Source organism: Actinomyces massiliensis 4401292 (assembly GCF_000269805.1).
In the GTDB taxonomy this organism is placed as follows: domain Bacteria; phylum Actinomycetota; class Actinomycetes; order Actinomycetales; family Actinomycetaceae; genus Actinomyces; species Actinomyces massiliensis.
Window position 1 is genome coordinate 439,808 of sequence record NZ_JH711483.1, and the last position, 57,671, is coordinate 497,478.

Genomic DNA, 57,671 nt, shown 5'->3' on the forward strand with positions numbered 1-57,671 from the left:
AGTGATGGCGCACCGGGTGTGGACGCCGGCGGCCCGGGCGGGGCATACTGGTGGGGAGCCACCCGGCTGTAATCCGGATGGCTCCCCTTGACAGGCGGCTCAGTCGAACCACCTGCCGAGGGCATCCGCAAGGACACTAACGGCCCGGACCAGGCGAGCGATGCTGATCAACATGGCGCTCACCTTCCGGGCCGTCTCCTTGTCCTTGCGAACCTTGACGTGGTGCCTGCCCTTGGGCTTGGACACGGCCCTCACCTCCTTTCCGACTCCCTATTCCTCCCCGGCAAGGACACTGGGTGTTCGGGGGGGGGAGGGTGCCGAAGAAGGCCCCACCAGCATGCCACGCAGACCATCCGCCCACCGGCTCGCCGCTGTCCGAGGAGTGCGACGGGCGCGTTGGGTCGCGGGCGGTGGTGCGGGCCGTCAGACCCGACGGGGCACGGCGGGCAATGTCGTCCGTGGCCGGACAGGCCGTCCGCCTATAGAGCCCCATCGGAAAAGGAGGACGGCCGAGCAGAACCGCGCCCAAGGAACAGCGGCGACCTCGGCGTAGCAAACCGGTAACCGTGGATCGTGCAGCACGTCACCGATAACGGCACCGTCTACGCCCGCGAAGTCGGCAGCGGAGGCAAACGTCTACGCACGGTCGCGCTCCCTGCCGAGTATGTGAGCGAGCATGCGCACTGGTCGTATGCCGCGACCGCCTACGGCGTCCAGGACGCGACCGTCTACCGTTCGCTCACGATGCTGTCCGATGCGACGAGCGTGGCAGGCGTCTACGTTTACGTTGGCATGACCAGAGGCCGTCAGCAGAACCAACTGCATGTCGTCGCGGAGAACATGGACGACGCGCGGGCGCAGTTCGTTGAGGCGATGGAACGCGACCCGGCAGACCGTGGCCTCGACCACGCCACCGCCCAAGCCATCGACGCAGTACGTGGCCTGGTCGTTGATGGTCCCGTGCAGCTCGTCACCGACGAAATCGCCCGCCTCGCCACCGAAGTCGAACGAGCAGAACAGCTCGCGGAGCGGTGGGAGCAGACCGCCACCCGGTTCGACGCCCAACGCGCGACACACAAGGCCAAGGACGACGAGCACGCCGATGTGCTCCGCCGCGCCGAGGCCGATCTCCGCGTGATCGACGTCGCCCAGCAGGTCGAAGCCGCCAGAGGCGACCGTGACGCGATGCGGGAGCGGCGCGAGCAGGAACAACGGCAGCAGGCACTTGCCGAGCGTGAATGGCAACTCAGCGAGCCGACCGAAGCCGACCGCCGCCACGACCCCCAACGCGACGGGCCGGCACGCGGCCTATAAGCATCGAGCATCGGCAGCACGTCGCGTCGGCATGACGTTCACAGCAGACCCGCAACCCGAGATACAGACAGACGTCCAGGGTGATTGTCGGCCGTTCGTCGTACAGTTGAAGACATGACACCCGACACCGCAACTCTGATCCGAGACGGCCTCGCGCTCGACGCTGACCAGCGCGCGGTCGTCGCTAACGCGTTGCTCGAAAGCCTCCATGATGCAGGCGACGCGGGCGAGGCCGATGCAGCCTGGCGTGCCGAGGCCACCCGGCGACTGGCCGAGGTGCGCTCCGGTGCGGTCGAGTTGGTGGATGCTGACGAGCACTACGACCGATTGCGCGCCTCACTCACCGCATGACCCTGTCTCAGCGGGAGCACCCCGAAGCCGTCGCCGAGTTCGACGCCGCAGTGCGCTGGTACGAAGAGCAGGAACCAGAGATCGGCCTGGCGCTGATCGACCAAGCACGGCAAGCTCGGAAGGACCTCGACCAGTGGCCGAACGCCGCACCGCCATTCACGATCGCTGCCGATGGCACCGTGATCCGCAGCAAGGCTATTCGTGGATACCCCTACCGCATCGTCTACACAGTGGAGCCGGACACGATCCTGATCCTCGCTTGCGTCCACGAGCGCCGAGAACCGGGCTACTGGCTCCACCCTGAACAGCATGGCGGCATCGCCGAAACCAGAGCTTGGGCAAGCGGCACGAGTCACCGATACACTGGAACCTCGCAGACACGCACGATTTTCTTGTCGCCTTGCGTCTCTTCTGATCGATCTCCCGCTTGCGGGCCATGGATGCCGGCTCGCGGATGGCGGCCTGGCAGCCGTCGGGCCAGATGCGGAACCGATTGCGGGCTCCGACCTCGACGTCGATCGGGCGGCCTGCGCTGTGCGCGATTCTCAGCAGGCCCTCAATGCTCGCGTCACATCTATCGATGATGGTGTAGCCGGTCCACGCGTCGATCACCGACCTACCGGCTACGCGGAACACGTCAGTCGGTCAGTCGGGGGCACGGCCCTGTTCGTGTTACACACGACTCGGCGGAGGCTCGCGGATCATCTGGGTATCACGGGGCCGGCGGTAAGTCGCAAGATTCAGGGCACGACGGGCTGGAGCACGGAGGACCTCATCGAAACGGCGGAGTTCCTCGGGGTCGAGCCCGCCGATCTGCTTCCTCGCGGAGTCGAGACAGCCCCCGCCGGGAGCGGCGGGGTCTCTGGTTCGGTGCCCCGGACAGGATTCGAACCTGCGACCTTCTGCTCCGGAGGCAGACGCTCTATCCACTGAGCTACCGGGGCCCGGAGCGGAACTCTACCAGTGCGCGGCCCGCAAACCGAAACCGAGTCGAACTCCCGGCGGAGCGGATGAGACATGCCTCGAGATGAACCTTCGTCGAGATTGACTTTTTGGGATGAGATCGACGGTGGCGTCGTCGATCTCATCCCAAAAAGTCAATCTCGACGCATGAAACGCATGAGGGGTTCGCATATGCTCTTGCTCACTGAGCGCTCGCTCAGCGCTCACTGATGCGCACTGAGCTCAGTGCCTCGCATGCCCCACCGTCCCGAAGGAACTGCTCGTCCGTCCCACTCCGCTACTCTGTGCTCGTGACTCCCGAAGAGCTCGCTGAAGCGATCCACACCGTTCTGACCACTGCCGTCGACGACGGCTCTCTCGCCCTGCCGGTCGAGGAGGTGCCGCTTCCCCGAGTCGAGCGCCCCAGAAACCGTGATCACGGCGATTGGGCCACCAATGTCGCCATGCAGTTGGCCAAGAAGGCCGGAACCAATCCGCGCGCGCTGGCCGAGCTCCTCGTGCCCCGCCTCGCCGAGCTCGACGGCGTTGATTCCGTGGAGATCGCCGGGCCGGGCTTCCTCAACTTCCGCCTGAGTGCCGCCTCCGCCGGTGAGCTGGCCCGCACCATCGTCGAGGCGGGGGAGGCCTACGGCCGCAATGACGCCCTGGCCGGTCAGCATGTCAACCTCGAGTACGTCTCGGCCAATCCCACCGGGCCGGTGCACCTGGGCGGGGCCCGCTGGGCCGCCGTCGGCGATTCCCTGGCACGCATCCTGGTCGCCTGCGGCGCCACCGTGACCCGCGAGTACTACTTCAACGATCACGGCACCCAGATCGACCGTTTCGCCAGTTCCCTGCTGGCCAGCGCTCGCGGTCAGGAGATCCCCGAGGACGGCTACGGCGGTGCTTACATCACTGAGATCGCGCAGAAGGTGATTGCCGATGAGCTCGCGGCCGGCCGTCCCGATCCCATCGGCCTGCCCGACGACGAGGCCACCGAGGTCTTCCGTGCCCACGGCGTGGATCTCATGTTCGACGCCATCAAGAGCGAGCTCCATGCCTTCCGCTCCGACTTCGACGTCTTCTTCCACGAGGAGTCCCTGCACAGCTCCGGCGCCGTGGCCCGCTCCATCGACATCCTGCGCGAGCGCGGCGTCATCGAGGACCGCGATGGCGCCACCTGGCTGCGCACCACCGAGTTCGGCGACGACAAGGACCGCGTCCTGATCAAGTCCGACGGAAACGCCGCCTACTTCGCCGCGGACCTGGCCTACTACCTGGACAAGCGCGAGCGCGGTGCCGACTGCTGCATCTTCCTGTTCGGCGCCGATCACCACGGCTACGTCGGCCGCATGATGGCCATGTGCTCCGCCTTCGGGGATGAGCCGGGCGTCAACATGCAGATCATCATCGGCCAGTTCGTCAACCTCGTTAAGGACGGCGCCCCGGTGCGCATGTCCAAGCGCGCCGGCACCATCGTGACGCTCGCGGATCTCGTCGATGCCGTTGGTGTGGACGCCGCCCGCTATGCCCTGGCCCGCTCGTCCATGGACTCCGCCATTGATATCGATCTGAACCTGCTGGCCTCGACGTCGAACGACAACCCGGTCTACTACGTGCAGTACGCCCACGCCCGCACCTGCAATGTGGCCCGCAACGCCGCCGAGCACGGTGTGAGCCGGGACCCCGAGAAGGCCGCCTTCGATCCCGGCGCCCTGGACGACCCGGCCGACTCCGCGCTGCTGGGCACCCTGGCCCGCTTCCCGGCCACCGTTGCCCAGGCGGCTCAGCTCCGCGAGCAGCACCGCGTGGCCCGTTACCTCGAGCAGCTCGCGGCGGCTTACCACGCCTGGTACGGCACCACTCGTGTCACCCCCCGGGGTGATGATGCGGTCAACGCGGGACACGTGGCCCGCCTGTGGCTCAACGACGCCGTCGGCCAGGTGCTGGCCAATGGCCTGGACCTGTTGGGCGTGAGCGCTCCGGATCGCATGTGAGCGGCCGTCCTCCCGCCTGCCGAGATCCGCAAGATCGCCGAGATCGGTCGTAATCCGCATCGAGATCGGTCCGGTTCCGCGCCGAGATCGGTTGATACGGCCCCCGAGCCAGAGCCAGAAGGAGAATCATGACTGCTGCGACCGTTCCCGCTGGAGAGTCGGCTCCGGGCACCCTGGTCTGCCCCGAGCCCGCGGACCGTCCCGACCTGTGGCCGTGGACCGCACGACGGCGCGATGACGGGGTCCTGGAGGTCGGCGGGGTGGCCCTGACCGATATTGCCGCGGATTTCGCCACCCCCGCCTTCGTCATGGATCGCGCCGATCTGCGCGGGCGCGCCCGCGTATGGGCCACCGCCATGGCCGAGGAGTTCTGGGACGGCTACGGCATGAGCGGCGGTGACGCCTTCTACGCGGGCAAGGCCTTCCTGTGCTCGGACGTCGTGCGCACCGTTACCGAGGCCGGCATGGGGGTCGATACAGCCTCCCTGGGCGAGCTCACCCTGGCTCTGCGCGCCGGTGCCGCGCCGTCGGCGGTGGGCCTGCACGGCAACAACAAGCTCGACGCCGAGATCGAGACCGCCCTGAGCGCCGGAGACGGCCAGGGCATCGAGCGGATCTTCATCGACTCCCTGGATGAGGTCGCCCAGATCGAGTCGATCGCCGCCCGGCTGGGCACCACCGCCCGCGTCATGATCCGGGTCAAGACCGGTGTGCACGCCGGTGGCAATGAGTACGTCTCCACCGGGCACGAGGACCAGAAGTTCGGCGTGGGCGCCTTCGACGGCCAGCTCGACGAGGTCGTGGCGGCCATTAAGGCCAGCGAGCACCTGGAGTTGCGGGGCCTGCACAGCCACATCGGCAGTCAGATCCAGGGCACTGCCGCCTTCGAGGAGGCCGCCGGCATCATCTGCGAGCTCGCAGCCAGGGTGAGTGCCAAGACGGGCGCTCCGCTGCCCGAGATCGACCTGGGGGGCGGCGCGGGAATCGCCTACTCGGGAGCTGACCCGGTCCCCACCGCTCCCATTGAGGTGGTGCGCGCCATCGCAGGCGCCGTGCGCTCGGCTTGCGACCGCCTGGGCATCAGGGTCCCGCGGGTCTCCTTGGAGCCCGGGCGCTCCATCGCTGGCCCCACCACCATCACCCTCTACCGGGTCGGCGTGATCAAGGACGCGATTCTGGACGACGGCGCCCGCCGTCGCTACGTCTCCATCGACGGCGGCATGGCCGACAACATCCGCCCGGCCCTCTACGGGGCGACCTACACCGCGGCCGTGGCCAACCGCGTCTCGCAGGCGCCGGCGGTGCGCTGCCGCGTGGTGGGCAAGCACTGCGAGTCCGGCGATGTCGTCGTGTGGGACGTGGACCTGCCCGAGGACCTCGGGCGCGGCGACCTGCTGGCCGTGCCCGCTACCGGCGCCTACGGCTACTCCATGGCCTCGAACTACAACATGCTGACCAAGCCGGGTGTCGTGGCCGTGGAGGACGGCGCCGCCGGCTGGGTGGTGCGCCCCCAGACCCTGGAGGACCTCCTGGCGCTCCAGGGTTGAGGTGTGGGGCGCCTCGCGGGATCGGGGTACTGCGCTCGTCGGGTATCAGGGACTTCCCCTACTCCCCGGGTAGGAGACGGCCGGCGGGCGGAATCCTCCCCGAGGCTCTGCATTGAGGGCGGTGGGCCTCCATACGCTACGTGACATGAGCGCAGCAGTGTCCTCCCTCGAAGTGCCCCCGCCGCCGGTCCATCGCAGCGGTGATCTGGCTCTGCCCTACTCGGTAGATCTGCGCGGGGCCCTCCGCCGGGCCTGGGCCGCGATGACGCGTCGCCGGAGGTCGTGAACGGGGCGACCGGTGCCGGCTGGTACTGAACCGGTACTGAACCGGTAATGACCATGGCCTGAGCACGGCTGTCCGGAATCGATCTGCCGGGCGCGCAGCCAGGCGCGGGCCATGGACGGGCGCCGCCACCTATGCTGGACCGCGACGCAATCGCCCTTCGGCGCAACCCTCCCGAGCAAGGTGGTCCCCCGTGACTGAGCAGCCCCAGCCGACCTTCCCTCCCCCCGGTGCCGCGCCCGTGCTGCGGGTAGGCGTTCTCGGTTCCGGCACGGTCGGCACCCAGGTCGTGCGCCTCCTGCTGGAGCAGGCCGACGACTTCGCCGCGCGCAGCGGGGCCCGCATGGAGATCACCGGCATCGCCGTGCGCAACCTCGACGCCCCCCGGGATCCTGCCGTCCCCCGCGAGCTCCTGACCGACGACGCCACCGCAGTGGCCACCGGCAACGACCTCGTCGTCGAGCTCATCGGCGGGATCGAGCCCGCCCGCACCCTCATTCTGGCCGCCTTCAAGGCCGGGGCGAGCGTCATCACGGGCAACAAGGCCCTCATCGCCGCTCACGGACCCGAGCTCTACGATGCTGCGGCGGCGGCCGGCACCGATTTCTACTACGAGGCGGCGGTCGCCGGCGCCGTCCCCGTCGTCTACGCCCTGCGCGAGTCCATGGCCGGGGACCGCGTCACCAGCGTGCTCGGCATCGTCAACGGCACCACCAACTACATTCTCGACGAGATGAGCACCAAGGGGCTCTCCTTCGATGAGGTCCTGGCCACCGCTCAGGCGCTCGGCTACGCGGAGGCGGATCCGACGGCCGACGTCGACGGCCTGGACGCTGCCGCCAAGGCCGCGATCATCGCGTCCCTCGCCTTCCACACCCGTGTCGGACTGTCCGATGTCCAGGTCGAGGGAATCCGCTCCGTGACCGCGGATGATATCCGCGAGGCCCACGCCTCGGGCTGCGAGCTCAAGCTGCTGGCGATCGCCCAGCGCCGGGAGGACGAGCACGCCCACGGCGTCTCGGTGCGCGTCCATCCCGCCCTCGTCCCGGCCGATCACCCGCTGGCGAGCGTGCACGGCGCCTACAACGCCGTCCTGGTGGAGGCCGAGAGCGCCGGGCGCCTCATGTTCTACGGTCAGGGCGCCGGCGGCGCGCCGACCGCCTCGGCGGTCCTGTCCGATGTCGTCGCCGCAGCCGCTCATCGGGTCAACGGCGGCCAGGCCCCCCGCGAGTCCTCCTACGCGCGCCTGCCGATCCTGGGGCCGGAGGCGGCCGTCACCCGATACCAGATCCAGTTGCGCGTTGAGGATGCCGCGGGATCCCTGGCGGCCATGGCCGGCGTCTTCGCCGACAACGAGGTGTCCATCAACTCGGTGCGTCAGAGCGCCTATGTCACCAGTGATGGGGCGGCCGTGGTCACCTTCGTCACCCACCCCGCCCCCGTCTTCCACCTCGATGCCGCCGTCGAGGGCCTGCGGGCCTCGGACCGGGTCATGGAGGTCGTCTCCGTCCGGCGCGTCGAGGGGCAGTGAGCATGCGCTTGGCGAATGAGCGGGCTGCCGTACGGGTGCCGGCCACCACCGCCAACATGGGGCCGGGCTTCGACTCCTTCGGCATGGCCTTCCGCTACTACGACGAGGTCGAGGTTCGCCCGGTCGCGGGCGCCACCCGCGTGCACGTCGAGGGCGTGGGGGAGGGGAGCGTCCCGACCGGGAACGACAACCTCGTCGTGCGTGCTCTGCGCGCTGGCCTCGACGCCGTCGGCGCCCCGCAGGCGGGTTTCGAGATGCGCTGCGTCAATCGCATTCCGCACGGCGGGGGAATGGGGTCGTCCGCATCGGCGGCCGTCGCCGGTCTCATGCTCGCCCGGGGACTGCTCTCCGAGCCCCGGGCCCTGCCCGACGACGAGGTGTTCCGCATCGCCACCGGCTTCGAGGGGCATCCCGACAATGTGGCGCCGGCCGTCTTCGGCGGGGCGACCGTGGCCTGGGTGGAGGCCGATGGCACGCCCCGGGCCGCGCCCATGCCGGTGGACGGAACATTGCCGGTCAGCCTTCTCGTACCGCCGTCCACAACCCGTCTGAGCACCGAGGAGGCGCGCAAGGTTCTACCGGACTCGGTGCCGCGCGCCGACGCCCTGTTCAACACCTCGCGTGCCGCCGTTCTCATGCTCGCCCTGGCGGGCCGCCCCGACCTGCTTCTGACCGGTACCGAGGACCGTCTCCATCAGGAGTACCGCCGCAGCGTGCTGCCCTCGTCGATGGCGGTCATGGATTCCCTGCGCGGGCAGGGCTATCCCGCGGTGATCTCCGGCGCCGGTCCCACGGTGCTGGTGCTTGCTGACGTCGCGCAGCAGACCCGCTTCACCCTCGAGCGGCACGGCTGGACGGTCCTGCGCCCCGGAATCGACACCCGCGGAGCGGTACTGACCTCAGCGGCCTCCTGAACCGACTGAACCGATTCCTCTGAGCGGATGGTGAACGCTCCCCGTGGCCAGGCCGGAAGAGGGTTCTTACGGTGAGGCCATGAGCGCACGCGATTTCAATAGTCAGCCTCAGGGGACGCATCTGCCCGCCGGTCTCGTTCCTCCCTCGGTCGAGGAGGATGTCCGATCGGCGATCTGGAAGCAGATCGTCCTTGGTCATGCCGATGAGGCGACCCTGGCTTTTGATATTGCCGACCAGTTCTCGGATGGTCCTGCGCCGGTCGATGAGGACGGGGTTCGCGCCGCGGTCCATCACCTGCTCGCTGTTCGCCGCGGGCAGCAGGAGACCTTCGGAGAGGTCGTGACCAACCTCGACAGCGCTTTCGCCACCCTGCGCGAGCGCGGGGTCATCGCCGAGCAGGTCTTCTCCTGCTGCAACACCTGCGGTTTCGATGAGATCCGGGGTGTGTCCGATGGTCCCCATTGGGCCGGATTCGTCTTCTTCCACCTGCAGGACGCCGAGGAGCTCGTCGAGACCGGCGAGACCTACTTGTCGTACGGGATGTTCTGGAGCCACTACAAGACGCGCATGGAGTATGACGCCATGAGCGAGGACGCCAGGAGCGCGTACTGCGAGGAGCGGACCCGCGATCTCGTGCGGCTCGTCGTCGTCCCCACGCTGCGCGAGTACGGGCTTGAGGTGGACTGGAACGAGGACCTGAATACTCGCATCCTTCTGCGCGGTGCGGAGTTCTACCGACCGATCCCCTGAGTGTGCTGAGATCGAGATGCTGAGGCATACCGAGGTGTGCGAGGCATGCTGAGACATGTCGAGACGTGGGAGCGTGCGCCTGTTGCGGGCCTGTTCCGGCTCGGGCCGGCTCTGACGCCCGGGAGCAGATCAAAGAGATGAGATGAGCTGCGTCTCATCTCGAGTAGTTGAGAACTAAATAACTTGAGGGTCGAGTTTCTCTCCGGTGAGAGCGAGAGAAAGGACCTCCCATGCAGTTCGGAATCTTCACCGTCGGAGACATCACCAGCGACCCCGCCACCGGTAAGGCCCCCAGCGAGCACCAGCGGATCAAGAACACCGTCAAGATGGCGGAGCTGGCCGACCAGGTCGGCCTCGACTTCTTCGCCACCGGTGAGCATCACAACCCGCCCTTCGTCCCTTCCGCGCCCACGACCCTCCTGGCGAACATCGCCGCCCGCACCGAGCGGATCCTCCTGACCACCGCCACCACCCTGATCACCACCAACGACCCGGTCCGCCTCGCCGAGGAGTACGCCTACCTCCAGCACCTGGCCGACGGGCGGGTGGACCTCATGATGGGGCGCGGCAACACTGGCCCGGTCTACCCCTGGTTCGGCAAGGACATCCGCAAGGGGATCTCCCTGGCGGTGGAGAATTACGACCTGTTGCGCCGCCTGTGGCGCGAGACCGGCGTGGACTGGCAGGGGGAGTTCCGCACGCCGCTGCAGGACTTCACCTCGATGCCCCGCCCGCTCGACGGCGTCCCGCCCTTCGTGTGGCACGCCTCCATCCGCTCGCCCCAGATCGCCGAGCAGGCCGCCTACTACGGCGACGGATTCCTGCACAACAACATCTTCTGGCCCATCGACCACGTCAAGAAGATGATCGACCTCTACCGCGAGCGCTTCGCCCACTACGGCCACGGCGCTCCCGAGCAGGCGATCGTGGGCCTCGGCGGCCAGATCTTCGCGGCCGGGACTGAGGCGGAGGCCATCTCGAGGTACGCGCCCTACTTCCGCAACTCCTACGTCTATCAGGGGGCCTCCCTGGAGGAGATGACCGCGCACACGCCGCTGGCCGTGGGGACCCCCGAGCAGATCGTGGAGAAGTACCTGACCTACCGCGACGCCATCGGCGACTACCAGCGCCAGGCCTTCAATGTGGACATGGGAGGCGTTCCGCATGCGGAGGTCATGCGTCAGATCGAGTACCTCGGCACCGAGATCGTCCCCGCCCTGCGCGCCGAGCTGGAGCCCTCCAAGCCCGCCGGGGTTCCCGACGCCCCGCTCCACCCGCGCCACCGGGCCCTGCTGGAGGGCTCCGAGCCCCCGGCGGAGGAGCCCTTCTCCATGACCAACGAATTCGACCCGCTCACGGGCCGGAAGGTGAGGATCTGACATGACTGCCGCCGATGAGAAGAATGAGAAGGGCGAGAAGAGCGAGAAGAGTGAGATGATGATGACCGCGCCCGTCGTTCCCGCCGGGGGCACGCAGTCCCTGGCCGGATCCGAAACCTATGACTCCTACGCCAACAGCCAGATGGGGCGGCTGACGCGGATCGTCGCCGTTCATGCCGGGGTCTCCCAGCCCTCGACATCCCAGATGCTCGCCGAGCGCCTGGCCGAGGGCGCCCGCAGGGCGCTGGAAGCGGACTCCAGGCTCACCAACGTCGAGATCATCGGGCTGCGCCCCCTGGCGGGCGACATCGCGCGCGCCGGCGTGGGCGGCCCCTTGTCGGACGAACTCCAGCGGGTCGTCGATGCCCTGTCCGCCGCCGATGGCGTCGTCCTGGTGAGCCCGGTGTTCCAGGCCTCCTATTCGGGCCTGTTCAAATCGGCCATGGATGTTCTTCCCAAGGGGACCCTCAACGGGGCTCCTGTTCTTCTGGGGGCCACCGCGGGCACGGCGCGTCACAGCCTGGTCACCGAAACGGCGCTGCGACCGCTGGCCGTTTATATGAAGGCCCTGCCGACCACCACCGCCGTCTTCGCCGCCAGTGAGGATTTCGGGGCGGCCTGGAAAACCGATCTTGCAGATCCTTCGAAGGCTTCGACCGATCTTCCGGAGGCCTCTCTGGGAGAGCGCATTGCTCAGGCCGGCCGAGAGCTCGCCGCTTTTATCGAGCGCTTCCCGCGCAGTGCCCCGGTGGATCCCCTGGCCGATTTCACGCCGATGAGCGCCCTGCTGGGAGGGGCCTCTTCCGAATAAAGTGGCATGCGCTATATGGCATGACGGGTGCGGATGCATGCGTTTGCGCTTATGTGCTGCTATGCTCGCCCCGTCTGCCATGCGGATTGCACCGCACTGTAGATCGCATAAGACCCGGACATGAGGCTTCAGCCTCATCAGATACCGGCAGTGCATGACCCGCCCCGTGAATGTTCCGGGGGGAGTCCCCCAGTTGAACGTTTCCCTTCGTGGAGCGCAACCACACCGTTAGGACACTCGTGACCGAGACCTCCAGCGCCCAGCCCTCGCTTTCGACTATGCGCCTGGCCGAGCTCCAGACGCTCGCCGGGACCATGGGGCTCAAGGGCATCTCCCGCATGCGCAAGAGCGAGCTCATCGCCGCCATTCGTGACGGCGGAGTAGCTGAACCCGATGCTCCTCCTGCCCGTGCTTCGCGCCGCAGCGCTTCCGATGCCGGCAGCCCCGGCAGCCCTGACAATGCCGGTAACGCTGATAACACCGCTAACGCTGACAACGCTGACAACGCCGAGACGCCTCCGGCGAAGGAGCCGGCCGGTAAGCAGTCCCGCAAGGATGAGGGTGATGAGGGGGATCAGGTCATGAGCGCTGAGGCGCAGCCCGCCCGAGCCGAGCGGAGCGACGAGCAGGGGGACGGGGCGACCGAGGCTCGCGAGGCCCGATCCCGTTCCCGGCGTCGCCGCGCGACGACGGCGACCGGCACTCCGCAGGCTCTGCAGACTCCGCAGACTCCGCAGATAGAAGCCGCCGTCCTTGATCTGCCGACCGGCTCGGAGGAGGGCGGCGACGGTTCATCCTCCGGTGATGGCCGTGATTCCAAGCGATCCAGGGGGCGGGATGCGCAGCGCGCCCCCGAGCAGGGCTCGTCGGAGTCGTCGCGCCGCGGGCGTCGTCGCGTTCAGGCCGCTGCAGGCGCCCCTGAGCGCGTCGATCAGCATGCTGCGCGTGAGTCCTCAGACTCGCCAGAGGGCCACCTCGATGCGAAGGCCGCCCTCATGCGCGACCTTGCTGACGCCACCGGCACCGCTGCCGTCGAGCCCAGTGAGCGCAAGCGTCGCGACGGCGGCGGACGCAACAACGAGGCCGACTGGGAGGAGGAGGGCCGTGGAGGGCGGCGCCGGCGCGGCCGCAAGCGTCGTGATCGCGACCGTGACGGCTCCCAGAACAATGAGGGCAACCAGGGGCGCGGCCAGCAGTCGCGCGAGGAGGAGGTGCTTCTGCCCGTTGCGGGCATCCTCGACGTCTCCGACCATCAGCACGCCTACCTGCGCACCTCCGGCTATCTTCCCGGCCCCAAGGACGTCTACGTCTCTGCCCATCAGATCAAGGACAACGGCCTGCGTCCGGGTGACGCCATCACGGGCTGGGTCCGCGAGGGCGGCGAGACCTCCCACCCCGGCGGCCAGGGGCGCAACAACCGCCGCCAGAATCGCTCTGCCCGTCAGAAGTACAACCCGCTGGTCAGCGTCGAGACCATCAACGGGATGGATCCCGAGCGCGCCAAGCGGCGTCCGGAGTTCTCCAAGCTCACCCCTCTCTACCCCCAGGAGCAGCTCCGTCTGGAGACCACGCCCAAGGCCATGACGCCGCGGGTGATCGACCTGGTCGCCCCCATCGGCAAGGGGCAGCGCGGGCTCATCGTCTCCCCGCCCAAGGCCGGTAAGACGATCGTCCTCCAGCAGATCGCCAACGCGATCTCCGTCAACAATCCCGAGGCCCACCTCATGGTCGTGCTCGTCGACGAGCGACCCGAGGAGGTCACCGACATGCAGCGCACCGTCAAGGGGGAGGTCATCGCCTCGACCTTCGACCGCCCCGCCTCAGACCACACGACTGTCGCCGAGCTCTCCATAGAGCGCGCCAAGCGGCTGGTCGAGCTCGGGCAGGACGTCGTGGTGCTGCTCGACTCCATCACCCGCCTGGGCCGTGCCTACAACCTGGCGGCCCCGGCGAGCGGCCGCATCCTGTCCGGCGGTGTGGACGCCTCCGCCCTCTATCCGCCCAAGCGCTTCTTCGGGGCCGCACGCAATATCGAGAACGGCGGATCCCTTACGATTCTGGCCACCGCCCTGGTGGAGACCGGCTCGAAGATGGACGAGGTGATCTTCGAGGAGTTCAAGGGGACCGGCAATATGGAGCTGCGCCTGTCTCGCCAGCTGGCGGAGAAGCGCATCTTCCCGGCGGTCGACGTCGCCGCCTCCTCGACTCGCCGTGAGGAGCTTCTCATCGACCCCGCTCAGCTCAAGATCATGTGGCGTCTGCGCCGCTTGTTCACGGGCCTGGAGCAGCAGCAGGCGCTCGAGCTGGTGCTCTCCAAGCTCAAGGACACCCAGTCCAACGCCGAGTTCCTCATGGGGATCGCCAAGACCACGCCGGCCGGCACCTCCCTGGCCGATTCCGGCGACGACGAGTAGGCGACGAATACCACACCCCGCGCGAGGCGCTGCACGACCGGTCGTGCAGCGCCTCGCCGTCTCCTGCGCATCCCCGCTACCTCAGCGTCCCTGCATCCCCGTATCCTCCTCGCGCTTCCGATATGCGCCTCAGTCCCGCGCGAGGCCCGTGGGGTGGGCGGCGGGGCCGCCGCGCATCAGGCGCTATAGCTCGGGCAGGCGCAGACGGATGCCGATGGATGCTGATGGGTGCTGATTGGTGAGGACCTGATCACACGTCATCGTGGGCGATACGGCGGTTGGCTCCTCCAGAAGAATAGGGTGTAGAGTCCAAATCGTTACCCCCTCCCCGTCCGAAGGACCTCCCATGAAGCGATCTCACATCACCACTGGTCTGCTCGGCATTGTGCTGACCGCCGGTCTGCTCGTCTCCCCGGTGGCTGCGGCGACCGACAGCAACGGCAGCACCAGCAACGACAGCGGCGACTCGACCCCCACCGCCACCGCGTCCCCCACGTCACCCGCATCCCCCACGCCGACATCGACCCCCACGGCGTCCGGCAAGCAGGACAGCCCGAGCGTGTCCCCGAGTGATGCTCCCAGGGATGCCGGTCAGAACGCGCCCGGCGCCACCGAGTCTCCCAAGGCGACCCCCGAGGCACCGGGCAATGCCCCGCAGGCGACTCCCAGCCAGGCGGCTTCCTCCGCTCCCCGGGTCGATGGCTCCGAGTCCGGCCAGGCTCCCACCGCCAGCTCCGCCCCCATCGAGGGCGACGAGGGCATGACTGCGGACAACACGCAGTACACCGATGAGGCCTCGATCATCTCGATCCACCGCAACGGCTGCGTCCTGACCTTCGAGGTTCAGGTCAACACCGCGGGTGCCTACAACATCGCCGTATGGGATGACGGTGTGCAGGTCGGCACTGTGGATGTCAACGGCGGCGCCGGCGAGGTCGTGACCGCCACCTACACGATGGGCGCGAACGTCGGCACCGAGGCCTGGGGCTACGACTTTGTCCTGAACGCCGGTGAGAACCCCGTTCAGTACGTCAACTGGGACTTCGAGGGCTCGGCCGAGGTCATGACGCAGTGCGCAGCCGGCGGCCCCGAGGCCCCCGCTGAGGTCACCGCAACGGCCGGCGCCAAGGCCTCTGACCCCGCGCTGGCCAAGACCGGTCCCGCCGCCGGCCTGGGCGTGCTCGCCGCCCTGTCTCTGACGGGTGCGGGTGTTGCGCTGCGTCGCGCACGTCGTGAGGCCTGAGCCGAGTCTGGCTCGATTGTCGAGTCAATAAGTCGATAGCTGCATCCGCAGCATTGTCTTCGACGCTGGCGCCGTCATTCCGATCGGAATGACGGCGCCACGCTTCTTGGATGATTCGGACGATGTTGTGCATGTCTCGGAGGCGGGCGTGGCTCGTCCGTTGTGCACTGCAGCGGCGGGAGGCATAATCGCCCCCGGCCTCCGGTTCACCCGCGCTGCGCGCGCGGGACCCGGCGCCCTCTGGATGCTAGGAGATACCTATGAAGCAGGGGATTCACCCCGAATACGTGCCCACCACGATCACGTGCACGTGCGGCAACACCTTTGAGACTCGCTCGACCGTCACCTCCGGTGAGATTCGCGTCGATGTCTGCTCGGCCTGCCACCCGTTCTACACGGGCAAGCAGAAGATCCTCGACACCGGCGGTCGCGTGGCCCGTTTCGAGGCTCGCTACGGCAAGCGCAAGAAGTAACCGGCCTGCACGACGCCGACGGGAGCTCCCCGCGAGCCCCGTCGGCGTCGTCGCGTTTCACCGAGATCGGTCGAGTTCCGGCGCGAGATCGGTCGCAAACCGCGCCGAGATCGGTTCACTTCCGCATCGAGATCGGTTCTCGACGCAACTCTCCGCCCACACCGATGCTCCGAGGACACCATGAGCGAGGACTTCTCCGCCGTCGAACCGCTGCTGGCCGAGTACGCCGACCTGGAGCGGGACATGGCCGACCCCGCCGTCGCCTCAGATCCGGGCGCCATGCGTCGCCTGGGGCGCCGCTACGCCGAGCTCGGACGGGTCGTGACGGCCCATCGCGCATGGCGGAACGCCTCGGCCGATCTCAATGATGCCCGTGAGCTCGCCGCTGACGACGCCGATTTCGCCGCCGAGCTTCCGGGACTCGCCGAGGCCGAGGCCGCCGCCGCCGATCGACTGCGCGAGGTGCTGGTGCCCCGTGACCCCGACGACGCCCGCGACGTCATCATTGAGGTCAAGGCGGGCGAGGGCGGTGAGGAGTCGGCGCTCTTCGCCTCCGACCTGGCTCGCATGTACGCCCGGTACGCCGAGCGCATGGGGTGGGCCGTCGAGATTCTGGACGCCGCCGACTCCGAGCTCGGCGGATACAAGGACGTGCGCCTGGCCATCAAGGCCCGTCACGCGGTGGAGCCCCAGGAGGGGGTTTGGGCGCACCTGAAGTACGAGGGCGGCGTCCACCGTGTTCAGCGCGTGCCCGTCACCGAGAGTCAGGGACGCATCCATACCTCGGCCGCCGGCGTGCTGGTCATGCCCGAGGCGGACGATCCCGGGGAGCTGGAGATCGACACTGCCGACCTGCGCATCGACGTCTTCCGCTCATCCGGGCCGGGCGGGCAGTCCGTCAACACCACCGATTCGGCCGTGCGCATCACCCACGTGCCCACCGGCATCGTCGTCTCCATGCAGAACGAGAAGTCGCAGCTGCAGAACAAGGAGGCGGCCATGCGCGTGCTGCGCGCGCGACTGCTCGCCGAGCGCGCCGCCGCAGCCGCGGCCGAGGAGGCGGATGCCCGCCGCTCCCAGGTGCGCACCGTCGACCGCTCCGAGCGCATCCGCACCTACAACTTCCCCGAGAACCGCATCGCCGATCACCGCACCGGCTACAAGGCCTACAACCTGGACACTGTGCTCGACGGCGGCCTCGGGCCCGTCATCGCCTCGGCCATCGAGATGGATGAGGCCGAGCGCATGGCGGCGATCGGCGAGCGGTGAGCCGGCGAGGTGAGCGAGCTCCACAGCGCGAGTCCCCTTCGCCGAGATCGGTCCGGTTCCGCGCCGAGATCGGTCGCAACCCGTGTCGAGATCGGTTGAGAGCGCCGGGCCGCCCGTGAGTGCTCTTGATCGTTACGAACTGCGGCGCGATGTACGGGCCGCTGCGAGGCGTCTGGCGGCGGCGGGCGTGGCCTCTGCGGACAACGATGCCCGGCTGCTCGCCGAACATGCTCTGGGCGCTCCGCTGCTGCTCGCCGACGGCGCTGACCCGGACTTCTCCGAGCACTACGAAGCGCTGATTGCGCGCCGCGAGCGTCGGGAGCCGCTTCAGCACATCACCGGCGTCATGTGGTTTCGGGGGCGGGAGCTGGTGAGCAGGCCCGGAGTCTTCATCGTGCGCCCAGAGACGGAGGTGGTGGCGGGAGCCGCCATCGAGGCTGCGCGTCAGATGATCGCCGACGGCGCTGCGCCGCTCGTCGTGGACCTGTGCGCGGGGTCGGGCGCGATTGCGGCGGCGCTCGCTTGCGAGGTGCCGGAAGCCCACGTGGTCGCCGTCGAGGTCGATGAGGCGGCGGCCGCCCTGGCCCGTGAGAACTGCAGGCGCCTGGCTCCGGGGCGGGTCGAGGTAGTCCGGGGGGACGCTACTGATGCGCGGGTGCTGAATGACCTGGACGGGTGCGTCGACGTCGTTGTGTCCAACCCCCCGTACGTGCCCGCGGGAGCGGTTGAGGATGTCGAAACCGCGCGTTACGACCCCGATCGGGCCCTGTTCGGTGGGGGAGAGGACGGGCTGGCGGTGCCTCGCGCCGTCGTCCGCCGTGCAGCCGGCCTGCTGCGCCCTGGCGGTGTACTCGTTATGGAGCACGACCCTCGGCAGAGTGAGGAGTTGCGGGATGCGGCACTGACGGCCGGATTCACCATGGCCGAGACCGGCCGGGATCTCGCCGGCCGCGACCGCTACCTGCGCGGCGCAAGGCGGCCGTTTTCTTCAATACCGGGCTCCGGGACCCGCCTATCGTGATCATATGACTGCGAAACTTGGATTCATCGGGATCGTCGTCCGCGATATGCCGGCATCGTTGGAGTTCTACCGGGCTCTGGGGGTGTCCGTGCCCGAGGGGCAGACTGGTGAGCCGCATGTCGATACGCGGTTGGAGGACGGGACGGTACTGGCCTGGGACACGGTGGCGATGATCCGCTCTTTCGATCCTGACTACGTCCCACCCACGGGAGGGCACCGCATCGCTCTCGCCTTCGACCAGGGCTGTGGACAGGACGTCGATGCGACCTATGCCAAGCTCACGGGAGCCGGTTTTATTGGGAAGGTTGAACCCTGGGACGCTCCGTGGGGTCAGCGCTACGCCACGGTCATGGACCCCGACGGCAACGCCGTCGATCTCTATGCCGGGCTCGGCTCTGCTTGAACCGGGGCCGTGCGGCTCTGCGCCACTAGGCGGTTCTCACAGATTCTTCGCCATGTTCTTCACCATGCAACGAAGCCTACGTCCCCGTTCCCCGTGATGATGGCCCGGGGAGCGGGGACTGAGATCGGGCGCAGTACCCGGTGACGAGGCCGCGGCCTCAATCCTTGGTGCAGTGTGTGACCTTTTTTATCGCTCCTCGTGGACGGCGGCGCTAACTCACATTAGTGATCGAAAGGTCGGTTAATAAACGGTGCCCGCAATTCTGCTGGGATCTGTTTACTGTCATCCGTTTCGCGGGTCGTGGATGAGCTCTCCCGATGTCATGCCGATCAGTGCGGTGAATTCCCTGGTCAGATGCGCTTGGTCGGAGTATCCGGCGATCGTCGCCGCCCGCGTCGGAGGTGTACCGCCGGCAATGAGCCGGTGTGCGCGCCGCGCCCGCACGATCCGCCTCAGGGCTGCGTAACCATAGCCGAAGGAGGCGAGCATATGCCTGCGCAGTGTGCGTTCCGACCATGACATGGCGGTGGCGGCCTCGCGGGCGGAGGCGCCGGCAATCGCGTGCTGGCGGATCTGCGTCACCCATGACTCGGGCGCGGCGGAGGAAGCCAGAGGCGAGAGTCCGGCTGCCGGATCGGACGAGTCTCTGGCCCGCAGAAGCGCCTTGCATAAGGGTGTGGCGGATCGGCTCAGCACATCCTGGGCGTCAATGATCTGGTCTCTGACAGCGGGGAGGTCCATCGGCACGAGAGCCGAGGCCGTGCCCGGCGCCAGTCTGATCCCCAGCAGTCCAGTGGAGTCGCTGGCGCCCGCAGCGATCCAGCGGGTCTGAGGGCCGCATAGGAGTACCCGGTCCCCGCTGACGATGAGATCGACGCAGCCGTCGGCTGGGATGGTGGAGGGGGCGACTTGGCGGGAGCGCCACAGCGTCCGCCCCATCCCCAACTGCACCTCGGCGTACATGGCGCCATCATGGCACTGCTGCGGCTGCTTGCGCGGGTGGGGTGATCTGTCCAAAACGGAGGAGATCAGCCTGGATTCTGCGCTGCGGTGGAAATGAAACAGCTGATATCTCCATGGTTTCTTGGGTTTCTTGAGGAGATCTGGTGAGGCCGGCGGTTTAATCTCCTCCGTTTTGGACAGATCCGTGCTGTGGAGGCTTCTGGTCTCCAATCATGCTGCCGACTTGCATCTACTGGGCCGGGTTCGGCCTGTAGTTTCGGGATGCCTTGGTCACCTGGCTGATAAGGCTTCGCAGGATCTCCAAGTCCTCGACGCCGATGGCCCGGCCGACGGCGTTCGCCCAGGCGTGCTGCTCGTCGGCCAGGGCATTAACGGCGTCGCGCCCCCGCTCGGTCAGGGTCAGGAGGTTCTGCCCGCGCCGGGCGGGGTTGGGCTGCCAGACGGCCCAGCCCTGGGCCACGACATCATTGGCCACCCGCTGCACGCTCTGACGGGTCAGGCCCAGCCCGATCCGCCGTGCGATCTCGGGCACCGGCAGTGGGGCATCCAGCACCGCTCCCAGAACCTGCCAGCGTGCTGGTGTCAGTTCGTGCGGTGCTGTGATCATCGCGGCGGCTGCCAGGAATTCCCCGTTGAGCTCGAAGACGGGGAGGACAAGGTCGGTGAGGGCGTCGCCCTCAGGAGTTCTGCCAGGCACCGGTGGCCTCCATGAGTGCTTCGTAATGGCGGGGATCGCCGGTCAGGTAGAGCTGCTCCCATGTCGTGATGACAGGCTCCGGTGCAAGCTGGGTGACCCGCATGACCTCAGCGGTGAAAGGGACTGCGTAAACACCTGAAGCAGTGGTGATGCCCTGGTCGGTGATCACCGGCGCGTCGACGTAGCCGCCTGCGCCCTGGTAGCTGCTGGCCGCGAGGAACTCCGCTGCGTTCGAGGTGTGGCGGCGCTCGTCCAAGAACCCGTTGCGGGCCAGGAAATAGGTGGCCCCGCAGATGGCGGCCACGGGCACCTCTCGTGCGATCAGGCCTTCGACGGTGCCGGCCAGGCGCTCGTGCCCGCCCTCGACGTAGTGGTTCCCGCCTGGGATGACCAGGGCGGCGAGGGTCCCCTCGTCCGCCAGCGGTATCAGCTCATCAAGATCAGCTGCGGGGGACAGGGGGAGGCCACCGAGTGATCGGACCGGGGCCGGGCCATCGCCCACGAGCAGGAGGCGGAAGCGCCCGGGGCGGACCTCCTCGGCCGTGGTGATCTGCGTGGTCAGATAGGCGTACTCCCAATCGGCCATGGTCTCAGTGGTGTACAGCGCGATGGTCCGCATGATGCAGACTCCCTTTCTGGTCTGAAACTCGATGACAGCATCCTGTCAATAATGACAATATGCTGTCAAATATGCTTGAGGGTGATCCTGCTGCGGGGGGGATAGTCAGCTCGCACAGCGGTATCCAGGCAACCGCACTGGGCTGCGCCCCGTCTTCATCTGACGGCCAGCTCGCGCAGCGGTGTCCAGCCCGCGGGCAGGGGACCGCTGATGGAGGCGCGGGCGCGGTCCTGAGTCGCTGACCAGCCTTGCGCCGCTTCCGATCCCTCTGGTCCGTCTGTGCCCACCGCGCCTCGCGCGAGTCTCAGTCCTGTGCCCTCGACGACGGCGTCGGGCGCGCTGCCCCGGCGAGTCGATGCCCGGACGCTCCAAGGGGGGTCCGCCCAACTACCACCGCGGAAGACCCTGTAGTCGCCATAGCGGGCGGGATCGAGGTAGTCCCAGCACCACTCCCACACGTTCCCGAGCGTGTCGTACAGGCCGAAGGCATTCGGCTGCTTCCGCCTCACCGGTTGCGGCCCGTCGATGCCGTCGAGTGACGTCCATGCGATCTTCTGCAGGTCCCCGTAATGGGGGCCGGCCGTTCCTGCGCGACATGCGTACTCCCATTCCGCCTCGGTCGGCAGCCTGAAACCGTCGGCTCGTACGTTCCAGCGCACCCAGCGATCATTGATGGTGTAGGCGGATTGCAGTCCGTGGGCAGAGGACAACCGGTTGCACAGGTCGACGGCTTCGAGCCAGGTCATGCTGCTCATCGGACGGTCGCTCCCATTCCGGACCAGTGCGCAGCGAGAGATGGAGAATGCTTCAAGCGTTACCGTACGGCGGATGTCGCGGCGGGCGTCGTGAAGTTCTACGGTCCCTGGGGTAATGTCCGTCATTTCACCGATCTCGTAGTCCACCGCTCGATCCTATCGGTCCGTCGTCGATGCATACCGGTATGGGATGCAAAGTGCTACCGTGTGGGGTATGACGACGCAGATCGCTGTCCGGCTTCCTGATGAAATGGTCCGTTTCCTCGATGATTCTGTCGCGGCGGGCGTTGGCTCCAGTCGTGCTGCAGTCGTCACCGGTGCGCTCGAACGTGAGATCCGCCGGCAGGCGGCCTTGAAAGATGTCCGCATCCTCGCTGAGGCGGGGGCTGCCGATGATCTTGATGGTCTTGTGGCCTGGAGTGCTCAAGAACTGCCAGTGGAAGACTGAAGATCTTGAGGGAGATCGTACTGGCCCGGCTCGATAAGACCCGACCGGTTCTCGTCCTGACCCGTGAAGCGGCCCGGACTGCCATGACCAAAGTGACGGTTGCCCCCATCACGACGACTATCAAGGGCCTATCGAGCGAAGTGGTGCTGGGTCCGAAGAATGGATTGGATCATCGATGTGCGGCCTCGATGGACAATGTTGTGACGATCCCGGTAGCGCGTTTGGGGAGGACTGTGGGGTTCTTGACGGATGCTCAGGAGCGCGATCTTGCCGAAGCGGAAATACTTGCCTTCGATCTCGATGTGCCCTTTTATTCCTGAGATTCCGATTCCGGAGATGGGTGCGCGATTTTATCCGTAAATTCTGTAAGTTCTGTAAATTCCGTGAATGCGGCAACGATGCTGCTGGCCTCGGTCAGGAAGTGAACGAGTGCGGTCAGCTGAACAGGATCCCAGGATTCTAGAAGGCGCGTGAGATCCTTATTGGCCCGCGCGTACGTGTTGACGAGGCGCTGGGCTCCCGTGGCGTGTATCTGCATGGAGCGCCGGTCGGTGTCGTCGTGGCGTCGTTCGATCCAGCCGTCGCGTTCCAGCCTGGTCAGAATCCCGGTCATCGTCGCGACATGGGTGTGCGTCCTGTGTGCCAGCTCCGTCGGGGTCTGCGGGCCTGCCTGGCTGAGGGCGTCGAGGACCACCAGGTCGCTTCCCTTTATCCCCAGAGCCGCGCCGACTGCTCGGTTGCTGACAGCAAGCGCACTGTTCAACCGGCGCAGAGCCAGGATGGCCTCGCCTGCTGTCGGCGGATTCGACACCTCTGCGGTCATGGTCACTCCCACTACTATGAAACTCGTAATATCTGAGTATCATAGTAGCTGTCGATGGCGTTTACAACGCGCGTGCGCACGGCTCACCGCGCCGTCGTCGCGATGGTCGTAGAGATGAGGGGGAATCCGATGAGTCGAGCGATTCAGTACCGTCAGTTCGGCGGTCCGGGCGTCTTGGAGATGGCCGAGGTTGCCGAGCCGGCTCCAGGCGCCGGCGAGGTCCGCGTCGTTGTCAGAGCGGTAGGGCTCAACCCGGTGGACTCGAAGACGTTCGGCGGGGATGCGCGTCTCAGGGTTGTTGGGTTCCTTCGTCGTCTTGTCGATCCGAAACGCTGGTTCGGCAAGGAAGGCTCCCGGTTCCCCCGGGGAGTTGCGCGTGATTTCGCGGGCGTCATCGATGCCGTCGGCAGGGATGGCAGGGATGTCAGTAGTGCCAGTGGCGTCGGGGATCTCGCTGTCGGTGATGCCGTACTGGGAACGTTGAGAAGCGCGCCGGGTCTGGGTGATAAGCGGGGGGCGCTGAGAGATCATCTGGTGGTTTCTATCGACGATGTCATCCGCAAGCCCGAGTCGCTGAGCTTCGAGACGGCGTCATCGCTTGGCGTCGCGGCACAATCCGCCAGTGGGGCACTGCGCCAGTTGGGTCTGAACGGGAGCGACGTCATCGTCATCAGCGCGGCAGCGGGAGGCGTGGGCTCCCTTGCCGTCCAACTCGCCGTGCATCAGGGGGCGACGGTGATCGGCATTGCCGGAAAGCATAACGCCGACTATCTGCGGTCCTTGGGGGCGATACCTGTTGTCCATGGCGAAGGAGTGAAATCACGCATTCTTGAGGCTGCGCCCGAACCGGTCACCAAATTTCTCGACTGCTACGGAGGCGAGTATGTGAAACTGGGATTCTCCCTCGGCCTTTCCGGAAAGGCTATCGGTACGCTGGTCCCATCCCCGGGCGCCATTATCCGAGGGGCTCAGTTCACCGGTTCGCGGCATGCCCGGCCGGGTGATCTTCAGGAGGTTGCCGGCCTGGTCGCTGATGGCGCCATCAAGGTCGCCATCGCCCGCGCATACCCCTTCGACGTCGAATCCGTGCGCGACGCCTACGCCGAACTGAACAAAGGGCATGTCCGTGGCAAGCTCGTCGTCGCCCTGTCCTGATGGCTCGCGGGCGGAGCCTCTGAATCACGACAATGCCCGAGGCCGGCCCGTGGTCTGAGCGGACGCTCCCGTGGATCGATCATCTAGGCTGGCCCTGAGATGAACGCGACGAACTCCCTCTTCGGTGCCCTGCCCATGCCCGGCCACGGCTCCGATCCCACACCCCCGCCCGAAGCGGCACTGCCCACGCTATCGCCCGCCGACGACTGGCCCGAGGATTCCTGGGCCGACACCGAACCGCCCGACGCGGACGAGGGCGACGGCTACGACGACCCGGACGTCTTCGTCCCCTCCCAGCAGGACCAGGCCGAGGCCGATGCCTGGGAGAACCGGCAGCACGAGGCCGCCGCGCTCGTCGCCCGCGCCCAGGCGAGTGCCGCGGCGGCTCGCGCTCGCAGCGGCGAGGCCGGAACTGTGCCGTCGTCGCCGTCGTCGTACGGCCCCGGCTCACCGGCCCGGGGCGTCACCGTGACCGACCCCGCCGACCTCCTGACCGGCCTCAATCCGGCCCAGGGCCGGGCCGTCACCCACTCCGGCTCCCCGCTGCTCATCATCGCCGGCGCCGGCAGCGGCAAGACCCGGGTCCTGACCCATCGCATCGCCCACCTCATCGCCACCGGTCGCGCCCGACCCGGCGAGATCCTGGCCATCACCTTCACCAACAAGGCCGCCGCCGAGATGCGCGAGCGCGTCACCGCCCTGGTGGGCCCCGCGGGGGAGCGCATGTGGGTCTCCACCTTCCACTCCGCCTGCGTGCGCATCCTGCGCCGTGAGCACGAGGCCGCCGGCCTGCGCTCCACCTTCTCCATCTACGACGCCGCCGACTCCACCCGCCTGATCACGCTCATCGTGCGCGAGCTCGGCATCGACCCCAAGCGCTTCACCCCCAAGACCTTCGCCCACCGCATCTCCGACCTCAAGAACGAACTGGTCACCCCCGCCGACTATGCGGACAGGGCCATCACGTCCAACCCGTTGGAGCGCCACCTCGTCGAGGTCTACCGCGCCTACGCCGCCCGCCTGGCCGCGGCCAACGCCCTCGACTTCGACGACCTCATCATGCGCACGGTCCAGCTCCTCCAGACCCGACCCGCCGTGGCCGAGATGTACAGGCGCCGGTTCCGCCACGTGCTCGTCGATGAGTACCAGGACACCAACCACGCCCAGTACGTGCTCGTGCGCGAACTCGTCGGCGGCCCGGGCACCTCCGGCGCCGGCAGCCCCCTGCCTCCCAGCGAGCTCACCGTCGTCGGCGACTCCGACCAGTCCATCTACGCCTTCCGCGGCGCCACCATCCGCAACATTGAGGAGTTCGAGCACGACTACCCCAGTGCTCGCACCATCCTGCTGGAGCAGAACTACCGCTCCACCCAGAACATCCTCTCGGCGGCCAACGCCGTCATCTCCCGCAACTCCGGGCGTCGGGAGAAGAACCTGTGGACGGACTCCGGCGACGGGCCCAAGATCACCGGCTACGTGGCCGACTCCGAGCACGACGAGGCCCGCTGGATCAGTCAGGAGATCGACCGCCTGTCCGACGTCGAGGGCGTGTGTCCCCGCGACGTCGCCGTCTTCTACCGCACTAACTCCCAGTCCCGCGCCCTGGAGGAGGCCTTCCTGCGCTCCGGCCAGCCCTACAAGGTCGTGGGCGGTACGCGCTTCTACGAGCGCAAGGAGATCAAGGACGCCATCGCCTATCTGCGCGCGGTCGACAACCCCGACGACGACGTCAACTTGCGCCGCATCCTCAACGTCCCCAAGCGCGGCCTGGGGGACAAGGCCGAGTCGGTCCTGGCCGAGCACGCCGCCCGCCACCGCGCCTCCTTCGGGACCGCCGTCGCCGACGCCGCCGGGGCACTGCGGCCGGCCAGCGAGGGCGACGCCGCCGGTGACCTGGACGCGCCGGGGCACGAGCCGCCCGTTGTCGAGGGCCTGACCTCCCGGGCCCGCACGCAGGTGACCCGCTTCCATGAGCTGCTCGCCTCCCTGCGCGGTCAGCTCGCCGAGGGCGACGGCGTTGCGGATCTCCTGGACTCCGCCCTGGACGCCTCCGGCTACCTCGCCGAGCTGCGGGCCTCCGATGACCCGCAGGACGCCACGCGCGTGGAGAACCTCGCCGAGCTGCACTCGGTGGCCAGTGATTTCCAGGCCGCCAACCCCGACGGCACCCTGGCGGACTTCCTCGAGCGGGTCAGCCTCGTGGCCGACTCCGACCAGTTGCCGCAGGCCGCCGATCTCGCTGCCATGTCCGAGGGCGAGCGGGCGGCCGCGGTCGCCGCCGAGGAGCAGGGACAGGTCACCCTCATGACCGTCCACACCGCCAAGGGTCTGGAGTTCCCGGTCGTCTTCGTCACCGGCTTGGAGGACGGCACCTTCCCGCACTCCCGCGCCCTGGCCGAGGACGTCGAACTCGCCGAGGAGCGCCGCCTGGCCTACGTGGCCCTCACCCGGGCGCGCCAGCGCCTCTACGTCACCCGCGCCGCCGTGCGCTCGGCGTGGGGCGCCGCCAACGCCATGGCCGCCTCCCGGTTCCTGGACGACATCCCCGCCGAGACCATGGAGTGGAAGCGCATCGCCTCCTCCATGGATGCGTTGCGCGGCGGCGGTACCGGTTGGGGAAGCAGTTGGGGTGAGGGCGGTTTCGGCTCCGGGCGGGGCTCCTACGGGGGCCGAAGCGGTTCGGGTGGGAGCGAGGCGGATGATGACGATTTCGCCCCGCCCATCGGTGCGGGGCGGCGACGCGGCGAGCGGACCGGGAAACTCGGGCGGGTCGAGACCCCCAAGGATCGGGCCGAGGCCAGGCGCGCCAAGCGCCTGGCCGCGCGCGGCAAGCCGGTCAAGCTCGGCGGGGGCGGCGAGGCCCCCGAGGACGCGGGCTCCGAGGCTCTGCCGGCGGCAGTCGCCGGCCTCAAGACCGGCGACCAGGTGCGTCACACGTCCTACGGGCTGGGCACCGTCGTCGGCCTGGAGGGATCGGGCCGCTCCACGGTGGCGCGCGTCGAATTCACCATCGACGGTGCTGTCACCACCAAGCGCCTCATGCTGCGCCTGGCTCCGATCACCAGGGTCTGAGTCGGTTCTGGCTGGGCCGCTGGTGAGCTGCCGACATGCCGAGAAGCTGCCGAGAATCGGTCTCAGAAGATCGAGCGGGGGTGGTGCCAGCACCATGCCGATTCCGGGTGGCAGCACCATGGAAAGGCGATGTGCCGTGTGATGCAATTGCCCGGTGACACGCCATTCTTCTTCCAGTCTTTCTCCCGGCCTTTCTTCCGGTGCCCCTCTCGCCGGACGTGATCGGGCGGGTCGCCCTGGAGCCTTCGACCGACTGCTTCCACCGGCAGTCGAGTCGGCGCGCACGGTCGAGGGCGGCGCGCGGCTCTGGGGCGTCCAACTGCCCTTGGGGATACTGCTGTATGTCCTGGTGCAGATGATCGGCTTCGGGACGGGTCTGGCCCTCAGCCTTCTTCTTGGCGAGACGACGATGGACGCGATCGCCGGAGCGGGCGGACATCGGATCATGCTCGTGCCTGTCGGTCTGCTCGTCGGTTCGCTCATGGCCGCCTCCGTCGGACTCGCCGGGTACTGGAAGTTGATGCGGCTCGTTCGCGGGCGGGCGGTCTGCGAGCTGGCCGGTCCGGGCCGGCTTCGAGAGCTCGGCGCCGGCCTGGTGTGGGGGACGGCGCTCATATGCGCGGTCTTCGCCGTCCTGGCTGCGATGGGTGCTTACCGGATTGCGGCGGTCGGCTGGGACAAGGGCATTCTGATCGGGCTGGTGGCCGGGATCATGGGCGGTGTCGGCGAAGAGCTCCTGTTCCGGGGCGTTCTGCTGCGCCTGCTGGAGGCGTGGCTCGGTTCGTGGTGGGCGCTGGCCGTGACCGCGGTCCTGTTCGGCGTCATGCACCTGAGCAATGCGGGTGCCACTCCTATCGGGGCGGCGGCCATTGCTCTGGAGGCGGGCATTCTGCTGGGGGCGTGCTATCTGGTGACGCGGCGCCTGTGGCTCGCCATTGGTCTGCATGCGGCCTGGAACTTCGTCCAGGGCGGTATCTTCGGCTCCGATATCTCGGGGGCGGTCAATAGTCGGGGCCTGTTCGAGGCGTCCTTCAGCGGACCGGACCTCCTCACCGGGGGCAGTATGGGCGTGGAGGGCTCCATCGTCACAGTGGTCGTGTGCACGGCTGCAGGTGCGGCCATGGCATTCGCCGCGCATAGGCGCGGGTTCATCATCCCGCCCGTCTGGCGGCGCCGTCGGCAGGAGCGGGAGGCTTGAACCTTACGACCGGGGCGGCACCATCTGCACGGGCCGACGCTCGGCCCGGAACTCGTTGATCTTGGCGTCGGAGGCGTAGCCCAGTGCGAAGCCGGTGATGAGGTTGTAGTTGCCGGGCACGTCGAACTCGGCGTCGAGCGGGCTGCGCCAGGCGGCGAGGACTCCGATGGGGCAGGAGTCGACTCCATGGGCCTTGGCTGATAGGAACAGCGTTTGGAGCATGAGGCCGGCGTCGAGGGCCGCGAAGGGCAAGAAGTCCTTGTGGATGAGGACGAAGCCCATGACGGGCGCGCCGAAGGCCCGGCAGTTGCGGCGGTTCACCTCGTCGCGCTTGGCCCGGTCCCCACGGGCCACTCCGGCATGCTGATAGAGGGCCTTGCCGACGGCGAATGAGTGCCGACGCAGGTCCTCGGGGTACGGAGCCCAGATCTTGTAATCGCCGTCGGGAAGATTGCCGGACAGCGCCAGTTTCGCTACAGCACCGCGTTCCTTGTGCTGGACGCCCAGGGTCTTGTCGAACTCCTGTACGTAGGCCGCGCGCAGTCGGTCGGCCCGTTCCCCGGTGGCCAGTGCCAGCATGAAGGGGCGCGTGTTCGACCAGCTCGGCGCCGTCCGGGCGTCGTCCAGGATCGCATTGAGGACGTCGTCAGGAACCGGATCGGGTCGGAAATCGCGAACGGAATGCCGGGAGGCGGCCAGGTCTGAGAAGGCGCTGGGGTCCATGGGGCGGCTCCTTGATGTCGTGATGCTGATGGTGCGATGGGCCGATCACTGAACCGATCTCGATGCGGAGATCGACCGATCTCGGCGCAGAACCGGACCGATTTCGGCGTTGATTCTTCAGTGGCGCGGGGCGAAGGTCGAGTCGTCCAGCGTGCGGATGACGCGCGCCGGACTGCCCACCGCCAGGGACGCCGGCGGAATGTCCCGAGTCACCACCGAGCCGGCCCCGATGACGCAGTCGTCGCCGATCGTCACGCCTGGGCACACGATGACGCCGCCACCGAGCCAGACATTGTTCCCGATGACGATCGGGTCGGCCGACTCCAGCCCGACCTTCCGCGGCGTCGGCTCCAGGGAGTGGACCGGAGTGAGCAGCTGGACGTTGGGACCGATCTGGCAATGCGCCCCGATGGTGATCGGAGCGACGTCCAGGGCGGTCAGCCCGTAGTTGGCGAAGGTCCCCTCGCCGACGAGAACGTTCTCCCCGTAGTCCACGCGCACCGGCGGCAGCAGGCGCGCGTCCGGTGCCAGGTTGGGCAGGGCCGAGCGCAGGTGCTTGTCGGCGTCGTCCTCGCCCATGGCGAAGGCACGTTCGTAGAGATAGAGCTCGCGGCGCGCGTGCGCGGCGATTCTGGCGTTGTCCGGGTCATCCGAGACGTACCAGTCGCCGGCGAGCATACGTTCGCGGTTGGTGCGTGCGTCGCCGGCGAAATAGGGCTGCGCCTGGGCGAAGGGGATCTCCTCGGTCATGAGCGTGAGCCTACCGGCAGGACTGGAAATGTTGGCGGCGATGGGTCCTTGTCGATATCCCCTGGATCGTGTGCGGATTCTGTATGGACTGGACCGATCTCGACGCGGAACTGGACCGATCTCGAGCCGGAACTGGACCGATCTCGGTGCGGAGATCGACCGATCTCGGGGAGAAGGTGGAAGATAACGAATTGATAACGGTCCGACTATTCGGACATCCGACGTGTGCCCCCGGGCCTACCGTGTCCCTCGGCACGTTGTCGACGCGCGTCGACAACGGTTCTCCCCAATGACACACCCGTCATGCCTTCCCCATGACGTTTCAAGGAGGAAACTACAGATGATTACCTCGCTCCCACGGCGTCGGTTCATCCAGGGCTCCGCCCTCGTCGCGGCTCTCGGCGCCGCTGCGGCATGCTCCAAGGGAGACTCGGGCGGAGGCGGCGCGAGCGCCGATTTCTCCGGCACGGGTCCGATCACCTGGGTCCAGGGCAAGGACAACTCAGACGGCAAGGTGCAGGCGCGCATCGACGTCTGGAACGAGCAGAACCCGGACGAAACGGTCGAGCTCATCGAGCTGTCCTCTGAAGCGGATCAGCAGCGTCAGTCCCTGATCAACAACGCCCAGACCCAGTCCGACGCCTACGACGTCATCTCCGTGGACAACGTGTGGGTGGCGGAGTTCGCCGCCAACCAGTGGATCCTCGAGCTTCCCATGGACGAGCTCAAGAACGATGACATCATCGAGTCGGTGTGGAACACCGGGATGTACCGGGACAAGCTCTTCGCGGTCCCCCACGCGACCGACGCCCCGATCATGTACTACCGCAAGGACTTCCTCGCCGAGGCGGGCGTGGAGGTGCCCACCACCTGGGATGAGGTCAAGGCGGCTATCGACGCCGTGCGCGCGCTCCCCGGGCACGAGAGCATCGGCGGCTTCGGAGGCCAGTTCGCCAAGTACGAGGGCCTGACGTGCTGCGCTTCGGAGTTCATCCACACCGCCGGCGGCTCCTTCTACGACGACACGAGCGGCGACAAGCCTGCTGTCGCCATCAACTCCTCCGAGTCGGTCATGGGCCTGCAGACCCTCATGGACGGCTTCAAGGACGGCTATATCCCCGGGGCTGCTCTGGAGTGGAAAGAGGAGGACGGCCGCAACGCCTTCGAGAACGGCGAGCTGCTCTTCTACCGCCAGTGGCCCTACCAGTACGCCAACAACCTCAAGGCTCTTGGTGAGGACAAGTTCGGCGTCGCCGCACTGCCGACGATCAACGGCAAGAGCTTCGTGCCCACCCTGGGCGGCCACAACTGCGGCATCTCGCCCTACTCGAAGAACAAGGCCACGGCCCTGAAGTTCGTCAAGTGGTGGATCTCCGAGGAGTCCGAGCGCTACACCCTCGAGACCCAGACCCTCGCCCCCATCCTCGGCTCCCTGTACGAGGACCCCGAGCTGCTCAAGCAGTTCCCGTACCTGACCACCCTGCGCGCCTCCCTCGACGCCGCCAAGGGCCGGCCCAAGGTGGTCTCCTACGGTGACGTGACCGCTGCGATCCAGGACGCCATCTACCCGGCCATCCAGCAGCAGACCACGGCCGAGCAGTCCATCACGGACCTTGAGGGAACCCTGAAGGGCGTCGATAACTGATTCGCCCGGGCACCTCGCGGCTCCCTGTGCTTTCGGTGGTCCCGTCTCGAATGAGACGGGACCACCGGTGAGAGGAGACGAGCCTGCTCCCCGCAGCCGCTCGAGCGCAACAGGAGCCGATGAGGACCGGTAAGAGCCTCAGTATGAGAGAAGCACCCATGAGCACATCGTCGTCCTCACCGGAGGTCGCCAACCGCCGGTCCAAATCCAGCAGGGCGCAGTCGCGCCTGGCCTGGATACTCCTGACACCCACGGTCGTCGTCCTGACGATCGTCATCATCATCCCCGTTCTCCAATCCCTGGAGCAGTCGCTGTACGGCAAGGCGGGCCTAGACGAGAACACCGGTTTCGTCTCCAAGGTCGCGCCCTTCGTCGGCCTGAAGAACTACACCGACATCTTCACCTCCGCGGGTGAACGCTTCTGGACCGCCGCCTGGAACACGACGCTCTTCGGTGTCGTCACCGTCGTCCTGGAGACGGTTCTGGGCGTCGCCATGGCCCTCATCATGCACAAGGCCATGCGTGGGCGCGGCTTCGTGCGCGCCGCCATCCTGGTGCCGTGGGCCATCCCCACCGCCGTCTCCGCCATCCTGTGGGGATGGATCTTCAACCAGGACGGCGTCGCCAACGCGGTCCTCGGCCAGCACATCATGTGGGCCTCGGGAGGCACCTCGGCCAAGATGGCGATCATCATCGCCGACGTGTGGAAGACCGCTCCCTACATCGGCCTGCTCACCCTGGCCGGGCTCCAGGTCATCCCGGACGAGGTCTACGAGGCCGCCAAGATCGACGGCGCGAACGCCTGGAGGCGCTTCACCAGCATCACTCTGCCGCTGGTCAAGCCCGCTCTCGCCGTCGCCGTCCTCTTCCGCGCCCTCGACGCTCTGCGCATGTTCGACCTGCCCTACATCCTGATCGGGCCCCGGAAGGCCTCCGTTGAGACGATCTCCATGCTCGTCCAGGACGAGGCCTCCAACCTCCGCTACGGGTCGGCGGCCGCATACGCCCTCATCCTCTTCCTGTACGTCTTCATCTTCGCCTTCGCCTTCGTCAAGATCACCGGGACCGATCTCGGCGCGAGCGTGGAGAAGAGGAAGAAGAAGGGCGGCAAGCTGCCGGCCTCGGCATTCCTGCCCAAGCGGCGACCAGCGGCCACCGACTCTTCTGATTCCTCTGACTCCTCCCAGTCCGACCAGTCCACCCAGTCCTCCGACGTCAGGAGCCAGGCATGAGCATCGCGACCGACTCCACCTCAACCGCCGTCGGGCAGAGCACTAAGAAGAGGACCCCGTGGTCCGGCATCTGGGCCACCGTCGGCATCGGCTTCATCGTCATCTACTGCCTGGCGCCCTTCTACTGGATGGTCGTGTCCTCCCTGCGGCCGGACACCGAGATCTTCGAGAACACCTGGTGGCCGCGCCACACCTCCTTCGAGAACTACCAGGCCGTGTTCTCGGCGAAGAACAATTTCGGCCAGGGTCTGATTAACTCCTTGGTCGTGTCGATCGTCGTCACCATTGTGGCGCTGGCGGTCGCGACCTTCGCCTCCTACGCTCTGGCCCGCCTCGACTTCCGCGGCAAGGGATTCCTGCTGCTCGTCGTGCTGGCCACGTCGATGTTCCCCCTGGTGGCCATCATCGTGCCGCTGCTGAAGAACTTCTCCGACTGGCAGTGGATCAACACATACCAGGCGATGATCGTCCCCGACCTGTCCTTCTCGCTGCCGCTGGCGGTGTGGAATCTGACCAGCTTCTTCAGGCAGATGCCCCAGGAGCTGGAACAGTCCGCGATGGTTGACGGCTGCACTCCGGGGCAGGCCTTCCGCAAGGTCATCCTTCCGCTCGCCGCCCCCGGCATCTTCACCACCGCCATCATCATCTTCATCGGCGCCTGGAACGAGTTCCTCGTCGCCGTCACGATGATCAACAATCCCGCCATGCAGCCGGCGACCGTCCTGCTGTCGAAGTTCACCGGCGCCTCGCAGTTCAATACCCCATTCGGATCGCAGATGGCGGCCGGCGTGGTGATGACCCTGCCGCTGGTGATCATGGTGCTGCTCTTCCAGCGCCGGATCGTCGCCGGCCTGGCAGCCGGCGGCCTCAAGCAGTGACGCGGCGGGGCGGTGCGTCGATCTGATTCGGCGCACCGCCCCGCCTGTCCCGACCGTCCCACTGGGCACCCAGCACATCGCAAAGCCGCCGACTGAGAAAACAGACTGAAAAACTGAGGAGATGACATGCCGGCCACGCGGGCTGACGTTGCTCGCCTGGCCGGCGTTTCGCCCTCGACCGTCACGTACGTGCTCACCGGCAAGCGCGCGACCAGCGAGGTCACTCGGAACCGAGTGCTCCACGCCGTGGAGGAGCTGGGCTACCTTCCCAACCGCCACGCCTCGGTTCTCGCCGCCCACTCCGTGCGCAGCGTCGGCGTGCTGTTCCGGATGCAGCCCCGCTCCGTCGATCTTGACGACCAGGGCTACGTCGGGGGCCTCAGGGCGCGCCTGGAGGCCGAGGGGATCCGGGTCTTCGTTCCCCTCGTACGGGCGCGGGAGGTTCGCAAGGACCTCGCCGCGCTGGTGCAATCCCGGACGCTGGATGCGGCTGTGCTCATGGACGTGGCCCCCGACGATGAGCGTGAGAGGCTTCTGCGCAATAAGGTGCCGGTCGTGCTCATCGGGACCTCGGGTGCCGCGGTCAGCGATGAGGTGGACGCGGACTTCGAGCAGATGCTGAACCTGGCGATCTCCCACCTGGCGGGACTGGGCCATCGGCGGGTGCTGCACCTGGGCCGTCGAATCACCCGTGATCTGGCCAATGTCTACCGTGCCCAGGGCGAGGCGATCAGCAGGGTCGCGAGCGCCCACGGCGTCGAGGTGCTGAACCGCCCCGTGGAGGACAACGCCGTTGCCGGTGCAGCCATGATGGAACACGGGCGTCTCCCCGGGCGCTGCACCGCCGTGGCGTCGAACAACCCGATGGCCATGGAGGGCCTCCTGGCGGCGGCCTGGTCGCACGGCGTGGGCGTGCCCGAAGGCCTGTCAGCGGTCACACTCGGATTGGCGGTGCCCCGGGAGCCCGGAGGGGTTCTGATCACCGAGGTCAGCGTCGACCGGGCCGCCATGGGGCGTCAGGCCGGCGAGCTGCTTCTGCGGCGACTGGCCACGCCGAAGGCGGCCCCCGAGCACCTGACCATGGGCGCCGGGCTGGTTGATCGCGGCTCGGTGGCCGCTGTGTCTGCTGTGCCCGCTGCGTCAGCGGCGGCCGCCGTCGGCCCGCACGGCACTCACGGCTCGCCCGACCCTCTCAGCGTCTGAAGCCGCCCTCGGAGTTGATGACCTGGCCGGTCACCCAGGACGCCTCGTCGGTCAGCAGCCAGCAGATGAGGCGGGCGGCGTCCTCGGGCCGTCCCGTGCGCCCGCACGGGAACATGGCGTCGACCATGCGCATCGTCTCGGCATCCATGTATCCGGTGTCCACCGGCCCGGGGTTGACGGTGTTGAGCCGGATGCCGCGCTCGGCCAGCCCGGCCGCGAGTGAGGGCGTGATCCCCGCCAGGGCCGCTTTGGCGGTGCAGTAGGCGATCTCCTCGGGCATGGGACCCAGATCCTGGCCGGACGTCATGAGCACGGCCGAACCCGGCATGGCCGGGAAGTCCGAGCCCCGCCCGGCCGATGCCGCCTTGCCCGGCCCGTCATGTTCGTCAGGTTCGGCCCGGTGGCGATCGGCGAAACGGTCCGCGTAGGCCTGCACGAGCAGCAGCGAGGCGCGCGCATTGACGGCCCAGTGGTGATCGAGGTCGGCGGCGTCGATCTGCTGCAGGCCGCCATCGCGGCCGGATGACGCCTGGTTGCACACGAGCGCATCGACACCGCCGAGGGCGCGGACGGCCTCATCGATGACGGCCGGCGGCGCCGCCTGGTCGCGGAAGTTGGCCTCGACATCGACGAGCCGAGCTCCCGGAACCAGGTGGGCGCGCACCGAGTCGAGCGTCGCCTCCACCGAGTCGGCGCCCCAGGGCTGCTCGGCGTCGTGCGGGGAGAAGTGGTGGCACAGCAGCGAGGCGCCCAGGTCGGCGGCCCGGCAGGCGATGGCGTGCCCGATGCCTGCGCGGCGACTCACCCCGGTGACCACCACGGTACGGCCGGTCAGAGGATTGGCGGGGGAGGGCGTCGCAGTAGTCATGCGCCCAAGTATCTCGTCAGTACCTCATCCTCGACGAGTGCTTTCGAGTCTGGTTTTGTGCGTGCAGTGCTCGGGGCGGGCCGTTCCGGGCGGGTTGCACATGGGAGAGCGGGGCGGTGGCGAAACGGAAGGATTTTTGGGCGGAATTCTAGGGATTCCGAGTGGCGTCATGATCGCTTGAGCGGCTCCCATGTGCGTTGAGGGGGGTCTATGCACATGGGAGAGCGGCCGCGATGTTTGTTGGATTCCTGTTTCCGCATGATTCAGCGGTTCTACTCGGTGCGGGTCGCCCCCGAGTGTGCAATGACCCTGATCCGGCACGCACGAGCCCGGCCGAGCCTGCGATGAAGGCCTTCCGCATGCGCAACAGCCTTCGAGGACCGACTCACCTGGCTCATCTGGGCCTTCTCCTGCATGCCTGAACGCCCTGGCCGGTCTCAGGCGACCTCGGCAACGGCCGCCAGTACGTCGTCGGGGATGCCGGCCGCCCGCAGGCCCCCCAGGAGCTCGCCGCCCCTCGCCCCCGAGGCGACGACCTTCCAGGCCGCGTCCTTTGCCTCATAGGCGATCTGGACGGGTTCGAGAATGGAGAACACCTCGTCGGCCGGTGGCGGCGGGCTGGTGCGCACCCCGGTCAGGACGAGTTCGCCGCCGTCGGCGGGCCGAATGGCGCCCAGGGCGATATCGGTGCCCGCGCCCAGCGTGAAGGCGTCCGCCTCCCGATGCGCGACGACCGGCTCCTGCTCCGCGTCGCCGGCGGTACCTGATCCGCTCCAACTCGCATGCAACTCATCACCGCCCGCGGACAGGAGACGGACCGTGACTTCGCGCTCGGCGGGGACGACGCCGTTGGGACCCTCCTGCACGATCGTCAGGCGGGCGGTGGCGTCCTGCTCGTCCCAGGCCAGTGAGAAGCGGGTGCGCACCACGGCCCCGGGGCCGGGCTCGGGTGAACCGTCGTCCTCCTCCAGCACGAACTCGCCATCCGCGCCAGGCACGACCAGGACCGACAAGCGACGGGGATTGTCCCCGGCGGCCTCATCGATGTCCGCGGCGCTGACGAGCAGGCTCCCCGCGCGGGCGAGGACCGGGATGCGGTCCAGAGGCCGGCACAGGACCAGAGTCCGCCCGTCATCGGCCGGTGCCTCGTAGCGCCTCCCGGTGGGCAGATCGAACCAGGTGCCTCGGGGCAGCCACGCCCGCTCCTGAGCCAGGGCGCTGACCGGGTCGGCCTTGTGGACGATGGGCACGACGAGCAGATCCCCGAAGAGGAACTCGGTGCGATTCGCATAGGCCCCCAGCGCCCAGGGCTCATCGTGGTAGACGGGGCGCACCGGTCCGATGCCCTCGGCGTGGGCGCGGCGCGCCCAGGTGTACAGGTAGGGAACCAGGCGGTGGCGCAGCCGCAGGTGGGCCTCCATGGTGGCGCGGGCGTCGCGGCTGTAGCGCCACGGCTCCTTGGAGTTGAACACCGAGTCCGTCGAGTGCAGGCGGTTGATGGGGGAGAAGCAGCCGAGCTGGACCCAGCGGGCCGCCATCTCATCGTCCCTGACCCCGAACATGTGACCGCCGATGTCGTTGGACCACCAGTAGTAGCCGATATTGGCGGCTGTCGCCGTGAACTCGGGCTGGAAGCGCAAGGAGTCCCAGGTGGTGATCGTGTCCCCGGAGAAGCCGATGGGCGTGCGGTGGCTCGAGGCGTCGGCGAAGCGGGAGAAGGTTACGGGACGGCGGCGCGCGGGGGAGCCGGGGGCGTCGGGCCCGACGGGTTCGGCAGGGCCGGGGCCGGCGGGTCCGGCAGCGTCATCGGGATCTGTGCGCTCGCGCCCGGAGTCCAGGTAGTGCACATGGTTGAGCATCCACAGGGGATCCAGCCCCGGGATGTCGGTGTCGCCGCCCTGCTGCCAGTCCAGCCACCAGAAGTCGACGCCCTCCTCCTCCAGGGGATGGTGGGCGTGCTCCAGGTAGGCGGCTGTGAAGTCCTTGTCACCGATATTGAAGGCGATGGCCTCGCCCGAGGCCGGGTCGCCGCCCAGCCTGCGCATCATGGGGGCATAGGCGTCCTCGTGGCGCCGGATGCCGGCAGCGGGATGGAGGTTGAGGGTCACCTGCATGCCGCGGTCGTGCAGGGCCTTCAGGAAGCGCCCGGGATCGGGGAAGAGCTCGCGGTTCCAGGTGTAGCCGGTCCATCCGTTGCCGATCGCCGGGTCGATGTCCACCAGGTGCCAGTCCATGTCGAGCACGGCCACCGAGAAGGGCAGGTCCTCGGCCGCGAAACGATCCATGAGGGCCAGGTAGGACTCCTCCGTGTAGCGGTGGTAGCGGCTCCACCAGTTGCCCAGGAGCGCCCGCGGGATCAGGGGAGTGGGGCCGGTGAGGCGGAAGAAGTCCCGCAGCGCGCGGCGATAGTCCTGCCCGTAGCCGAAGAGGTACAGGTCGTGATCCGGGGACGAGCCGTCCACGGGGCTCGCGCTCGGGCGCGGCCGGACCCACTGGTCCTCCTGGAGGAGCAGGGATGCGGAGTCGTCGATGACGGCAAGGCCGTGCAGGGCCAGGATTCCGGGGTTCAGGCGCGCCCGGCCGTCGACGTCGTCCAGGGTGCGGCAGGTGCCGCCCAGGTTGGTCGGAAAGGTCTCGTCGGGGTCCCACTCGTCCCCGAACCGCCAGGTCCCGCCGTGCAGGTTGACGACGGCGGTGCGCATGGCCACGCTCAGCCCCGAGCGGGAGAACCCCCGGGAGGGCTGGTAGGTGAGGTGAAGATGCTCGGTGAGGATCTCGACGCGGTCCTCGCCGCGGCGCACATCGAAGGCGGGAGCCTCTCCCAGGTCGCGGGAGACGACCAGCTGGGTGGCGGCGTCGGTGAAGCTGCCGGACTCGGAGCACTCCATGCGGATGAGCCGGTCCGTCAGGATGGTGAAGCGGACCCGGTCGCCCACATGGACGACGGTCTCCGGGCGGGCGGGGGCGGGACGGAGCTCCGCCGGTGAGCAGGAGAGGGGGGAGGATGAGGACAATGGCTTCAACAGGAGTAGCCCCTTTGCTGCTGGTGTCGCGGCGCCTGTGCCGAGGCGCGTCTGGCTGATGAGGCGACGATACAGGCGGTGGACGATCGTGGTCCTCCTTCGCCGAGATCGGTCGGCTTCCGCATCGAGATCGGTCCGGTTCCGGCTCGAGATCGGTCCGGTTCCGGCTCGAGATCGGTCGTGGGCCGCGGTCCGCTTTCATCTTTCATCCCGTAAGGTTCGGCATCATGAATCACCCTTCCCTCGTTCTTTCGCCCCGCCACGCTGGTGACGACGCCGACTGGTGGCGGCGCGCCGTCGTCTACCAGATCTACCCGCGCTCCTTCCAGGACACGAGCGGCGACGGCGTCGGCGACATCCCCGGCATCACCCGCCGCCTGGACCACCTCGATGCGCTCGGTGTGGACGTCGTCTGGCTGAGCCCCGTCTACCGCTCGCCGCAGGACGACAACGGCTACGACATCTCCGACTACGAGGACATCGACCCGCTCTTCGGGAGCCTCGACGACCTCGACGAGCTCATCGCGGGCCTGCACTCGCGCGGCATGCGCCTGATGATGGACCTGGTGGTCAACCACACGAGCGACGAGCACGACTGGTTCCGCTCCTCCCGCTCCTCCAAGGTCGATCCCAAGCGCGACTGGTACATCTGGCGCCCCGCTCGTCAGGTGCCCGGTCTGGAGCCCGGGCAGCCCGGAACCGAGCCCACCAACTGGGGCTCCTTCTTCTCCGGATCCACCTGGGCCTGGGACGAGGGCAGCGGCGAGTTCTACCTCCACCTGTTCTCCACCAAGCAGCCCGACCTGAACTGGGAGAACGAGGACGTCCGCCGTGCCGTCTACGAGATGATGGGGCGGTGGCTGGACCGCGGCGTGGACGGCTTCCGCATGGACGTCATCAACTTCATCTCCAAGACCTACCCGCTGGCCGACGGCCTCAAGCGCGATGGCGATCTTTACGGCGACGGCGCCTCCCTGGTGGTCAACGGCCCCCGCATTCACGAGTTCCTTCACGAGATGAACGAGACGGTCTTCGCGCCGCGAGCCGCGCACATCGTCACGGTAGGCGAGATGCCGGGGGTCACCCTGGCCGAGGCCCAGCGCTACACCGACCCGGCGCGCGCCGAGCTCGACATGGTCTTCCAGTTCGAGCACGTGAGCCTGGCCGAGGGACCCGGCGGCAAGTTCGATCCCCGGCCCGTGGATCGCGTCGTCCTGAAGCGGAACCTCGCCGACTGGCAGGCGGCCCTCGCCCCGGCCACGGATGAGTCCGGGCGCATCGCCGGGGAGAGGGGGTGGAACTCCGCCTACTGGGACAACCACGACCAGCCCCGCGCCGTCTCGCGCTATGGCGACGACGACCCCGCCTGGCGGGCGATCAGCGCCAAGACTCTCGCCTCGATCCTCCACCTGCACCGGGGCACGCCCTACGTCTACCAGGGCGAGGAGATCGGCCAGACCAACACGGTCTTCACCGGTATCGACTCCTACCGCGACCTGGAGACCATCAACCACTATCGCGAACGTGTGGACGTGGGCGACGATCCCGAGGCGGTGCTGGCGGGTCTGCCGGCGAACTCCCGCGACAACGCCCGCACACCCGTTCAGTGGGATGCGGGTCCGCAGGCGGGCTTCACCACGGGGACGCCGTGGATCGACGTCACCCCCAACTACACCGAGATCAACGCCGCGAGCCAGGTCGGGGTGCCGGGGTCGGTCTTCGAGCACTACCGGGCGCTCATCGCTCTGCGGCACGCCGACGACGCCGTCGCGCTGGGCACCTTCCGCCTGTTCGACGCCGAGGACGCCGGGTCCTGGACGATCCTGCGCGAGTTCGTGAACGCCGATGGCGAGCGCCAGCAGGTCCTGCTGCTGGCCTCGTGCGCGCGCGAGGGCCTGGAGACGGGGGAGGGCTCGGCGCTGCGGCAGCGGCTCGCGGCCGAGGGGCTCGACCTGGGACAGTGGGCCGACGCCGAGCGGGTGCTGGTCGCTTCCCTGCCGGTTGAGGATGCCGGGAGCTCGGGTGCGGGCGCGCCCGAGCAGTTGGGCGGCTGGGACTCGGTCATTCTGCGCCGCACCGTGTGATGCTCCGTCGAGATCGGTCCGGTTCCGCGCCGAGATCGGTCGCACTCCGCGCCGAGATCGGTCGAGTTCCGGCTCGAGATCGGTCGTAATCCGCGTCGAGATCGGTTCAGGGCGACGACGTCGGACAGCGCGCGGGAGAACCGGACGGTCAGACGATCACGTTGCGCTGATGCGTCGCTTTCCCAGGTGCGCCACGAGCAGTGCGCACAGGGTGAACTCGGCTCCGGTCAGGATGGCGCTGCCCCATGTCAGGGACGTCCAGCCGTCATCCGGGGCGAGCGTGTCCAGGAAGACGGCGACGAGGTTGCCTCCCAGGTGCATGCCCAGGGCGAAGAACAGGGATCGCAGTCGTACCACGGACCATCCCGCCACTAGGCCGAACAGCAGCTTGTCGGGAACCTGGAAGGCGTAGACCTGAGCAGGAACCTCTGAGCTGATCCAGGTGGGCAGGTGCATGGCGGCGAACATCAGCGCTGTGACCCCGACGGCGATCCCGGCGCCCCGACGCTCCTGGAGCGGAGTGAGGATGATGCGCCGCAGGGTGATCTCCTCGGGAATCGCGTTGAGGCAGCCGCCTATGAGGATCGCCACGAGTGTGGTGATGAGCAGTTTTGAGGGCGCGGCGTCCGCGATCGCGGCTCCGACGTCGGGCCTGGACTGCATGTGAATGAGGACGGTGCCGACCGCCGGCGCTGCTGCGCCCAGTCCAAGGAGCGCCCATGGACCCCACGGCCCGTCGGAGTAGAGCAGGGCGCGGAACGGCCGGCGCTCCACAAGGCGCCAGTAGGCGAGCGCGCCCGGATGGAGCAGGAGCATGAGCTGCCACGGGCCGCCCACCAGGGCCAGCCCCGTCATGGCCACTGGGACCAGCAGGGCGAGAAGGAAGCAGATGATTCTCAGGTGGCGACGGGGCATGGGACGGGGCTCTCAAAGGGGTGGGTGATTGTGTGAGCCGCGTCATTATAGGGCGATCGGATCAGCTTTCGCCGCGTCTCGATGCGGAATCGGACCGATCTCGAGCCGGAGATGTACCGATCTCGGTGCGGGTTACGACCGATCTCGGCGCGGAGAACGACCGATCTCGGCGAAAGAGGAAAAAGAAGAGGAGGTCAGCCACCAGCAGCCCGCCGCGACCACCGCCATGAGCGCCAGCACCCACAGCCCGGGCCGCACGAGCTCCCACACGAAGAGCGTGCCGAACACGGGAGCGCGCTGGGTCATGGCCAGGACCGCCCCCGCTCCCACCAGTGCGAGCGCCGGCACGCTCGCGTCCCAGCCCGCCAGACCCGCCAGTCCCGCCGCCGCGGCCCCCGCGCTGCCGCCCAGGGCGAAGGACGGCGCCAGCAGCCCGCCCGTGGCCCCCGCTCCCAGCGTCAGCCCGGTCAGTACCGGCTTGAGCACCATGACGCCGCCCAGCGCCACCAGCGCCGCCCCCGTCGTCGGCGATGCCAGCGCCGCCTCCAGGGCGTCCCGACCATTGCCCGGCAGGACGGGCAGCCACAGCGACGCCGCGCCCGTGAGCAGGCCCGCCGCAGCGATGCCCGGCGGGAGTGCCCAGCTGTTCGGGAGCCTGTGTGCCTTGAACCAGCCCCACAGTCTGCGTGCGCCCACGCCGAGCGCCATGAGCCCCGGCGCCATCGCCAGCGCCGTCAGCACTGTGGCGGCCGTTGGCCCGCTCACCGTCACCTCGAAGGTCGGCAGGCCGCGGGAGTGCAGCCACGAGACGACCGTCGCGATCGCACTCACCGGCAGCGCCAGCCACACCCCGCGGCGCCGCGCCCCCGCCGTCAGGGTGATCTCGACGGCGAACGCCGCCCCGCCCAACGGCACGTTGTACATCGCTGCCAGACCGGCTCCTGCCGCCGCGGCGACGAGCAGGGTCGTGGTGCCGGCCTCCAACCCCAACCACCGCGCCAGCCGGGCGGCGACGGCGCCCGACATGAGGCGCGGCGCCCCTTCACGACCCACGGAGTTGCCGGCGCCCACGACGAGGACCTGCAGCGCGCCGTCGGCGAAGGGACGCGTCAGCCCCATTCGCGCCGCCGCGGTTCCTGAGCCGTCCGCCACGGCGTCCTCAACGCCGACCACACCGCCGGTGGCCCGCTCCCACCACCACAGCGCCCCCGCCGCAGCACCGCCGAGGGCGGGTGCGAGCACGCGACGCCACGGCGGAGCGGCCTCGACCCGCTCAGGCAGCGTCCCCTCAGCGATCCCGTAGAAGAGCCACTCGAAACCCTCGAGAAGGTAGGCCATGGCGATGCCGATCAGCCCGGCCGCCGTGCCCGCCAGCACGACGGCGATCACAAGGCGAGCCGTCCGACCCGCGCGGCCGCGCGGCGAAGGAGGGGGTGGGGGTGTCATCGGGGAGACGATATGACGAGACCGCCTCGCGGCGCTCCTGCATCGGCCCCAGGCGGTAGCGCCGAGGCCCAAGGATGCCAAGGCTGCCAAGACGGCCAAGGCTGCTCGAATCAGCGGGCCCTTGCACCCTCGCACGGCGTCAGGGACTAGTATTCAGCGCGTCCCCGCGGTACTGCGGTCGTATGCGGGGCCCGCCGTCGGGCCTCATCAGTCGGGCTGGTGGACTCGGTCCGATCACGGCCCCGCCGTTGCTCCCTCAACCTCGGAAGTCCCATGCTCGTCAGTCTTCTGCGCACCCATCTGCGCCCCTACCGGACCCTGCTGGCGGGGGTCCTCATCCTGCAGATCGTGCAGGTGATGGCCTCCCTCTACCTGCCGAACCTCAATGCCAGAATCATCGACACCGGTCTCGCGCAAGGCGATACCGGCTATATCTGGCGCATCGGCGCCCTCATGCTCGGCGTCTCCGTGCTCCAGGGCGCGGGCACCATCGGGGCCACCTGGCTGGCGGCCCGCTCGGCGCTGGGCATGGGACGCGATCTGCGCGCTCTCATCTTCCGGCGGGTCGGAGACTTCTCCGAGCGGGAGGTCTCCGTCTTCGGGGCGGGCTCCCTGATCACCCGTACCACCAACGACGTTCAACAGGTCCAGATGCTCGTGCTCATGAGCTGCACCATGCTGGTGACCGCGCCGCTGCTCGCCGTCGGCGGCGTCGTCATGGCGGTGACTCACGCCCCCTCCCTGTCCTGGCTCATCGCGGTGGCCGCGCCCGTGATCCTCCTGGTCGTGGGCTCGACCGTGCGGCGCATGGTTCCGCTGTTCCGCTCTTTCCAGGAGCGCCTGGACACCATCAACCGCGTGCTGCGCGAGCAGCTGACCGGGATCCGCGTCGTGCGCGCCTTCGTGCGCGAGCAGGCGGAGACCGAGCGCTTCGAGGAGGCCAATCGGGACATCTCCCGGGTGGGGGAGAGAGTCGGCCAGCTGTTCGTCTTCCTGTTCCCGGCGACCATCCTGGTGCTGGACGTGACCATGACCGGCGTCGTCTGGTTCGGCGGCCATCAGGTGGGGGCGGGCCAGGTGGAGGTCGGCACGCTCGTCGCCTTCATGAGCTACCTGCTGCAGATTCTCATGGGCATCGTCATGGCCAGCTTCATGACCATGAGCATCCCGCGCGCCGCCGTATGCGCCGAGCGCATCAGCGAGGTCCTCGCCACCGATCCCTCCCTGACCGTGGCCTCCGACGCCGTCTCGGACTTCCCCCGGCCGGGCACCGTGGAGATGCGCGACGTCGCCTTCACCTACCCCGGCGCCGAGGAGCCCGTCCTGACAGGGATCTCCTTCACCGCCGGTCCCGGGCAGACGGTCGCCGTCGTCGGCTCGACCGGTTCGGGCAAGACGACCCTGGTCAATCTCCTTCCCCGGCTCCTGGATGCCTCCGACGGCCGGGTGCTGGTCGGCGGCACGGATGTGCGCCGTGCCGAGCCCGAGGCCCTGTGGGCCCAGCTGGGGTTGGTGCCGCAGAAGCCCTTCCTCTTCGCCGGCACTGTCGCCTCCAATCTGCGTCTTGGGCGCGAGGAGGCCACCGATGAGGAGCTGTGGGAGGCCCTTGAGATCGCCCAGGCGCGCGACTTCGTGACCGAGATGGATGGCGGGCTCGAGGCGCCCATCGCCCAGGGCGGTACGAACGTCTCCGGCGGGCAGCGCCAGCGCCTGGCCATCGCCCGCGCCCTCGTACGCCGCCCGGCGGTGCTCGTCTTCGACGACTCCTTCTCCGCCCTGGACGTCGCCACCGATTCCCGTCTGCGTGCGGCCCTGCGCCCGGCCACGACGGGGATCACCAAGATCATCGTCGCCCAGCGCGTCTCGACGATCACCGACGCCGATCTCATCCTCGTCCTGGATGAGGGCAGGCTCGCGGCCAAGGGCACGCACGACGAGCTGCTGGACACCAGCAGGACCTACCGAGAGATCGTCACCTCCCAGCTCGGAAGCGAGGCCGCCGCATGAGTACTGCTGATTCCGCCGCCCCCACCACTCCTGCCGGCGTCGATGAGCTCAGCGAGGAGGATCTCGCGCTGGCGGCCAGCGCCCAAGCCTCCTCTGACGACTGGAGCGCCGGACCGCCTCCGGGCAAGGCCAATGCCTTCTGGCCCTCCTTCACCCGCATGCTCGCACTTCTGGCTCCCTTCAGGATCCAACTCGCGGTGGCGGGGCTCGCGTCCGTCGTCTCCGTCGTGCTGGCCGTGATCGCCCCCAAAGTCCTGGGCCGTGCCACCAACATCGTCTTCGAGGGCGCCATCAGCTCCCGCCTGCCGGCGGGCGCGACCAAGGAGCAGGCGATCGAGAGCCTGATCGCCTCGGGCCACGGCGAGATGGCGGACATGGTCCGCGCCATGGATCTCCTGCCCGGCGCGGGCATCGATTACGGCGCTCTGGGCCGGGTCCTGCTGCTCGCCCTGGCGGTCTACATCGGTTCGGCCGTGCTGTCCTGGCTCGAGGGCTTCATCCTCAACCGCATCACGATCAGGGCGATGCTCCGGCTGCGCGCAGACGTCGAGGCCAAGATCCACCACTTGCCGCTGTCCTACTTCGACCGCGTCCAGCGCGGCGAACTGCTCAGCCGCGTCACCAACGACATCGACAACATCACCAACACGCTTCAGCAGTCGCTGTCCGGCGCGCTGAGGGCCATTCTGACCGTGCTCGGGGTGGTGGCCATGATGCTGTCGATCTCGTGGAAGCTGACCCTGGCGGCGCTGGTCATCCTGCCGCTCATGGCCGTCATGTTCGGTGTCATCGGGCCGCGCTCCCAGAAGGCCTTCACCGTGCAGTGGGCCAAGACCGGGCGTTTGAACGTGCGTGTCGAGGAGTCCTTCTCCGGTCACGCCCTGGTGCGCACCTACGGTCGTATGCGGGACTCGCGCGAGAGGTTCGACGCCGAGAACGAGGAGCTCTACCGCGCCGGCCTGCGCGCCCAGTTCCTGTCCGGCCTCATGATGCCGATCATGCAGGTCATCGGGAATCTGGCCTATGTCGTGATCGCGGTCCTCGGCGGGTTCATGGTCGCGGGCGGCAGCCTGCGCCTGGGCGACGTGCAGGCGTTCATCCAGTACTCCCAGCAGTTCTCCCAGCCCCTGGGGGAGCTCGGCGGGATGGCCACCGCCGTCCAGTCCGGCACGGCCAGCGCCGAGCGGGTCTTCGAGCTTCTCGACGCCGAGGAGGAGCGCCCCGATGACGTCAATGATGCGGGCTCGGCGCCCCAGGAGGCACCGAGGCCCGCGCACGGCGGAGTGATCGAGATGGACCGCGTCCGCTTCTCCTACGACCCCGACGTCGAGCTCATCCGCGACCTGTCGCTGCGCGTCGAGCCCGGCCAGACTGTCGCCATCGTGGGGCCCACGGGGGCCGGCAAGACCACCCTGGTCAACCTCCTCATGCGCTTCTACGACGTCGATGGCGGTCGCATCACCCTCGACGGCGTGGACATTTCCGCCATGCGCAGGCGCGACGTGCGGGCGCGCACCGGCATGGTGCTGCAGGACCCGTGGCTCTTCCAGGGCACGATACGCGAGAACATCCGCTACGGGCGTCCCGGCGCCTCGGACGAGGAGGTGGAGGCGGCCGCGCGCGCCTGCTACGTCGACCACACCGTGCGGGCGCTGCCCGAGGGCTACGAGACGGTCCTGGAGGAGGAGGCCGCCAATATCTCGGCCGGCGAGCGTCAGCTGCTCACCATCGCCAGGGCCTTCATCGCGGATCCCGCCGTCCTCATCCTGGACGAGGCCACCAGTTCGGTTGACACGCGAACCGAGCTCCTGGTGCAGCGGGCCATGGGGGCGTTGCGGCGTGGCCGCACGAGCTTCGTCATCGCCCACCGTCTGTCCACCATCCGCGACGCGGACACGATCCTGGTCATGGAGCGTGGCGACATCGTCGAGCAGGGCAGCCATGCAGAGCTGTTGGAGCGCGGCGGCACCTATGCGCGCCTTCATGCCGCGCAGTTCGCCCGCGCTCTGGCTGAGAACGAGAGTGCGCCGGACTGAAGCTGACTCGCTGACTCGCTGAATAGCAGCCGGGCTGTGCTGCTTGCTCTGCTTACTCCGCTTGCTACTTACTACGCCTCTTTGATCCTTACTGGATGGGGAAGAGGAGCGTGCTCAAGGGGGAAGGAGCGTAGTGAGCGCGGGTAAGCGCAGGTAAGCGTCATGGGCGTAGCTATCGCGTCACTCGGAGGGCGCCGCTGCGGCGCTCACCGCCGCGCCGAAGTCGGGGATGTCCTCCATGGGGATGACGCCGCTGTTCTGGCTGACCAGGCTGATGGCCTCGCGCAGCCCCATCCACCACTGATGGAGGGGCCTGCGCGAAGCCAGGTCCAGTTCGTCGTTCATGCGCTCCAGCCGGTGGTGGGAGATCCGTCCGCCCGTCAGGCCCACATAGCTGGAGTGGTAGGTGCCCGCCTCCAGCTGCTCCGCAAGCAGATCCAGGGCGTGGGCTACGAGCTTGGTGGCCATGATGCGGTCGAAGGCGGACGGGTCCCCGCCCTGCTGCAGGTGGCCGATCGCCGCATGGCGCACGTCGTACAGGCCGTGCCCCTCCTGGGAGAAGATCTTGGCGAGCACATCCAGGGTGTAGTTCTTGCTCGCCCGCTCGTTGCGGATCACCAGGTAGAGCTGGCGGCCCGAGCGGAAGGAGTCCACCATGCGCGCTGAATCCTGGGCCAATTGGGCCAGTGTGAGGCCGTCCTCGTTGAGGTAGACGCGCTCGGCGCCGGTGGCGATACCGCTCATGAGGGCGAGGTATCCGCACTTGCGGCCCATCGACTCGGCCACGAAGCAGCGGTGGGAGGCGGCCGCCGACTGCTTGATCGAGTCCAGCGCACCCACGGCGTTGTTCAGGGCGGTGTCCGCTCCGATGCTCAGCTCGCTGCCCGGCAGGTTGTTGTCGATCGAGGCGGGCACGCAGATGATCGGGATCTTGAAGGCGGGGTAGCGGTCCCGCTCCGAGACCAGCTCGTATGCGGACAAGTAGGCGTTGAACCCGCCGATGATGAGCAGGGCGTCGATTCGGTGGGATTCGATGGCGCGTCCCAACGAGTAGAGTTGCTCGATGGTGGGGATTTCGCGCCGCGTGCCCAGCTCGGCGCCGCCGTCGCCCACCCAGCCCTCGACGTCGTCCCAGCTCAGCTCTCGCACGTCGCCGTCCAGGAGGCCGGGGAAGCCCCCGTAGACCCCGAGCATGGTGAAGTCGTGATCCAGGCCGAGGCGCACTGCCGCTCGCGCCGCCGTGTTCATGCCGGGGGCGAGACCGCCCGCGTGGATGATGGCGACCCGCTTGGACTCCGCGCTCGGCGACTGGTCCGAGGCGGCGTCGGGGTCGAGCTCGGGGGGAGTGGACATGGTCTCGAAGATCCGCAGCATCTCCCCGAAGCTCGCGCCGCGGGCGGCCACCGCCCCCTCGTAGTCCCCGCTGGCGACGAGGTCTTTGACGGCGCGGGTGGCGCGGATCTGCTCCATCATGGGCAGACGGCTGATGCGGTTGTGTCGCTCGGCGATGATGACCGGCTCGGACTCCGGGGTGGCGGTGACCGCCTCGTGGGCGGCCGCGCAGCCAAGCAGCGTCGACATCCACCGGTCGTAGGCGCTCGGCTTACCACCGCGCTGAACATGGCCGAGGATCGTGACGCGGGCGTCCTCGCCCAGCCGTTCGGACAGGACGCGCTTGACGTCGTCGGCGGAGATGGGGTTGCCGGATCGGTCGGTGGCGCCCTCGGCGACGACGACCATGGACTCGCGGCGCCCGGCCTCACGGCCCTTGGCGAGTTTGCGGCACATGTCCTCCTCCCAGCCGCCGGCGGGCGGGAGCTCGGGCACCAGCACGTAGTCGCACCCTCCGGCGACGGCGGCCATGAGCGCGAGGTAGCCGCAGTGCCGTCCCATGACCTCGATGATGAAGGTGCGCTGGTGGGAGGCGGCGGTCGAGGAGATGTCGTCGATCGCCTCGAGGATGCGATGCAGGGCGGAGTCCGTGCCGATGGTCATGTCGGCGCCGACGAGGTCGTTGTCGATGCTCCCGACCAGGCCGGTCACCATGAGCGCGGGGTGGGCGGCGGCCTTCTCGGGCGAGATCTCGCCGCGCTCGGCCAGCTCGGCGACGAGTCCGGGCCAGTTCGTGCGGAATGCGTCGGTGCCGGTGAGCGAGCCGTCTCCGCCGATGACGACAAGACGGTCGATGTCGTGCTCCAGGAGGTTGCGGGCGGCGGCCAGCTGCCCGTCGCGCTCGCGGAACTCCGCGGAGCGGGCGGTGCCGATGACCGTGCCGCCGCGGTGGAGGATCGAGCCGACCGAGTCCCAGTTGAGCGGGCGGATGCTGTCGCCTCCGGCGACGGCGCCGGCCCACCCCTCCATGACGGCGTAGGGCTGGGCGCCCATGCGCAGGGCTGCCCGGACGACGGCGCGCACGGCGGCGTTCATCCCCTGCGCGTCACCGCCGGACGTCAGGACACCGATCCTCACCGGTGCGTCAGTAGGGGCGTTGGCGGGCGCGGCGGTCATCGATGTCCCTCTCTCGTGGTCCGGCTGGTCCGGTGCCCTCATTGTCTCCCGCCAGTGGGGTCTGCGTCACGTGGACGACGGCGCTTCTTGCGGTGAGGCGGGTGGTTTCGGGGAGGGGGTGAGGCGGGTTCGGCCTGCCTCGGCATCGACGGCGGTCGGCCTCATGAGTGTGCTTTTCTCGCAACCGCCTCTGGGACGCGGAGCGAGTGGAGAAAAGCGCGTGCACGCGCGAAAGTGTGTTCTGGAGTCCTCGAACTGCCCTAGAGTCGGAGCCCTAGAGCCGCGGGCCGTCTCCCTGGCGGTAGCCGAACCATGCTGCCGCTGCTCGGCGCATGCTATCGGTGAGCTTGGAGTAGGGCAGTGGGGTCTTGCCCTCCTCGCGCACGGCGTCCTCGATGGTGTCGCGCACGAGCCACACGTCGGCCGGGTCCATCACCGCGTTGACCTCGAGTGCGGCCTGGAACCGTTCCGGAGGCAGACCGGTACGTTCTCGCACCTGCGCCCGGGTGAGGCCGGTCAGGGCGAGATTGTTGTCGAGCTCGCGAGCGGTGGTTTCGCGTTCGCGGCGGTTCAGGCTCATGATGCTGATGCTACTCGTGATACTGCCTGGTCGCCTGCGTCCTCGAGTGCCGTCCATGTGGATCGGCGGAGGCCGACGCGGAGCCGCGTAGGTCGACGTATACCGGCATAGGCCGGCATGGGCCGGCATGGGCCGATGGGCGGCACTCGAGGACGATGGGGTGTGGCGAGGCGGGATCGGGCGTCAGGACTTGTCGTGAACGGTGATCGCGTAGCCGTCGGGATCGGCGAAGGTGAAGGTGAGGCCGAAGGGGCCGGGCTCCGGGGCCCGCAGTACGGTGACCCCCGCTTCGCTCAAGGATTCGTGCAGTTCGGCTACGGCGTCGCAGTGCATCCACAGTGCCACTCCCAGTCCGGGCTGTCCCCCGGCGTCGAGCTCGACACCGGGAAGCGGCTCGCGCACCGCGAAGGGAATGGGGGCGGTGTCGAAGACAACCGCGCCAGGAGGTGCGGCGGGGAGTCTGCGCAGCTTGAGCTGCGACTCGTAGAACTGCGCCGACCTGCCCAGATCGCGGACCTGCAGGGCGATGAAATCAGGGCCGGAGACTGTCATGGGATTCCTCTTGTCTCGTTCGTTCTTGCATGTCAGGATCCTGACATGTGCGACCGTATGTCATCATACTGACATGTCGCAAGATGATCGCCGCCCCGGCTCCGGCGAGCCCGGCGGTTCCGGCAGCCCAGACATTCCCGGCAGTCCCGGTAGCGCCGAGGCCGTCGGCGACCTCGGCGCTCTGGTCGGCTACCAGCTCAAACGAGCGCAGTCGGCATTGCGGACGCAGATGGATGAGGCCCTGCGGCCCATGGGGCTGACTGCTCCGCAGTACGCGTGTCTGGAGCTGCTGAGCCGTCACCCGGGCGCCTCGAACTCCGACCTCGCTCGCGGAGCATTCGTGACTCGTCAGAGCATGAACGCACTGCTCCGAGGCCTCACGCAGCGGGGGCTGGTGGCGCGTGCCAGCAGTGCGCCGAGCGGGCGGGCGCTGCCGGCTGCGCTGACCTCCGAGGGGGAGCGGCTTCTCCGTCGTGCCGAGCGCTGTGTTGGGGCCATCGAGCGGCGCATGGTCGCCGGTCTCACCGACGACCAGTGCGAGGCGCTGCGTCGGGCGCTGTCCCAATGCGCCGATGCCCTGCAGTGAGGGGTCGGACGGCGACCATCAGGAGCTCCCGGGAACTGTAGCCTCGGCGGAATCCCGATGCTGCCATGTCGCTGATTCGCTGAATCTCTGCATGAAGTGAACCGATCTCGACGCGGAACCGGACCGATCTCGACGCGGAACCGGACCGATCTCGACGCGGAACTGGACCGATCTCGACGCGGAACCGGACCGATCTCGGTGCGGAGTACGACCGATCTCGGCGGGTGGACGGCGCGTACGTCCGACGCGTGGGCCCACTACCTCCGACGCGCAGGTCCGCCGGGATTGCGCGCGGCGGCGCGCTGGGACGTTAGGCTCAGCCGTGGAGGCGCTGGCGGTCGGCCCTGGTCGGCAGAACTGCCAGAACTGCCAGAATTGCCGGCGAACCGTCATGAGCGGCTGGAGAACGATCCCGAGAGGACGAGCGCATGGATCTGTACGAGTACCAGGCGCGGGAGCTTTTCCGCGATCACGGGGTGCCCGTGCTCGGCGGTGCGATTGCCACCACCCCCGCCCAGGCCCGTGAAGTGGCTGCGGAGCTGTTCAATGCCGGCTCGTCACTGGTCGTCGTCAAGGCCCAGGTCAAGACCGGCGGGCGCGGCAAGGCCGGCGGCGTCAAGCTCGCGCGCAGTGAGGCCGAGGCCGAGCAGCGCGCCTCCGAGATCCTCGGCATGGACATCAAGGGGCACACGGTGCGCACCGTCCTGATCGCCGACGGCGCCGAGATCGACTCCGAATTCTACTTCTCCATCCTCCTGGACCGCGCTGAGCGTCGCTACCTCGCCATGTGCTCGCGCGAGGGCGGCATGGATATCGAGACTCTCGCCAAGGAGCGCCCCGAGGCGCTCGCCCGGGTCGCCATCGCCCCCCTGATCGGCCTGAGCGGCGATGTCGCTGCGAGCATCGTCGAGGCTGCGGGCTTCGAGCCCGGCTCCACCGCCGACCGGATCGCCGAGGTGATCACACGGCTGTGGGAGGTCTTCACCGCCGAGGACGCCACCCTCGTGGAGGTCAACCCCCTCGTGCTCACCACCGACGGCACCGTCCTGGCCCTGGACGGCAAGGTCACGCTCGATGACAACGCGGCGTTCCGTCACCCCGAGCACGCCGCTCTCAAGGACACGGCGGATGTCGACCCTCTCGAGGCCCGCGCCAAAGAGGTCGGCTTGAACTATGTCCGCCTGACCGGTGAAGTCGGTGTGCTCGGCAACGGGGCCGGACTGGTGATGTCCACCCTCGACGTGGTCGCCGGGGCCGGCGAGCGTCATGGCGGCATGCGACCGGCCAACTTCCTGGATCTGGGCGGCGGCTCGTCCGCACAGGTCATGGCCACCGGTCTGGAGACCGTCGCCTCGGATCCGCAGGTGCGCGCGATTCTCGTCAACGTCTTCGGCGGCATCACCTCCTGCGACACCGTCGCCCAGGGGATCGTCACCGCCGTCGGCTCCCTGGAGGACTTCGACAAGCCCATCGTCGTGCGTCTGGACGGCAACAACGCCGAGCCGGCGCGCCGGATCCTCGCCGAGGCGGCTCTGCCGGGCGTCACCATCGTCGAGACCATGGACGGCGCCGCCGATGTCGTCACCGAAATCGCCCACAGCGCCCAGAACGCCCAGAACGCCCACGGCGCCTATGACACCGACAGGCAGGGAGCCTGAGCCATGAGCATCTTCCTCACCGAGAATGACCGCGTCATCGTCCAGGGCATGACCGGCTCCGAGGGCCGCAAGCACACTCGGCGCATGCTGTGCGCCGGCACGAAGGTCGTCGCCGGAGTCAACCCGCGCAAGGCCGGCACCGCCGTGGCCTTCGACGTGGCGCCCCTCGGTCCGGGCGCCGAATCCCTCGGCGTCACCGCCGGCACCGTCAAGGTCCCGGTCCACGGCACCGTGGCCGAGGCCAAGGAGGCGACCGGCGCCGAGGTCAGCGTCGTCTTCGTGCCGCCCGCCTTCGCCAAGGACGCCGTGGTGGAGGCCGTGGACGCGGACATGCGCCTCATCGTCATCATCACCGAGGGCATCCCCGTGGCCGATGCGACCTGGGCCCGCGCCTACGCCGCCGAGCACGGTGCGCAGATCATCGGCCCGAACTGTCCGGGGATCATCTCTCCGGCCAAGTCCAACGTGGGCATCACTCCGCCCGACATCACCGGTCCCGGACCCATCGGTCTGGTTTCGAAATCAGGCACGCTGACCTATCAGCTCATGCACGAGATGCGCGATCTCGGATTCACCACGTGCATCGGCATCGGCGGCGATCCCGTGATCGGCACGACCCACATTGATGCTCTGGCGGCCTTCGAGGCGGATCCCGACACTGAGCTGGTCGTCATGATCGGTGAGATCGGGGGAGACGCCGAGGAGCGCGCCGCCGCCTACATCCAGTCCTCCATGACCAAGCCCGTGGTCGCCTACGTCGCCGGTTTCACCGCCCCGGAGGGCAAGACCATGGGGCATGCCGGCGCCATCGTCTCCGGGTCCTCCGGAACCGCCCAGGCCAAGAAGGCAGCTCTGGAGGCTGCGGGCGTGCATGTGGGGCGCACGCCCAATGAGACCGCGGCTCTCGCCCGTGAGCTGCACCGAGAGGTCGCCGGCGCGGCGGGGCAGATGTGAGCGCGGGGGACGGTCAGGCGCGACGGGGCCGAGTGGTCTCGGACGCCGATGAACTCACCCGTGCAGGCGGGCTTCGCCGTGTGGTGCCCGCCGACTGGCCCTTCGCCGTGCGCACAGGCATCGAATCGGTACTGGCGGGCTGGCTGCTCGTCGTCGTTCCCACGCTCGCCGTCTTCGCCTCCACCTCCTCCATGGACGCCGCCGCAGCGCTGTCCGCGGGCACCGCTCTGCGCGCCGGCACCGGCCTGTGGGGCCTAGGACTGGGCGGGGTGTGGGGGAGCGCCTCGAGCTCCGATGGCGCCGTCGGCCTGCCGCTGCTGGGACTGACGATCCTTCAGGCGCTCATCATCCGATGGTCGGTGCGCCGCTCACGACTGGCGCGCCCGCTGTCGGGCGTGTGGACCGTTCTGACCGCGATGGCGATCGGGGCCGTCATCGTCGTCGCCTCGGGCCCGGCCGGTTCACGCATGTGGACGGCGGTACTGGGGCTCGGAGCGCTGACGGCGCTCATCGTCTTCGGTCACCTTCAGCATCGCGATCGGGGCATGCCGGGCGTGGAGCGCTGGTGGGCGCGCCGTCCGCGGTGGGCGGATCCGGCTCTCGCCCTGGTGCGCGGTACAGCCCTCGCCATGGCGGGACTGGTCGCCGTCGTCGCCCTGGTCGCCGTCGTCATGGGCGCCGGACGCGTCGGACGCCTTCATGATGCGCTGTCCGCCGGCGGGATCACGGCATCTCTCGGGCTGGTCCTGCTGCAAGCCGGATGGGTTCCGACCATGCTCGTATGGGCACTGTCGTGGCTGGCCGGCCCCGGCTTCACAGTGGGAACGGGCAGCCTTTTCTCTCCGGACGTCGTGATGGCCGATGCCGTTCCCTCCATGCCGCTGCTGGGGCTGCTGCCCACCGCGCCCCTGGGGACTGCGGGCGTCTACCTGCCCATGGTCATCACGCTGGTCGCCGTGGGGGCCGCCTGGCACCGGCGCCGTGAGCTCATCGAGTTGGAGCTCCTGGAGTCTCTCCTGGCCGCCGTCGCCGCAACCATCATCATCACGCTCGGCTGCCTGATCCTGTCCCTGGGGGCGTCCGGGCCGATCGGCCCCGGCAGAATGGCCGAGGTCGGCCCGTACTCGGCGTACCTGTGCGTCTTCATCGCCCTGGAGGTCGGGATCGGATTCATCGTCGTGGCGGTTCTGACCCATCCCACCACTCGTCGGTTGACCACTCGTGGACTGGCGGCGACCGCTGATGCCTCCAGCGCCTCTGCCCAGAGCATGCGCGACCGTCTGGGAGCCGCTGCCAAGGCGGCTCAGGGACGGCGCGCCTCCACCGACGAGGCGCGCCGGGCTCGCGGCAATCCGGACGAGGGCGGGGGCGCCGAGCCGGCCGCACCCGAGGAGCGCGGTCGCACGGCGCCGGCGGACGCCGCTCCACAGCGCCGGACGCGGGCGGCGACTGCGCCGTCGGACCGGGATGAGACCGCGGCGGTGGGGCGATCGGCGCCCCGCCGCGAGAGCGCCGAGCCGGCAACCGCGCCCGAACCCGGGAGGACCCCCGCTGTCAAACGCACTGCCTCCGGGCGGAGCCCTTTCGCCGGTTGGCGCGAGCGGGCCGCGCAGACCTCGGAAAGCGCCGATTCCGGGGCCGAGGGCGAGGACTGAAGCAACCCCAACAACTCCCGTCAACTCCGGCAACTCCGGGAACTTGGCAACTCTGTAATCACTGCATAATCACTGCATTGTGAGCACTGATGACCTCATCAACTCCACTGACCTCATCTGAACGCATCCACGGCCGCACCGCAGAGGAATGGGCCGGGGCCCTGCCGCTGCTGAAGCCGCTGACCGCGATGACCGAGACCAGCTGGTTCAATCCCGACATCCGCGGCGCCGCCGAGGGCCTCGCCGACGTCGGGCTCGCCCGGGCCGACATCGAGGACGCCGCGGCGCGTCTGAAGCGCTTCGCGCCGTATCTGGCCGCCGTCTTCCCCGATACGCGTGCAACCCTGGGCATCCTGGAGTCGCCGCTCGTCGCAATCCCCTCGATGCAGGCCGATATGGAGCGCGACTGCGGCCATGCCGTTGCCGGTCGCCTCTGGCTCAAGCTCGACTCCGAGCTGCCGATCTCCGGATCGATCAAGGCCCGGGGCGGGATCTACGAGGTGCTCAAGCATGCCGAGGACCTCGCCGTCTCGGCGGGCCTGATCGGCTATGACGACGACTACGCGGTCCTGGCCGGGCCGGAGGCCGCAGACTTCTTCTCGGGATACTCGGTCGCCGTGGGCTCCACCGGGAATCTCGGGCTGTCGATCGGCGTGATGAGCGCCGAACTGGGTTTCAGGGCCGTCGTCCACATGTCCGCCGATGCGCGGCAGTGGAAGAAGGACATGCTGCGAGCCCACGGCGTCGAGGTGGTCGAGCACGCGTCGGACTACTCCGAGGCCGTCAGGCGGGGGCGCGCACAGGCGGAGGACGACCCGACCTGCTTCTTCATCGACGATGAGAATTCCCGCAACCTGTTCCTCGGCTACTCCGTGGCCGCCCACCGGCTCGCCGGGCAGCTCCAGGCCCTCGATATCACGGTCGACGAGCGGCACCCCCTTCTCGTCCACCTGCCCTGCGGGGTCGGCGGCGGCCCGGGCGGGGTCGCCTTCGGCCTCAAGGTCGAGTTCGGCGATGCGGTCCGGGTGGTCTTCGCCGAGCCGACGCACTGCCCGTCGATGTTCCTGGGCGTCTACACGGGTCTCCACAGCGCCATGAGCGTGCAGGACTTCGGCATCGATAACGTCACTGCTGCGGATGGGCTCGCCTGCGGACGCCCTTCGGGCTTCGTCGGTCGGGCCATGCAGCACCTCATCGATGGCTTCGTCACCGTCGATGACGATCACCTCTACACCCTGCTGGCGCAGTTGCACGAGGCCGAGGGGATCGACGTCGAGCCCTCCGCGACAGCCGGCCTCCTGGGACCCGTGCGCGTGGCCGAGGACGCGGACTACCGGGCGCGTCTCGGCCTGGACGATCGGACCCTCGAGCGCGCCACCCATATCGTCTGGGCTACCGGCGGCAGCATGGTGCCACGACCTGAGATGAGCGAGTACGTGCGCAGAGGTCAAGAACTGCTCCGGGCGGCTCGTCGGGCGGGGTGCCTCATGTCAAGGTGCCCGCGAAGTGTCTTCGGTGCCTCATGTAGGAATGCCCGCCAGGTTGAGGGGTGGTTAGGAGGCTTTCCTGACTCGTACGCCTTTGTGGACGTCGGGCAGGATGCTTGGGATCTGGGCGAGGTAGAGCTGGTCGGTCTTGTCCTTGGCCAGGCGGATGAGAACGTCCTGGAGCTCGATGATGCGGCGGGTGATAGAGGCGGGGTTGAGCTGGTTGCGGTACGAGACCAGGTCAGTCTTCTGGGCCTTGGTCAGGGCGCTGGTGTCCAGCAGCCGGTCCAATGGGGTACGAGGAGCGTCGTAGAGGCGCTTGCGCCTGCCGGCCTTATCGGTGCCCCATCCGATGGGCTTGCGGGTGGGGGTCAGGAAGTTGAGCTTGACGTTGACCTGCTCCCAGAGACGGCCCAAGACCTCGCGCTCCTCGCTGGTGTCGTAGCGGTAGTAGAAGGCGTAGCGGCGCACCAGGTGGTTGTTCTTCGACTCGATGGTGGCCTGGTCG

Annotated in this window: 48 protein-coding genes, 1 tRNA gene and 1 pseudogene (1 of these 50 cut by a window edge); 33 read left to right on the forward strand and 17 right to left on the reverse strand. The window is 68.3% G+C overall.

Translation table 11 applies throughout. The features are described from left to right. Positions 1-99: 99 nt before the first annotated feature. Entirely contained in the window at positions 100-246 is a 147-nt protein-coding gene (locus W5W_RS16385; protein WP_008734140.1) for a hypothetical protein, read from the reverse strand. 327 nt (positions 247-573) lie between these two features. On the opposite strand from W5W_RS16385, the gene W5W_RS0113575 reads away from it, so the two are divergent. Both W5W_RS0113575 and W5W_RS0113580 read left to right on the forward strand, forming a co-directional pair. Further along, positions 574-1,314: a hypothetical protein gene (locus W5W_RS0113575; RefSeq protein WP_017195792.1), complete on the forward strand. Its 741-nt coding sequence runs from the start codon at positions 574-576 to the stop codon at positions 1,312-1,314. A gap of 114 nt (positions 1,315-1,428) precedes the next feature. Beyond that, a complete protein-coding gene (locus tag W5W_RS0113580; protein WP_008734157.1) occupies positions 1,429-1,665 on the forward strand; it encodes an addiction module protein in 237 nt (78 codons plus the stop codon). Between the two features lie 871 nt (positions 1,666-2,536). Here W5W_RS0113580 and W5W_RS0113585 read toward each other — a convergent pair. Further along, positions 2,537-2,609, reverse strand: a tRNA-Arg gene (locus W5W_RS0113585). A gap of 309 nt (positions 2,610-2,918) precedes the next feature. Here W5W_RS0113585 and argS point away from each other — a divergent pair. From argS to W5W_RS0113650, 14 genes are all read left to right on the forward strand, one after another. Then, positions 2,919-4,604 carry an arginine--tRNA ligase gene (gene argS, locus W5W_RS0113590; RefSeq protein ID WP_029574337.1) on the forward strand — a complete coding sequence of 562 codons (1,686 nt, stop codon included), beginning with the start codon at positions 2,919-2,921 and terminating at the stop codon, positions 4,602-4,604. Between the two features lie 128 nt (positions 4,605-4,732). Beyond that, the gene (gene lysA, locus W5W_RS0113595) at positions 4,733-6,151 is read left to right on the forward strand and encodes a diaminopimelate decarboxylase (protein ID WP_017195794.1); all 1,419 of its coding nucleotides are present in this window, start codon (positions 4,733-4,735) and stop codon (positions 6,149-6,151) included. 145 nt (positions 6,152-6,296) lie between these two features. Then, the gene (locus tag W5W_RS16265) at positions 6,297-6,437 is read left to right on the forward strand and encodes a hypothetical protein (protein ID WP_154650358.1); all 141 of its coding nucleotides are present in this window, start codon (positions 6,297-6,299) and stop codon (positions 6,435-6,437) included. Positions 6,438-6,627: 190 nt separating this feature from the next. Then, complete coding sequence (locus W5W_RS0113600; RefSeq protein WP_008734124.1) at positions 6,628-7,965, forward strand: homoserine dehydrogenase; 1,338 nt, start codon at positions 6,628-6,630, stop codon at positions 7,963-7,965. A gap of 2 nt (positions 7,966-7,967) precedes the next feature. Continuing rightward, complete coding sequence (gene thrB, locus W5W_RS0113605; RefSeq protein WP_029574339.1) at positions 7,968-8,879, forward strand: homoserine kinase; 912 nt, start codon at positions 7,968-7,970, stop codon at positions 8,877-8,879. 79 nt (positions 8,880-8,958) lie between these two features. Next, complete coding sequence (locus W5W_RS0113610; RefSeq protein WP_017195796.1) at positions 8,959-9,630, forward strand: DUF6891 domain-containing protein; 672 nt, start codon at positions 8,959-8,961, stop codon at positions 9,628-9,630. Positions 9,631-9,860: 230 nt separating this feature from the next. After that, positions 9,861-11,009 (forward strand): CE1758 family FMN-dependent luciferase-like monooxygenase, encoded by a 1,149-nt coding sequence (locus W5W_RS0113615; RefSeq protein ID WP_017195797.1) that lies wholly within the window; start codon positions 9,861-9,863, stop codon positions 11,007-11,009. Position 11,010: 1 nt separating this feature from the next. Further along, a complete protein-coding gene (locus tag W5W_RS15110; protein WP_017195798.1) occupies positions 11,011-11,820 on the forward strand; it encodes a CE1759 family FMN reductase in 810 nt (269 codons plus the stop codon). 239 nt (positions 11,821-12,059) lie between these two features. Continuing rightward, on the forward strand, positions 12,060-14,234 hold the full coding sequence (gene rho, locus W5W_RS0113625) for a transcription termination factor Rho (RefSeq protein ID WP_017195799.1): 2,175 nt from the start codon (positions 12,060-12,062) through the stop codon (positions 14,232-14,234). Between the two features lie 346 nt (positions 14,235-14,580). After that, positions 14,581-15,477, forward strand: coding sequence for a hypothetical protein (locus W5W_RS0113630; RefSeq protein WP_029574340.1), 897 nt, complete (start codon positions 14,581-14,583; stop codon positions 15,475-15,477). A gap of 260 nt (positions 15,478-15,737) precedes the next feature. After that, on the forward strand, positions 15,738-15,950 hold the full coding sequence (gene rpmE, locus W5W_RS0113635) for a 50S ribosomal protein L31 (RefSeq protein WP_008734129.1): 213 nt from the start codon (positions 15,738-15,740) through the stop codon (positions 15,948-15,950). A 180-nt stretch (positions 15,951-16,130) separates the two neighbouring features. After that, complete coding sequence (gene prfA, locus W5W_RS0113640) at positions 16,131-17,219, forward strand: peptide chain release factor 1 (protein ID WP_017195800.1); 1,089 nt, start codon at positions 16,131-16,133, stop codon at positions 17,217-17,219. 115 nt (positions 17,220-17,334) lie between these two features. Next, on the forward strand, positions 17,335-18,240 hold the full coding sequence (prmC, locus tag W5W_RS15115; RefSeq protein WP_017195801.1) for a peptide chain release factor N(5)-glutamine methyltransferase: 906 nt from the start codon (positions 17,335-17,337) through the stop codon (positions 18,238-18,240). 4 nt (positions 18,241-18,244) lie between these two features. After that, positions 18,245-18,643: a VOC family protein gene (locus W5W_RS0113650; protein WP_017195802.1), complete on the forward strand. Its 399-nt coding sequence runs from the start codon at positions 18,245-18,247 to the stop codon at positions 18,641-18,643. A gap of 282 nt (positions 18,644-18,925) precedes the next feature. On the opposite strand, the gene W5W_RS15120 is transcribed toward W5W_RS0113650, so the two are convergent. The 4 genes from W5W_RS15120 to W5W_RS0113670 form a co-directional block, all read right to left on the reverse strand. Further along, the gene (locus W5W_RS15120; protein ID WP_017195803.1) at positions 18,926-19,606 is read right to left on the reverse strand and encodes a helix-turn-helix domain-containing protein; all 681 of its coding nucleotides are present in this window, start codon (positions 19,604-19,606) and stop codon (positions 18,926-18,928) included. Positions 19,607-19,835: 229 nt separating this feature from the next. Beyond that, the gene (locus W5W_RS0113660; protein ID WP_017195804.1) at positions 19,836-20,303 is read right to left on the reverse strand and encodes a MarR family winged helix-turn-helix transcriptional regulator; all 468 of its coding nucleotides are present in this window, start codon (positions 20,301-20,303) and stop codon (positions 19,836-19,838) included. Further along, complete coding sequence (locus W5W_RS0113665) at positions 20,284-20,922, reverse strand: DJ-1/PfpI family protein (RefSeq protein ID WP_017195805.1); 639 nt, start codon at positions 20,920-20,922, stop codon at positions 20,284-20,286. The genes W5W_RS0113660 and W5W_RS0113665 overlap by 20 nt, the downstream gene beginning before the upstream one ends. Positions 20,923-21,077: 155 nt before the next feature. Then, on the reverse strand, positions 21,078-21,803 hold the full coding sequence (locus tag W5W_RS0113670; protein ID WP_029574342.1) for a formylglycine-generating enzyme family protein: 726 nt from the start codon (positions 21,801-21,803) through the stop codon (positions 21,078-21,080). An 88-nt stretch (positions 21,804-21,891) separates the two neighbouring features. Here W5W_RS0113670 and W5W_RS0113675 point away from each other — a divergent pair, with 88 nt between their 5' ends. Further along, on the forward strand, positions 21,892-22,125 hold the full coding sequence (locus tag W5W_RS0113675; protein WP_029574343.1) for a ribbon-helix-helix domain-containing protein: 234 nt from the start codon (positions 21,892-21,894) through the stop codon (positions 22,123-22,125). 5 nt (positions 22,126-22,130) lie between these two features. Further along, positions 22,131-22,445 (forward strand): type II toxin-antitoxin system PemK/MazF family toxin, encoded by a 315-nt coding sequence (locus W5W_RS15875; protein WP_008734189.1) that lies wholly within the window; start codon positions 22,131-22,133, stop codon positions 22,443-22,445. Here W5W_RS15875 and W5W_RS0113680 read toward each other — a convergent pair. After that, positions 22,436-22,948 (reverse strand): MarR family winged helix-turn-helix transcriptional regulator, encoded by a 513-nt coding sequence (locus W5W_RS0113680; protein WP_390882574.1) that lies wholly within the window; start codon positions 22,946-22,948, stop codon positions 22,436-22,438. The genes W5W_RS15875 and W5W_RS0113680 overlap by 10 nt on opposite strands. A 129-nt stretch (positions 22,949-23,077) precedes the next feature. Here W5W_RS0113680 and W5W_RS0113685 point away from each other — a divergent pair, with 129 nt between their 5' ends. The 3 genes from W5W_RS0113685 to W5W_RS0113695 all read left to right on the forward strand — a co-directional run bounded on the left by W5W_RS0113685 (position 23,078) and on the right by W5W_RS0113695 (position 28,373). Continuing rightward, positions 23,078-24,103: an NADP-dependent oxidoreductase gene (locus tag W5W_RS0113685; RefSeq protein ID WP_017195809.1), complete on the forward strand. Its 1,026-nt coding sequence runs from the start codon at positions 23,078-23,080 to the stop codon at positions 24,101-24,103. A 99-nt stretch (positions 24,104-24,202) separates the two neighbouring features. Next, positions 24,203-27,175 (forward strand): ATP-dependent helicase, encoded by a 2,973-nt coding sequence (locus W5W_RS0113690; protein WP_017195810.1) that lies wholly within the window; start codon positions 24,203-24,205, stop codon positions 27,173-27,175. 154 nt (positions 27,176-27,329) lie between these two features. Next, complete coding sequence (locus tag W5W_RS0113695) at positions 27,330-28,373, forward strand: CPBP family intramembrane glutamic endopeptidase (protein ID WP_029574344.1); 1,044 nt, start codon at positions 27,330-27,332, stop codon at positions 28,371-28,373. A gap of 3 nt (positions 28,374-28,376) precedes the next feature. Here the strand turns inward: W5W_RS0113695 and W5W_RS0113700 are convergent, their stop codons facing one another. Both W5W_RS0113700 and W5W_RS0113705 read right to left on the reverse strand, forming a co-directional pair. Then, positions 28,377-29,096 carry a nitroreductase gene (locus tag W5W_RS0113700; protein WP_017195812.1) on the reverse strand — a complete coding sequence of 240 codons (720 nt, stop codon included), beginning with the start codon at positions 29,094-29,096 and terminating at the stop codon, positions 28,377-28,379. A 117-nt stretch (positions 29,097-29,213) separates the two neighbouring features. After that, positions 29,214-29,846: a sugar O-acetyltransferase gene (locus W5W_RS0113705; protein ID WP_017195813.1), complete on the reverse strand. Its 633-nt coding sequence runs from the start codon at positions 29,844-29,846 to the stop codon at positions 29,214-29,216. 340 nt (positions 29,847-30,186) lie between these two features. On the opposite strand from W5W_RS0113705, the gene W5W_RS0113710 reads away from it, so the two are divergent. The 4 genes from W5W_RS0113710 (at position 30,187) to W5W_RS0113725 (ending at position 34,804) form a co-directional block, all read left to right on the forward strand. Beyond that, a complete protein-coding gene (locus W5W_RS0113710; protein WP_008732242.1) occupies positions 30,187-31,491 on the forward strand; it encodes an ABC transporter substrate-binding protein in 1,305 nt (434 codons plus the stop codon). A 158-nt stretch (positions 31,492-31,649) separates the two neighbouring features. Further along, complete coding sequence (locus W5W_RS0113715; RefSeq protein ID WP_008732253.1) at positions 31,650-32,723, forward strand: carbohydrate ABC transporter permease; 1,074 nt, start codon at positions 31,650-31,652, stop codon at positions 32,721-32,723. Continuing rightward, the gene (locus W5W_RS0113720) at positions 32,720-33,601 is read left to right on the forward strand and encodes a carbohydrate ABC transporter permease (RefSeq protein ID WP_008732245.1); all 882 of its coding nucleotides are present in this window, start codon (positions 32,720-32,722) and stop codon (positions 33,599-33,601) included. The genes W5W_RS0113715 and W5W_RS0113720 overlap by 4 nt, the downstream gene beginning before the upstream one ends. A 126-nt stretch (positions 33,602-33,727) precedes the next feature. Beyond that, the gene (locus W5W_RS0113725; RefSeq protein WP_017195814.1) at positions 33,728-34,804 is read left to right on the forward strand and encodes a LacI family DNA-binding transcriptional regulator; all 1,077 of its coding nucleotides are present in this window, start codon (positions 33,728-33,730) and stop codon (positions 34,802-34,804) included. Here the strand turns inward: W5W_RS0113725 and W5W_RS0113730 are convergent. Continuing rightward, positions 34,794-35,672, reverse strand: coding sequence for an SDR family oxidoreductase (locus tag W5W_RS0113730; protein ID WP_017195815.1), 879 nt, complete (start codon positions 35,670-35,672; stop codon positions 34,794-34,796). The two genes, W5W_RS0113725 and W5W_RS0113730, sit on opposite strands and share 11 nt — an antisense overlap. A 437-nt stretch (positions 35,673-36,109) precedes the next feature. Continuing rightward, a complete protein-coding gene (locus W5W_RS0113740; RefSeq protein ID WP_238533363.1) occupies positions 36,110-38,608 on the reverse strand; it encodes a glycoside hydrolase family 31 protein in 2,499 nt (832 codons plus the stop codon). 314 nt (positions 38,609-38,922) lie between these two features. Here W5W_RS0113740 and W5W_RS0113745 point away from each other — a divergent pair, with 314 nt between their 5' ends. Next, on the forward strand, positions 38,923-40,779 hold the full coding sequence (locus tag W5W_RS0113745) for an alpha-glucosidase (protein WP_017195817.1): 1,857 nt from the start codon (positions 38,923-38,925) through the stop codon (positions 40,777-40,779). A 156-nt stretch (positions 40,780-40,935) separates the two neighbouring features. Here W5W_RS0113745 and W5W_RS0113750 read toward each other — a convergent pair whose 3' ends face one another. Together W5W_RS0113750 and W5W_RS0113755 are read right to left on the reverse strand one after the other, a co-directional pair. After that, entirely contained in the window at positions 40,936-41,694 is a 759-nt protein-coding gene (locus W5W_RS0113750) for a CPBP family intramembrane glutamic endopeptidase (RefSeq protein ID WP_017195818.1), read from the reverse strand. A gap of 132 nt (positions 41,695-41,826) precedes the next feature. Next, a complete protein-coding gene (locus tag W5W_RS0113755) occupies positions 41,827-43,140 on the reverse strand; it encodes a chloride channel protein (protein ID WP_050980401.1) in 1,314 nt (437 codons plus the stop codon). Positions 43,141-43,413: 273 nt separating this feature from the next. Here W5W_RS0113755 and W5W_RS0113760 point away from each other — a divergent pair, with 273 nt between their 5' ends. Continuing rightward, a complete protein-coding gene (locus W5W_RS0113760) occupies positions 43,414-45,147 on the forward strand; it encodes an ABC transporter ATP-binding protein (RefSeq protein WP_017195820.1) in 1,734 nt (577 codons plus the stop codon). Next, positions 45,144-47,183, forward strand: coding sequence for an ABC transporter ATP-binding protein (locus W5W_RS0113765; protein WP_017195821.1), 2,040 nt, complete (start codon positions 45,144-45,146; stop codon positions 47,181-47,183). Before W5W_RS0113760 ends, W5W_RS0113765 begins: the two co-directional genes overlap by 4 nt. Positions 47,184-47,363: 180 nt before the next feature. Here the strand turns inward: W5W_RS0113765 and W5W_RS0113770 are convergent, their stop codons facing one another. From W5W_RS0113770 to W5W_RS0113780, 3 genes are all read right to left on the reverse strand, one after another. Beyond that, positions 47,364-49,691, reverse strand: a complete 2,328-nt coding sequence (locus tag W5W_RS0113770) for a 6-phosphofructokinase (protein WP_008733017.1) — start codon at positions 49,689-49,691, stop codon at positions 47,364-47,366. 274 nt (positions 49,692-49,965) lie between these two features. Next, entirely contained in the window at positions 49,966-50,271 is a 306-nt protein-coding gene (locus W5W_RS0113775) for a DUF2316 family protein (protein WP_008733021.1), read from the reverse strand. A 183-nt stretch (positions 50,272-50,454) separates the two neighbouring features. After that, the gene (locus W5W_RS0113780; RefSeq protein ID WP_017195822.1) at positions 50,455-50,823 is read right to left on the reverse strand and encodes a VOC family protein; all 369 of its coding nucleotides are present in this window, start codon (positions 50,821-50,823) and stop codon (positions 50,455-50,457) included. A 73-nt stretch (positions 50,824-50,896) separates the two neighbouring features. On the opposite strand from W5W_RS0113780, the gene W5W_RS15125 reads away from it, so the two are divergent. The 5 genes and pseudogenes from W5W_RS15125 to W5W_RS15880 form a co-directional block, all read left to right on the forward strand. Beyond that, a complete protein-coding gene (locus W5W_RS15125) occupies positions 50,897-51,409 on the forward strand; it encodes a MarR family winged helix-turn-helix transcriptional regulator (protein ID WP_017195823.1) in 513 nt (170 codons plus the stop codon). A gap of 428 nt (positions 51,410-51,837) precedes the next feature. After that, complete coding sequence (gene sucC / locus W5W_RS0113790) at positions 51,838-53,067, forward strand: ADP-forming succinate--CoA ligase subunit beta (protein ID WP_017195824.1); 1,230 nt, start codon at positions 51,838-51,840, stop codon at positions 53,065-53,067. Between the two features lie 3 nt (positions 53,068-53,070). Continuing rightward, on the forward strand, positions 53,071-54,021 hold the full coding sequence (sucD, locus tag W5W_RS0113795; RefSeq protein WP_017195825.1) for a succinate--CoA ligase subunit alpha: 951 nt from the start codon (positions 53,071-53,073) through the stop codon (positions 54,019-54,021). Next, positions 54,018-55,676: a cell division protein PerM gene (locus W5W_RS0113800; protein WP_154650360.1), complete on the forward strand. Its 1,659-nt coding sequence runs from the start codon at positions 54,018-54,020 to the stop codon at positions 55,674-55,676. Before sucD ends, W5W_RS0113800 begins: the two co-directional genes overlap by 4 nt. Positions 55,677-55,864: 188 nt before the next feature. Beyond that, positions 55,865-57,070: pseudogene (locus W5W_RS15880) on the forward strand (D-serine ammonia-lyase); the annotation flags it as partial. 159 nt (positions 57,071-57,229) lie between these two features. Here W5W_RS15880 and W5W_RS0113810 read toward each other — a convergent pair. Then, positions 57,230-57,671, reverse strand: partial view of an integrase catalytic domain-containing protein gene (locus tag W5W_RS0113810; protein WP_238533364.1) — the final stretch only. It continues 824 nt past the right edge of the window; only the last 442 of its 1,266 coding nucleotides appear in the window; its start codon lies beyond the right edge, outside the window; it ends in the stop codon at positions 57,230-57,232.

Coding starts and splice junctions, on each gene's coding strand:
- W5W_RS0113665 (WP_017195805.1), bottom strand. CDS start 20,922: ATGCGGACCATCGCGCTGTACACCACTGAGACCATGGCCGATTGGGAG.
- W5W_RS0113630 (WP_029574340.1), top strand. CDS start 14,581: ATGAAGCGATCTCACATCACCACTGGTCTGCTCGGCATTGTGCTGACC.
- W5W_RS0113610 (WP_017195796.1), top strand. CDS start 8,959: ATGAGCGCACGCGATTTCAATAGTCAGCCTCAGGGGACGCATCTGCCC.
- prfA (WP_017195800.1), top strand. CDS start 16,131: ATGAGCGAGGACTTCTCCGCCGTCGAACCGCTGCTGGCCGAGTACGCC.
- rpmE (WP_008734129.1), top strand. CDS start 15,738: ATGAAGCAGGGGATTCACCCCGAATACGTGCCCACCACGATCACGTGC.
- sucC (WP_017195824.1), top strand. CDS start 51,838: ATGGATCTGTACGAGTACCAGGCGCGGGAGCTTTTCCGCGATCACGGG.
- W5W_RS0113725 (WP_017195814.1), top strand. CDS start 33,728: ATGCCGGCCACGCGGGCTGACGTTGCTCGCCTGGCCGGCGTTTCGCCC.
- W5W_RS0113745 (WP_017195817.1), top strand. CDS start 38,923: ATGAATCACCCTTCCCTCGTTCTTTCGCCCCGCCACGCTGGTGACGAC.
- lysA (WP_017195794.1), top strand. CDS start 4,733: ATGACTGCTGCGACCGTTCCCGCTGGAGAGTCGGCTCCGGGCACCCTG.
- W5W_RS16265 (WP_154650358.1), top strand. CDS start 6,297: ATGAGCGCAGCAGTGTCCTCCCTCGAAGTGCCCCCGCCGCCGGTCCAT.
- W5W_RS0113750 (WP_017195818.1), bottom strand. CDS start 41,694: ATGCCCCGTCGCCACCTGAGAATCATCTGCTTCCTTCTCGCCCTGCTG.
- W5W_RS0113770 (WP_008733017.1), bottom strand. CDS start 49,691: ATGACCGCCGCGCCCGCCAACGCCCCTACTGACGCACCGGTGAGGATC.
- W5W_RS0113710 (WP_008732242.1), top strand. CDS start 30,187: ATGATTACCTCGCTCCCACGGCGTCGGTTCATCCAGGGCTCCGCCCTC.
- W5W_RS15110 (WP_017195798.1), top strand. CDS start 11,011: ATGACTGCCGCCGATGAGAAGAATGAGAAGGGCGAGAAGAGCGAGAAG.
- W5W_RS0113780 (WP_017195822.1), bottom strand. CDS start 50,823: ATGACAGTCTCCGGCCCTGATTTCATCGCCCTGCAGGTCCGCGATCTG.
- W5W_RS0113715 (WP_008732253.1), top strand. CDS start 31,650: ATGAGCACATCGTCGTCCTCACCGGAGGTCGCCAACCGCCGGTCCAAA.
- W5W_RS0113700 (WP_017195812.1), bottom strand. CDS start 29,096: ATGGACCCCAGCGCCTTCTCAGACCTGGCCGCCTCCCGGCATTCCGTT.
- W5W_RS15120 (WP_017195803.1), bottom strand. CDS start 19,606: ATGTACGCCGAGGTGCAGTTGGGGATGGGGCGGACGCTGTGGCGCTCC.
- W5W_RS0113650 (WP_017195802.1), top strand. CDS start 18,245: ATGACTGCGAAACTTGGATTCATCGGGATCGTCGTCCGCGATATGCCG.
- W5W_RS0113755 (WP_050980401.1), bottom strand. CDS start 43,140: ATGACACCCCCACCCCCTCCTTCGCCGCGCGGCCGCGCGGGTCGGACG.
- W5W_RS0113730 (WP_017195815.1), bottom strand. CDS start 35,672: ATGACTACTGCGACGCCCTCCCCCGCCAATCCTCTGACCGGCCGTACC.
- W5W_RS0113580 (WP_008734157.1), top strand. CDS start 1,429: ATGACACCCGACACCGCAACTCTGATCCGAGACGGCCTCGCGCTCGAC.
- thrB (WP_029574339.1), top strand. CDS start 7,968: ATGCGCTTGGCGAATGAGCGGGCTGCCGTACGGGTGCCGGCCACCACC.
- W5W_RS0113705 (WP_017195813.1), bottom strand. CDS start 29,846: ATGACCGAGGAGATCCCCTTCGCCCAGGCGCAGCCCTATTTCGCCGGC.
- W5W_RS0113720 (WP_008732245.1), top strand. CDS start 32,720: ATGAGCATCGCGACCGACTCCACCTCAACCGCCGTCGGGCAGAGCACT.
- W5W_RS0113685 (WP_017195809.1), top strand. CDS start 23,078: ATGAGTCGAGCGATTCAGTACCGTCAGTTCGGCGGTCCGGGCGTCTTG.
- W5W_RS0113615 (WP_017195797.1), top strand. CDS start 9,861: ATGCAGTTCGGAATCTTCACCGTCGGAGACATCACCAGCGACCCCGCC.
- W5W_RS0113675 (WP_029574343.1), top strand. CDS start 21,892: ATGACGACGCAGATCGCTGTCCGGCTTCCTGATGAAATGGTCCGTTTC.
- sucD (WP_017195825.1), top strand. CDS start 53,071: ATGAGCATCTTCCTCACCGAGAATGACCGCGTCATCGTCCAGGGCATG.
- W5W_RS0113765 (WP_017195821.1), top strand. CDS start 45,144: ATGAGTACTGCTGATTCCGCCGCCCCCACCACTCCTGCCGGCGTCGAT.
- W5W_RS0113670 (WP_029574342.1), bottom strand. CDS start 21,803: ATGACGGACATTACCCCAGGGACCGTAGAACTTCACGACGCCCGCCGC.
- W5W_RS0113760 (WP_017195820.1), top strand. CDS start 43,414: ATGCTCGTCAGTCTTCTGCGCACCCATCTGCGCCCCTACCGGACCCTG.
- W5W_RS15125 (WP_017195823.1), top strand. CDS start 50,897: ATGTCGCAAGATGATCGCCGCCCCGGCTCCGGCGAGCCCGGCGGTTCC.
- W5W_RS0113680 (WP_390882574.1), bottom strand. CDS start 22,948: ATGACCGCAGAGGTGTCGAATCCGCCGACAGCAGGCGAGGCCATCCTG.
- W5W_RS0113690 (WP_017195810.1), top strand. CDS start 24,203: ATGAACGCGACGAACTCCCTCTTCGGTGCCCTGCCCATGCCCGGCCAC.
- W5W_RS0113775 (WP_008733021.1), bottom strand. CDS start 50,271: ATGAGCCTGAACCGCCGCGAACGCGAAACCACCGCTCGCGAGCTCGAC.